This window comes from Collinsella sp. OF02-10, assembly GCF_003463445.1.
GTDB lineage: Bacteria > Actinomycetota > Coriobacteriia > Coriobacteriales > Coriobacteriaceae > Collinsella.
This window is the reverse complement of sequence record NZ_QSCW01000006.1, coordinates 67713-117483: the sequence shown is the minus strand read 5'-3', so window position 1 is coordinate 117483 and position 49771 is coordinate 67713. Positions and strand designations below refer to the sequence as shown.

Sequence of the window (49771 nt, the reverse complement as noted above, 5' to 3'; positions counted from 1 at the left end):
TCGCACGGAGAGCATTTCCCAGTTGACAAAACTATAGGAACACCCCCACGCTTACGCCATCTATTTTTTGTGCGATCCAAAGTATCGCTAGCTCACGCTCTTCACTATCATCAAATTTGCAGGTCTCATATTTGATGTTTCATTCAGCTCCTTAGAATCGATAACCAAATCCCATTGTCCATTTTGGCCCGGCAATGATCGGCAAAGTTGTTTGTTAGGTATACGAAACAATCGATTAACTGGAGTCAAACGCTTAACTCCAAAACATTTCAAACTGACAATTTCGATACATAATAAAGCTGCCAGTGAATTCAAACAGTTCTCCAAATTAGCTTTTCTAAAATACGTACCACGATCATGTTTCACAGCGTTATAGCTATCCCACCAAGTTAATTTTGCATACATTCCATTTATCCACGCATTAAAAGGTTTGAGTGAAATACTCTGGTTAATCGCAATGTCAACTACCTCATTTACAAAGGCAATATCATTCAAAGCAGACAGGCACTCGAATGCTTCCTTGATATTAGATGGTCTATTTCCGGATCGAAGTTCGACATAATCTTTAAAAACCGAATCAAATTCAGAACAAATCGATAAAAGCATCTTTGCAAATTCAACTGAATAAGTTGAGAAATTATCGTTGCTCAGCTCAACATAATTAAAGGAATTAACAAGCTCTCTTTCAAGAACCAAGTAGTAATCCCAATTTGATAAAGATAAACTCATAGACAAGCAACTCCCGTTAACGTAAATTACACCAAATTATCTTTCGAAATGCCCCCGTAGATATAGCAATCGCCAGCTCAGAAGTCTACTGACGCCCGATTCAGCTGACAAATAATTGACTATACGGCACTATTAAAGGATAACTAGCACTGTTCATCTACAGGAATATCCAGTTTATTCGCCGCGCAAATGCAAAGCTCTTTATCCTCTTGAGTCATCCTGCTCCCAAGAATAACTCGCAACGGCTTGCATGGGCGTTGTACATAATTCATCTCAAGCTCATCTGGCTCTGGTACAAGACGGGCACGATATTCGTTCTCCCGCTCAAACACACTGCCCTTTCTGTAAATTGCCCGTAGATCACTAAGCATGTCATCACTGCTCACATTAAGACCAAGCATCCTAGCAGCAGTCCAAGCAATTTGAGGGTCGCAATTAAATGGTTCGTCATCATATAAAATTGGTAATAATTCAGTGCGCATTCCGTTAGCTATGTTGCAATTGCGAATAGCTTCTCTGTCGTAAGCAAGAACGAAACCCGCTTGGCTTTCGGAATATACATTCCACATATTCGAATCGCTAGGATTGTCCGTTAGGCACAAAATGCGACAACAATTTCGGCAGCTATTCTGATGAACTGGGGCAACAAATCCTCCAACAAATAAGCGCAAGTTTTTAACAGCCGAGCGAAAAAGACTAACTTTTCCCTCATCGGATAGTATCTCGAACTCATCTATTCTTGCTGGATTAAAAGGAGCCCCCAGAACCCCTAAAACAAACGCAAGTCGTCTAAAATCAATTTGATTTATTATCTTTAACGCTTGTTCATCATCATTGAGATTACTTTCGATTTCATCTATACCATTCCAGTTATAGATCGGTACCGAGTCGCACTGATCGCTGAAAACCTTTGGATGAGAAAATGTAACAGTCGCGTTTTCTAGATCGGCAAAAGCGTATTCACTTGGAGGTCGATAGCGGTAAAGCATTCGCGGGACGAGAGAAGTCGATAGCGCTTCCAGCTCCTTCTTTGCGGAAACAATGGAGGCGCCATCGTTTTGCTTGGCAACGAGATTAGCCAGCGTCTCCCGATATGTTTCTTTCTGTGTCAAGCTTAGCGCCATGCAATATCGCTTCCCGATCTAGCTAAATTAGATGCAGTTGATTTTATCCAGTGCAAAAATACTGAATGCACATACGAAGCAGAAGTCATGTCTATCAACTACCAAAAAATGATTCCGATTGGAACGTACCGGAAATCGTAAAAGCTGCCAACGGATATATTTATAATAGCCTGAGATGGCTAGAGATGAAAACATATAGTCATCAAGCAGTCTTGTCCTCCGATGAAGACGCCAGCTATGACATCGAATTCCACTCTCTGTCAGGTCGCTTTACCAATTACGGAGCGCCGCAGAGGCTGCAGAAGCAGTCGAGTATGCAGAAAAGATTTATATGGGCGCGTCAATTAAAAAAGCTCTGTTAGACCAGGATTGACACACATCTGTCCCCACGGCGCCATATCGTTAGCCTCGTAGACCGCGGGGCAGCATGAACGCCGAGGACCTGGTAATCGCCTTCAAACGGGACATGGCGAAGCTGAGCGGGACCGAGCGCCGCCGCGCGATTGAGTCCGTCAGGGACGTGATCCGCGCGGCGGCGTTCGACGACACGGCCGGCTCCGCCTACGAGGTCGAGCGCAGCCGCGTCTGCCTCAAGACCGCCTACGCCATGCGCCATAGGCTGATCGAGTGCCTCTCGGCCCACTGCCCCCATTCAGGGCCGGGCGGGGCTGCGGCGGCGAGCTCGACGAGATCTACTTCCCTGAGTCGCTCAAGGGCAAGGGCAACCGCGCGAAGGGGTTGTTCGCGATGCCGTATCGGCAGCATAGAGACGGTATGTCCATTTCGTCTCTTTTAGCGCTGAATACCATGTATCGGGTTCATTTTCTCATGCCTTATAAGGAATATATGAGACGGCTGAATTCGTAGATGCCTGTTGTAAATGAATGTATGTGAGAAAGCTAACAACTACATAATAAGAGTTGCGTTTGGCATCAGGCAACGAAAACCGTTGCATTTTGTCTCTTGCAACTAAAAGGGTTGCGTTTGGTATATAGCAACGAAAACAGTTGCATTATGTCTCATGCAACTAAAAGGGTTGCTTTTGGTGTCTAGCAACGAAAACAGTTGTGCACGGGCAAGATAACCCTCACGCTTTGCGAATGATATCTTTGTTCCTGCAAATTAAAACACGCAATGTTATAGATAGACGAAATCTGATTAGCGGGCGACGATGAATGCCACATCTCTATTATCACGGGGACTGCCGCCCCAGAAAAACCCGATATGGCAATCGACGCTGATAGCAGTCTTAAAGAACATGACGTCGCCCTCACTCGACCTAGAAGCGTTCGAGAATCTCCTCGGCATTCTCTCGCAGATAAATATCTAGGTCCGGCACGGCAAACTGCACGTAGCCTCTCTGTGGCGCCTGAATAACCTCTCTTTGTAGCAATTTGGCCCTAATGGAGCTGACCTCATTGGTCTTTTTACCCATGCGCTTAGCAATCTCGGATGATTTGGACTGTTGCTTGTCCTCGCACATCGCCAAAAGGTATTTGATATCGTTAGGCCCCAGTCCAGAAATCGCGGGCTCGTGAACAACATCGTGAAAACGAGCCTCTGCCAGCGCAATGCCTTCGGTGACGTCGCGCTCGCTCACAATGGCACTTTTGGCACGATGCAAGTTGGCGCGCTGCCAAATGGAATAACCGACCAGTTGCACCAGATAGGCATAGCCCTTAGTGGCCTTAGCGGCTCTCGACAGAAGATCGTCCTCTATGGTCAAGCCAGTCGCGATAAAGCTGTCGCCCATAGAGAGCGCTACCTCCACCTGGTTGATAGGCGCCAGATCTTCGGGGAGGGCACGACGCAAGAACGTAAGCGCCTTGCCGTTAATAAGATCCATAACACCGGCGGGTAAACCAGCAAAGGCAAGTGCGATATCTACTTTTTCCCCTATCAAAAGCTGAACCGTAGACGCAATGGCACGCATATCGTCAATCGGGGCGTCCTGAACTTCATCGATGGCAATAAAAAGGCCCTTGGATGACTTCGCTGCCGAACTCAGCAACTTTCTAAGGCTCGACTCTTTGGGCGCAACGTCGACTTTCGCGGAAACAAAGCCGGCGTTTACGCCGACCGAAGCATTAGTCGCAAGGGAAGAATCAGCAACCTGATCCCTCAAGTCCAGCAATAGGTTAGGGCCAGCAGAGACAATAGCGGTCTTCCATCCAAGCTCTCGAGCACGATCCCTAAGATCACAGAGCAAAACAGTTTTTCCGGAGCCCCTCGGTCCAGCAATGCGCATGAGCCTCGCAGGTGCACCAATTCCCGCATTCAAACTCTCGGTAAACTCAAGGGCAATATCATCACGACCAATTATGCGCGGAGGCTCAGCGCCGGCAGTGGGACGAAACGGGTTATGGAATGCTGTAGCGCTCACTTGTTTGCCTCTCAAGACAATCGATTATCGGTCAATCTTAGCTTTATAAGTTTATCGTAGACTATATCGGATTATATCGTGTTGCATAAGTCTGTATAAACGTATCGCGGAAGTATCGAGCTATCGTGAAGTATTGCAGCAAATCGCCTAGACGTTGCTATCTTCTCAGCTCATATCGAAAGTAAGTTGAGGGCTTCCTAATATCCATTATTTAAAGCGAGAAAAACTCGCTCTCAGCGGATAAGTTCGGCCCCAACCACGGATCACCCGTTAAGAAGAACTCCGGCCAGCGCTGCATGAACAATGCCTGCTCGCGCTTCCAACGGCGCAACTTTTCCTCGTTGGCCTCTTCCCTGCCGCGCGAGGTGAACTCATAGTGATACAGCTCGGCATAGGGCGTAAAGATGGTGCGGTAGCCAGCCTCCCACACGCGAAGGCAAAAGTCAGCGTCGTTAAAACCGACGGCGAATTCCTCGTTATAACCGCCGACCTGCTCAAATACGTCGCGTCGCACCATCTGACAGGCGCCCGTCACGGCACTAAAGTTGCCCGGGCGCACAGCGCGGGCAAGATAGCCCTCGCGCTTTGCCGAGAAGTCCTGGTTGGCATGGGCAAGTGCGCCACGCACGCCAACCACAATGCCGGCGTGCTGCACCAGATGATCGGCAAAGTAGAGCTTGGCGCCCACCACGCCCGCATCGGGACGCTGCAGATACCCCATCATTTCTTCGATAAAATCGGGGCTTATGACCTCGGTATCGTTGTTCAGCAGCAGTAGGTAGTCGCCCTTGGCATGCTCCACACCAAAGTTGATGATCTGGGAGTAATTGAACTCACCCGGCCAGTACACAACGCGCGCGATGCCCTTGCCTTCGGATGCAGCAGCCACGCGTTCCGGCAGGGTTTCGTAATATGCAAACGTCTCCGGGGCTTCGCTGTTGTTCTCCACCAAGACGATCTCGTAATTGGCATACGTGGCTTTCTGGGCGATCGACATCACACAGGCGTCGAGCGTCTCAATGTGATCCTTGGTGGGAATCACAATGCTCACCAGCGGCGCAGGCTCTGGCAGCGCATAGCGCATGCGGTAGACAAACGGCGTCTCGGTCTCCTCGACCGTCCCGTGAACGCCCAACGAATCAAAGTGGCGCTGCAGCGCAAGGCGCCCGGCCTCGATGGCATACGGCTTGCTATCGGCAGAACCATCGGCGGTCGATCCCGGATGCACGCGCCAGTGATACAGCACGTGCGCAACATGTTCAAACCGTGCGCCCGCCGCAAGGCAGCGGAGCGTCAGGTCGTAGTCCTGGGCACCCGCAACATCTTCCGGAGACATGCCAATGCGATCGATAAGTGCCTTCTCCACCATCAGAAAATGCGTCACGCAGTTATGGCTATAGAGCAGGTCGACGTTGAGCCGCGTCTTAAAGACCGGCTGGCCCCACTCCCCCGTTTTCTGGAACATATCCTCGTCGCAGAACAGGACCTGGGGACGCTCGCCCTCGGCAACCTTGTTCAGCGCGGCAACATAGTGGAATAACGCGTCCGGTTCCAGGATGTCATCGTGGTCCAAGAACGCGATGTAGTCGCCCGTCGCTTGCTCAATGCCAGCGTTGGTGTTGAGCACAATGCCGCCGTTGCCGGGAAGCTCGATGCGACGAACGCGCTCGTCGTGAGCGCCTGCCGCAAGGGCGGCCACCGCGTCCCATTCGGGCGAGGCGTCCATAAGCAGCAATTCCCAGTTGTCATAGCTCTGGGCTAGCACCGAGTCCAGCAGCTCGCGCAGGTAGACCCGATCAGTCTTGTAGCACGGCACCACAATGCTCACAAGCGGCCTATAGGCAAAGGCCGCCGAAGCGACACGCTGGCACACCAAATCGGCCGGCTTTGCGCGATGTTGCTCAAACCAACGCCGATAAGCTGCGTCGTCTGCACGCGCGTCCTTCATGCGGTTCCAGCTATCGTCGACCATGCCGTTGTACAGGCGACCATCCATAGCGCAAAACCCGTTCTGGATCCGCTCTGTGGGATCGCTCACAATCGCGACAAAATCTCGTATATCCTGAGGCATCTCTACGCTCAGATACGTTTTATTGACACGGCATCCGTCCTGCTGCGGCACATTGACCTGCGATTCGAACACATGCACGGTGACATCGATGGCATTCATATGCGTATCGAAGATCTGGAACTCAGGTGCGCACTGGGGGTCTCCCGCCCAGGCGACCTCATAGCGCCACACCGCGCCGGCGTCTGCCGGTAAATAGCGAATGGCATCGATCTCGTAGCGGCCGCAGTGTTCGCCACGCTGCGCATCGCGGATAAGCGCACACAGCGCAGGCTTTGCTTTGTAGTTAATCTTGGATTCCAGCTTGGCCACGCGGCTATCGAGGCGAATGGAGCCCAACCTTTGGCAACCGGATGCAAAAACGACATCCATCGACGAGCCATCCAAAAACGGAAGCACCAAGACGGCGAGCTCGCGCTCGTAATCGGAAACGGAAGGGCAAAGCGCCAGCACACGGCCATGATCGACCGGGAGCACCAGCGACGGCACACAAGAACCACTCGTCGTCGCATGGGCAAACGATTGAGAACCCTCCCGCTCAATAAGCGCGGCGACATCCTGACCGGCAAAACGAAGCAGCACAAACAGACGGCCCTGGCTGCGGCAAAGCGCCAAACGCTTGATACTCATTTACACTTCTCGCTTTCCCAGGGCGTTCGCTGCCATGCGTTTGCAGGCACCCAGGCGCCCAAACCTCAAGACGTCGTAAGCGAACATGAGCTTTTTGCACAAACGAGCAGCAGGGGCCTTACCGATAAGTGCCGCGCGCACCATGGCGGCAACCGAAGGAGCACATTGTGCGAGCGCAGCATCGTTGTCCACGGCAGAACCGTTAAGCGCCGCGGCAACGGCAGCAAACACTTTGCCGCAGTCCGAACCCAGCAACCTCAGCGCATCGTACAGCACCAGATCACACAGGAAGTACGCCAGGTCATCAGCATGCTGTGCGTCGAGACCGTCGCGCTGCCAGTCAGCCAGCATAGCGGAGTAAATCTTCACGTGCTCCAGCAGACGTGTCTCGTCGTCGTAGCGCATGGTGTCCATGAGCGAACCCTTGCGAGCCACGCGATAGTCGTACAACTTGTTCGAGATAAGCGCGGTCTTGTGCGAACGACCGTACACGGCAAAGTCGAAGACCTGGTCCTCGCCATACTTAACGGTTTCGTCGAACACGATCCCGTTGCCCAGCAAGAAGTCGCGCTTGCAGGCGGTGCGCCATGCAAAGGGACGAGACGCTTCCTTAAACAGCAGGTCGGAGCTATAGCCCTCAAACGACACATCGCGCGGGCTAAGCACATAGTTAAGCCACGGATACCCCGCCTCCAGCGGATACGGGTTCGCGCCAAAGGTCAACACGTCGCAGTCCTCGCGCTCAAAGGCATCGACGATCACGCGGCATGCATCGGGCGTAAAGCGGTCGTCGGAATCCAAGAACGCGACAATAGGCGCCGTGGACGCGGCGATGCCTGCATTGCGCGCGCTCGACAGGCCCCCGTTCTCTTTATCGACCAACGTAAAGCGCGCGTCCTTTTCGCAATAGGTAGCCGCAATATCGCGCGAGCCGTCCGGCGAGCCGTCGTTGACCAGCACGCCTTCCCAATCGGGCATGTCCTGCGCAAGCAGGGAGTCCAGGCACCAGGCCAGGCACTCCTCCACGTTATAGATGGGAACGACAACGGAAATCTTGGGGGTAGCCATAGTCAAGTGCTCCTACTGTGCGACCGGAACGTCATCGGGGTGCGGATTATCACCGTAGGTGCGCTGATACGTCAGCACGCGCCAGACCAACGGCAGCCCGCCAATCTTAAAGTAGTGCTTAAACGTATTGAGCTTGCCCGGCTTCTTAAAGTCAAAGCGCGAATCGATATAGGCGCGGGGCGATTTGACCATCAGGCGCAAGTCGGTCTCGCCACGCGGATCGAACAGCGACAGATCAAAGCGACCGGCATCCCAATCGGACTTGAGCTCGGGAGAGGCCTTCTCCCAAAACTGCTCGCGTAACTCATCGACCAGGCGCTCATCATTCCAACGGTACGTATCGACCTTCATGCGCATTAAAATGCCCTGGAGCTGAGCCTTGAGCTCGGGACGTTCATCCAAAAAACGTTGCATCTCGGCATATTCGTCGCACACACAAAACACCTTGTTGGGCGAATTAACGGAGCTCTTCTCGTTATCCTGGCGATAGCACAAAATGGGGTCCGCGATAAACGCAGCACGCTCGGCGCATGCCCAGACCTTAAAGTTAAAACCCGCATCCTGATACGAAGCGCCCGGCGTGGGAAGGAAGCGAACCTGATTGTCGTTGAGGAACTCGCGCCGATAGATAGCCGACCAAATGGAAGGTTTGCGGTAGAAGATGCCCGGGCGATCGACGGGGCGATACGCGGCGCCCGTCATATGCTCGTCGATGATCCCAAACAGCTCGCGGCGCTCGCTGGGCGTGGACCAATACAGGTAAAAGTCGCCCTTTACCACATCGGCATGCTCAGCATCGGCCTTGGCGACCAGCTTTTGGAGCGAATCCTCAAACATAAAGTCATCGGACTCAAGGATGCCCACGTACTCGCCGCGCGCCATCTCCAGGCCGCGGTTCATCGAGTCGCCGTAGCCGCTGTTGGCTTTGTCAATCATCTTTACACGGGGGTCGCGCTCCATGTACTCGCGGATGATATCTGGCGAGCTATCGGTGGAGCCGTCGTTGATGCAGATGATCTCGATGTCCTTGAGCGTCTGCGCCACGGCGGAATCGAGGCACTCGCGCAGGTAGCGCTCAACATTGCAGATGGGAACAAGCAGCGAAACTTTAGGGGTATCAGAGTTCTGCAAGAGAACCTCCTGTTGGATAGCGTGTAACAGGGTTATTTTAGCAGCCGAGTTGCGGCGGGCGGCAGCGCCTGGAATTAGATAAAGCGCTCCAGGCAGGCTTTGAGACCGCGAGTCGAAAGATAGAACTGCGTGGCGTCTGCCATCGAAACGCCCGAGGTCGCCGCAACGAGCTTGTGGGCAACACGACGAACGGCACCCTTAGCAGGCATATCCGCCCACTCCGTTCCCAAAAACGTCGTGAGGTCCATGTTGACGCGAGCCGCCACGCGATGGAAGCCATCAGCATCCAAGCGCGCCAAATCAAACACGATAAGGTCCAAGAACCAGGTGATCAGCTCGCCGGGACACAGGTCCAAAAGACCGTAGGCCGCCCAGTCCTCCAAGACCTCCTCGAGCATCCTCATGTGGGAGTCAAGCTTTTTGGCGCGAGCCTCGGCACTGTTGAACTCGTGCGTCGCCGATTCGCTCTCCATCACGTAGTGGTAGAACTTGTCCGGCATGACGACGGTCCTGCGGGCAAGCGCATAAGCCGCAAATTGGAAGACGACGTCCTCGCCCAAAGCCAAACCGGGGGCGAAGCGAATGCCTTCGCGATTGAGCAGCTCGCGCGAAAAAGCCGCACGACAGGCATAGGGCTGCGCATTCGAATGGAACAGCAGTTGGGGATCACGAGCGCCGAAGGTACCGGCTTTGGGGCTCATGAGTTGCTGGACGCGTTTGGGGGCAGCATCGGCAGGTTCACAGACGCCGCCAAAAACGGCGGCCTCGGCATCTGCAGACTCCATGGCATGCAGCACGCGCTCGACCGTCTGGGCATCGATGTAATCGTCGGCATCCACAAAAAAGACGGTCTCGCCCTCGGCGGCATCGATACCGGCATTTCGAGCACACGAGACGCCCGCATTTTCCTGGTCAATCACCAGTACGCGATCGTCGGCCTGCGCGATCTGACGCAACACGTTCAACGAATCATCAGTCGAACCGTCGTTGACACACACAACCTGAATCGAGCGCTCGGACTGGGCCAGCAGCGAATCGAGGCATCGCTGAATGGAGCGCGCAGAGTTGTAAACGGGGACGACAATGGTAGCTTTAGGACGCGAGGCCTCTCCCATGCCGACCTACCCCCTTAGCGATTCGATGAGGAAGGCGGCGATCACGCCTGGGCCTCCAACCGAGGCGTAATACTTAGCACGCCCCAAGGCACCATCCGTCGCAAAACTCGGATGCTCGTCAACCCAGCCCTGAGGATCTTTGAGGATGGCAGCGAGATTCGCGCGCTTCCACGGCTTGAGGTCGTCAAGCGAAAACTCCCCCGCGTCCAAGGTCGCCTGAAATTCCTTAGCCATCTGCACCAGGAACTCCTTATAGAACTTAGGCGCCAGGCGCACATAGTTCCACATGTACGAATCGTACTTAATGAGTTGATTGAACTTGAGCATGCGCGCGACGTCATCACTTGCGTGGTCGCGGGCATAATCCTCTCGAATCCAACGCTCAATCTCGGCATACTCGGTATTGACGCAAAAGACCTTAGCCGAAGAATTGACCGAGGAATTCTCGTTGTCCTGGCGATACGACAACACGGCATCATGCAGGTAAACAGCCTTATCGGCGCACGCGATCACCTTAAAGGCGAATGACGTGTCCTGAAAGGATGCCCCCGGAGTCGGCAGGAACTTAATGCCGTTGCGCTCAAGAAAATCGCGACGGTACACGGCCGACCAAATCGATGGCTTTTGCTTAAAGAACTGCGTCGTATTGCTGGGATGCACCGGTTTGCCACAATCCCTTGCCTTAAACATCTCGTGCAGCGAACGGCGCTCCTCGGGCTTAGACCAGTAGAAATCAAAGTTCGCCTTCGCGAAGTCGGCATTATTGCTATCGGCGGCCGAGACAAGCTTTTCGAGTGCGTCGGACGCCATAAAGTCATCGGACTCCAAGATGCCCACGTACTTGCCGCGCGCCATCTCCAGACCGCGGTTCATCGAGTCGCCGTAGCCGCTGTTGGCCTTGTCGATCATCTTGACGCGCCTATCGCGCTCCATATACTCGCGAATAATCGCCGGCGAGTTGTCGGTCGACCCGTCGTTAATGCAGATGATCTCAATATCCTTGAGCGTCTGCGCCAGGGCGGAATCGAGGCACTCGCGCAGGTAGCGCTGAACATTGTAAATGGGAATAAGCAGCGACAGAACAGGGCTGCCAGAGGAATTAGTAGACAAATGTGCTCCTTAGGAAATACCTGTCGTTTCATGGTATCAAAGGGTTAGCGCGCCAGCGTGCGTTTATATAATCTATGGAGCCTCTTGCGGGCAAAGTAGCCGCACGTCATGCGGCGGGCCCGTGGCAGGTTCCTGCGTTTTATTCAAAGCTTGCCGACAAGGTGCGGTGAGCCTTTACAATAGAACAGTCCCAAGGACGTATTCGATAGCTTCCGCGCAGCGCTCGCCCGCCGCGCGTGAAAGGATATATTGCCCCATGCCTTCAACCCTTCCCGCTCCCATCGATAAGCTCGCCATCGTTGTCGTTACGTACAAGCGCCAGGAACTCCTGGCCAACCTGTTCGACTCCATGACCGAGCTCACGGCAACGCCCTGGCGCATCGTGATTGTCGATAACGAGAATTCGCGCGAGACCGAGGCCATGTGCACCGCATTCAACGAGCGCCTGGCCAGCCTGTGGGGCATCGACACCGAGCAGCCCGACGCGCAGGGCGGCACCGACCGTGTCATCTACGCCCCGCAGCTCGAAAACGGCGGCGGTGCGGGCGGCTTCTCCGCTGGCACTAAATGCGCCTACGATCTGGGGGGCCAGTGGTTCTGGGTGATGGACGACGACGTGCTCGTCATCCCCGAAGGCATCGAGCGTCTTGCCAAGTGGACCGACCGCTACGATGTCATCCAGGGTTCGCGCCTGGACTTTGACGGCGGCGCTTTCTTTTGGCAGTACCAGCTCATCCTTTCGCTCGGCATCCCTAACCCCATCGCCAAGTGGGACTTGGGGCCCGAGGGCTACCGCACCATGAACCAACTGTGCTTTGAGGGCGGCATGTTCTCGCGCCGCGTGGTCGACAAGATTGGCCTGCCCGACGCGCGCTTCTTTATCTACGGCGACGATGCCTGCTACGGCTACGTGGCCAGCCAGCACTTCCCCGCCGCCGTGGTTGCCGACGTGGTGCTCAAGCGCGCCCGCGCCGTCTCCAACTGGGATATCGCCGGCAAACGACAGCTCAACTCCACGAGCGACACCAACCGCTACTACATCATGCGCAACCGAGGCTTCCTCGCTCGCTATATGCAGATCTACGGTGACTACCACCCCATGCTGTTCCGTCTGGGCAATGCCGCGACCTTCTGCAAGGAGTTCATTCGTCTGGCAGCAGTCGACAAATGCTTTAAGACCGGCATTCCGGCGCTGCGCCGCGGCATGAAGGACGCCCGCAAGATCGTTAAGGATCCCAACTGGAAGCCCATGCCGCCCCTGAAGGACGCCGAGTAGTAAAGGGCTTTCGCCCGCCGCTACAGTCGTTGGCACACCACGGACACACGCTGACCGTCAAAGCCAAAACCCCAACGCATGCGCCCGACGGCGGGGCGCGGCACGCGGATATCATCGATGCCGTCGCGCTCTATGTCGAGCAGCGCCTGAACCGCCAACAGTTCCAGGCCCAGGGCATCGACGCCAGGGTCGTACAACATGTTGACCGTAATGAGCGGTCGCTCATCGAGCATGCCGAGCGTGTCGGCCACGTCAAACACCCGACCGGTGGGAATCACCTGGATATCCCAGCGATCCGAGACGCCACTTCGCTTGGAGCTGGGATTGCAATAGCCGGGCAGTCCAAAGCAGAGCCCCTGAAGCGCCAGATGATAGGCTGTCGGCATATCTGATTGGCCCACATCGATGCCCAGATCGCCGATAGCACAGCTCAAAGCTTGCTTTACAGTGTCCTCGTCTCCTCGACACAGCCCGTCATGGAACGAGTCGATAACTCCAACGTCCTCAACGGCGCACTCAAACCATTCCAGAATTACAAGACGGAGCGCCTGACGCACTTCGTTATTAGGCAGACGCAGGGAACGAAGGCACGCGCCGTCCTCCGAATGCCCCGTCATATCCGTCGTAAGGAATCCAGACAGATACAGCGCAGTCCAGATATCTTCGGGCTTGGCGGCATCGACCTCCTCGGCATGCATATGCACTGGCGCCTCAATAAACCCATGCGGCTCAACCAAATCGAACAATGTGGACAGGCGAATGAGATTCCAGTCGCCGACGCATGCGCCCAGACGGTCGGCGTAACAATACAGATCCGCCCGAACGGGCGCGACGCAATCGCGATGTGCGTAGTCCACCACGCGCTCCGGGCTCGAGCAATAAAAACCACCAAACAGATAGCCCTCGAGCCACTCACGCGCGTCATCCAGACAGCCGTTGCGACCGATGCAATCCAACAGCACTTGGACTTCGTCGTCCGAAAAACCGAACCATCGATCACACCAACTCGACAACGCTGTCGCCGACCGATAGGAAACCCCACGTTGGGACAACGCAAGCTCGGCAGGACCGGGGCGCTCGCCCATAAGACACGTCAATCGCAACGAGTCGCCGGCGTCGGCAATGGTGTCGAACTGCATTCGGCTGAGCGACTCTAGGGAATCCACGCTACCGTCGTCCTTAGCGTCCAAACGCTTTGGACATACCGCGTCGTAGTCGTCTATCAGAAGAACAACCTGCTCATCGAAAGCTGCCTGGAGCAGCTTGATAAGCACGCCAAGCGCCGCATCGATCTCCTTATCGCTGGCCACCCCACGCGCCGCCCTCTCGATAAGACGAACCTCACGTCTTGACAGATCAGGCGCGGCAAGCAGCGGCAGTAATCGGGCGCACTCGCGCACGACAGCCCCGCGAATTGCTGCCGCAGCACCAGCACCATGCCTCGAAGCGGCAGCTGTAAAGTCGAGCATGATGACCGGATAACTCGCGTACTCATCACGATAGCGACCGCCGCCCGCCTGCCAAATCTGGGTACCAGCGAACAGGCTTCGATCCGGCAGCCGGCGATCAGGTCGTTCCAAATAGCACTTGAGCATCGATAAATTCATGCTCTTGCCAAAACCCTTGGGCCGACAGCAAAGCGCAACAGGTGCTTCACTGTCCAATATATCGGCAATAAACATAGTCTTATCGACGAGTAAACACCGATTGATTGCATCGGAAAAGTCGTGTGCATCAACCGGTAGAGCTGCGCTATCCGCATGATTGAGCAACCGTGCACCAAACGCATGAGTAAAACCACAATTCACCTGTTCAGACACCGTAAACTCTCCTTCTAACGCAGCACGATGCCCATTGTAGCGAGCGGGTAGAGCGCAACAATATCGACATGCAAACGTTTCGGGCAGCGGTAGCAACAGACCCCCGAGGGGGCATAACAAATCGTTGCACAACAAAAAAAGGGGGGCCGATGCCGCCGCACCGGACCCCGTCCCAAACTCTTATAGAAAACGATCTGGAAGATTACTCCTCCAAGCCGTCCTCCCCAGAAGCCTTCTTCTGCTGATCGAGCTTATGCTTACCACTTACGATAGACGTAGCGCCCAGTGTGGCCAAGCTTGCACTGGCAAGGCTCGCCATCACAATCAGATCGCCCGTCTTGGGCATGTTGCCGCCCGAGGACTTGGTAGTTGTAGTCGTCGTGGTCGTGGTGGTCACCGTTTTGGAGTCATTTTGCTCTTGGACCTGGTCATCGGTGTTGCCCTTACCGCTGTCCTCGCTCTGCTGCTTTCCGTCCTCAGTCTTGCCTTTGCTCTTGTCTTTCTCCTCAGATTCAGACTTCTTATCCTCGTCCTTCTTCTGTTCGGACTTGTCGCTCTTCTCCTCAGAGCTAGAACCCTTATCGGATTCGGTCTTCTCGGAAGCCTTGTCCTTGGAGTCGCCCTTTGCGGCTTCGATCTTTTCCGTGGAAACCTGATCAGAGTTGCCCTTGTTCTGGGTCGAGCCGTTATTGACGCCAGCCATCAGCGAAGAGCCCAGCGTAGAACCAAGCTGCTCGGAGAAAGAAGGCTTCTTGTCCGGCGAAGCAACGGGAACGTCCGGCGCCTTATTCGAGTCATCCTTGGAAGCATCGGAACCAGGGGTTGCGTCAGAGCCGGAGCCGTTGTTAGAGCCGGTGCCAACGGACGAATCACTCGAGCCGGTGGATGAGCTAGAGGTGCCAGCGCCGGTCGAACCAGAAGCGTCGCTGTCCGTATTGCCGGCAGAGCTTGAAGACGAATCGCCCGCAGCAGAGCCGTTTGAATCGGAGCCGTTCGAGGTAGAGCCGTTTTTGGTAGTGCCACCAGCAGAGCCATCACCGTCAGCACCGGTCGAGGGCGCATCCATCCTGTCATCGTTGGCATCGTCGCTCGAGTCGTCATTCGAATCAGGCGTCGGCGAGGGCGCCGGCGTGGGCTCGGGCTGCACGGGCGTCGCAGCGGCAGCGGCCTCGTCCTCGGCGATATAAACCAAGCAGTCCTTCAGCTCGTTGCGGTAGCGGTTCTTCCAGCCCTCATGATACTGGGGCTGGCTCGAATACTTGGTCGCCACGTTATTGACCACACTGTTGGAAAGCGCCGTCACAAACTCGCGATCAGTCATACTGTTAGAAAGGTTTGCCCAACGGAAGAAGTCCCTGCAACCACCGGTGCCGCACATGTTGGTGATGCTCCACACCATGCCCTTAACGCAATCGGCACGGCCCGAAATATCAATGCCCAGGCCGCTCTTGAGCCACGCCTCGGTCACCGCATAGTACGAGTTGTACGCATACGCATCCTGCAGAGCCGAGAACTCAACAGGGTCGGTGTTATAAGCACCTTGGAAAGCCTCCTGCGCAATACGGCCCAACTCGGTGAGCTGGCCGTTCTCGTACATGGCATTGCTCGTGTTGGAAATCTCGCTGCCGCGATCAATCGCATCCTTGAGCATGCTGTATTTTTCGGGGTTGTAGTTGTAGGCCTGCTTCATAAACGGGATGAGCGACCAACGACGGTCGAACTGGTAATAACCCAGCGCGTTATAGCCGTCGCCATACGAAAAGCCCTGGTTATAGTTGCCATGGCTCTCGTACTTGGTAAAGTACTTCATCTCGGGGGTCACGTTAACAAACGAAACGCCCTGGACCGACCTCAGCACGCCCGAGAAGGACTGCTGGGTATAGAGACCCTTATCGATATCGGTGGCACCCGAGGCAACGCCCGGCGTGGGCTCCTCGGCAGCGGCGGGTGCCGGCACGGAAACGGCGCCAAACGAAAGCGCCAGCGTCAGGCCCGCGACAATCGCAGAATGCTTGGGCTGCATAAGATCCTCCCTGCATTGGTGTAGTTAAAGTGCAGTTTGCAAAGATAAAAATAAGTATTGCAGCTCGCCCGTTGTTGCACAACAACCCCTCGGTAAACGGCAACAACCCTCCGCGAAATCTTAAGGAATTGCGCTCAACCTACAGCTTAATGTCGAAGTTGATCTCGGGGACGGCAGCAAGGTCGGCCAACGTCACGCCGTCGACGTAGTTTTCGATCACGTCGTCCAGGCCGCGCCAGAACTTGACGGTTGAGCACAAATCGCTGCGGGTGCAGCTGTTGTCGATGCCGTCGCACGCCACGGGCGCCGTGCTGCCCTCGACAGCGCGCAGGATGTCGCCAGCACGCACCTCGGCGGGGTCCTTGGCCATCATGTAGCCACCGCCTTTGCCGCGCACGCTCTTAAGCAGGCCCGCCTTCATAAGCGGACGAACCAGCTGCTCCAAATACTTTTGCGAGATATGTTCACGGTCGGCAACCTCGCGCAAAGCAATCTTGCCCTCGGCGTCACCCAGCGCCGCGATATAGATCATTAACCGGAGGGCATAGCGGCCCTTAGAAGAAATGAGCATACCTACCCTCCCGTTGATCCTGGGACAAAATCAGGCTTGTTTGTCCCAAATCCCATGCACGCGGGGCAAACAAACCTGATTATTATGTCCCACATCTAAAAAGTCGAGTGGATTAGTCGGGTTTTCCCTTGACTAACGCAGAACCCATAGTAACTTTATTCCGAGAAGATTCCTAGGGTTTAGTACACCTATGAGTACACCATATACAGAGAGGGACAGCATGAGCGCAAATCCGCTGCTTTCCATCGAAGGTCTGACCGCCTCCGTGGACGAGAAGACCATCCTCCACAACGTCAACCTTAACGTCGCCGCCGGCGAGACCCACGTGCTGATGGGGCCCAACGGCGCCGGCAAGTCCACCCTCGGCCACCTGGTCATGGGCGACCCCGTCTATACCGTCAATGACGGCCGCATCGTCTTTGACGGCCAGGACATCACCGAGCTCACCACCGACAAGCGCTCCCGCGCAGGCCTGTTCTTGAGCTTCCAGGCTCCGGTCGAAATCCCCGGCGTGCCGCTGTCGAGCTTCCTGCGCGCCAGCATTGCCGGCCGCCCCGGCCTGGAGATGAAAGGCAAGGAGTTCCGCCGTCGCGTCAAGGAGCTCGCGGCCGAGCTCAACATGGATACCGCCTACCTCAACCGCGAGCTGGGCGTAGGCTTCTCGGGCGGCGAGAAGAAGAAGGTCGAGATGCTCCAGCTTCTGCTGCTGCAGCCCAAGCTCGCCATCCTGGACGAAACCGACTCCGGCCTGGACGTCGACGCTCTGTCCACCGTCAGCCACGGCATGGACGCCTACCGCAAGAGCTGCGACGGCTCCATGCTCATCATCACGCACAACACGCGCATCTTGGAGCACCTGGATGTCGACCGCGTCCACGTTATGGTCAAGGGCCACATCGTGCGCGAGGACGACGCCTCGCTCATCCCCTGGATCGACAAGAACGGCTTTGAGACCTTCGAGCTCGAGGCCGCCGAGCAGCGCGCCCAGGCCGAGGCCGCCGCTGCCGAGCAGCAGGCGTAAAGGGGCGACGTAATGACCAAGAACCGCACCGAGGTCGCGGACATCGACCGCAGCCTCTACGACTTCACCTATGGCGAGGAGGGATTCGAGCGCGTCGACGCCGGCATCACGCCCGACATCGTGCGCGAGATCAGCGCCAAGAAGGACGAGCCGCAGTGGATGCTCGACCTGCGCTTAAAGTCCCTCGAGATCTTCAACCGTTTTCCCGACCCGACGTGGGGCCCCTCCATCGAGGGCCTGGACATGGACAACATCGTCACATACGTCAAGCCCAACACCGACCAACAGCACGACTGGGAGTCGGTGCCCGACGACATCAAGAACACCTTTGAGCGCTTGGGCATCCCCGAGGCCGAGCGCAGCTATCTGGCGGGCGTCGGCGCACAGTACGACTCCGAGCTGGTCTACCACAACATGCAGGACACGGCGTCCAAGATGGGTATCGTCTACTCCGGCATCGAGGAGGCCCTGCACGATCCGCAGTGGGAGCCGCTCGTCCACGAGAAGTTCATGACGCTCATCCCGCCCACCGACCACAAGTTTGCGGCCCTGCACGGCGCCGTATGGTCGGGCGGCTCGTTTGTCTACGTGCCCAAGGGCACCAAGCTCGACTTCCCGCTGCAGAGCTACTTCCGCCTCAACGCCAAGGGTGCCGGCCAGTTTGAGCACACGCTCATCATCGTCGAGGACGATGCCGACCTGCACTTCATTGAGGGTTGCTCCGCTCCCAAGTACAACGTGGCCAACCTCCACGCTGGCGCCGTGGAGCTCTTTGTGGGCAAGCGTGCGCACCTGCGCTACTCGACCATCGAGAACTGGTCCAAGAATATGTACAACCTCAACACCAAGCGTGCGCGCGTGGACGAGGACGGCGACATCGAATGGATCAGCGGCTCCTTCGGCAGCCACGTAGGTTACCTCTATCCCATGAGCGTGCTCAACGGCCGCCGCGCCCGCTCGAGCTTTACCGGCATCACCTTCGCCGGCGCCGGGCAGAACCTCGACACCGGCTGCAAGGTCGTGCTCAACGCGCCCGAGACCTCGGCGACCGTCGAGACCAAGGGCATCTCCAAGAGCGGCGGCATCCAGACCTTCCGCAGCTCCATCGTGGCGACACCCAAGGCCGAGGGCTCCAAGGCAACCGTGAGCTGTCAGTCGCTCATGCTCGATGACCAGAGCCGCTCCGACACCATCCCCGCTATGGACATCCGCGCCAAGAACGTCGACATCGGCCACGAGGCCACCATCGGCCGCATCGGCGACGACAAGGTGTTCTACCTGATGAGCCGCGGCATCTCGGAGGAAGAGGCCCGCACCATGATCGTCAACGGCTTTGCTAACCCGGTCTCCAAGGAGCTGCCGCTGGAGTACGCCGTCGAGATGAACAACCTGATCAAGCTCGAGATGGAAGGAGCGATCGGATAATGAAACAGGAAACCAACGCCGCTGCTACCACGCTCGAGCAGGTCAACGCGATGCCCGCAGCAACCTGGGGCTGGTTGAAAATGAATCAGACCAAGCTCGAGCTCTCTGACGAGCTTGCCGCCGCTCCCGCGGAGGCCGTTGAGGTCGAAGGCTTGGGCGAGCAGTTTTCCGGCGCTGCCGACGCGTTTGGCACCGCCATGAACGCCATGGCCGAGCGCTTCCCCGAGCGCCGCGCCTCCGCCCCCGGTGATGCCGCCGACCGCGCCCGCATCACGCCCGAGACCGAGCTCGACGTGCCCGCCACATCCGTCTATCAGGCTGGCGCCATCAAGCTCGAGGAGGAGCTCTCCCCTGCTGAAGCCTTCGAAACCGGCATGGGCGAGGCTGCCTACGCCTACTTGGCCGAGCACGCTACCAAGCGCATCGTCATCGATGCGCCCGCATACCAGCACGCCACGGTTACCGTGCGTGTGAGCGGTGTCGATGCCGCCGCGGCCATCGCCGCCATCGACATCGTCGCTCGCCCGCACGCAACGCTCGACCTGCATATTGCCCTAGACTCTCCTGTTACCGGCGAGGGTGTCGTGGGCTCCGTGCTACGCGTGTGCGCCCACGAGTACGCCACCGTCAACGTGACCTGCACGCAGACGCTCGACGATAGCTGGATCGCGCTCGACGACACCGGCCTGTTCCTGGACGAGGGCGCGCGCGTCAACGTGCAACACACCGTCCTGGGTGCCGGCGCCAGCGCCACCGGCCTTGCCGGCGACCTGCTGGGCGATACCGCCAAGATCACCATCGATACCGATTACCTGGGCGCCCGCGAGCAGGTGCGCGACTTTAACTATGAGCTGCGCCACCGCGGTCGCAAGACCGAGTGCGAGATCGACGCCAACGGCGTGCTGACCGGCACGTCCAAGAAGGTCTACCGCGGCACCATCGACCTCGTGCACGGCTGCAAGGGTGCAACCGGTACCGAGCGCGAGACGGTGCTCTTGGCCAACAAGGGCGTCGACAACAAGACCGTTCCCGTCATCCTATGCGATGAGGACGACGTCGCCGGCAACCACGGCGCCACCATCGGTCACGTCCGCGACGAGCAGCTGTTCTATCTCGCCTGCCGCGGCCTTGACCAAAACGCCGCCGAGGACCTGTTCATCCACGCCAAGCTGGAGGACGCCGCGCTTTCCGCCACCGACGAGCGCACCCGCGCCGCCGTCGTCCGCCTGGGAAACAACCTGATCGACAACTTTGAAGAGGAGCTCGCATGATCGACACCGAGCACGTTAAATGCGACACCTGCACTGCCCCCGAGCCCATGGAGCTCGACGCCAGCGACGAGGCTTCGCGCGGCTGGCCCACCGTGGACATCGAGACCAACCCCTACAAGGGCCAGTTCCCGCTGTTCCAGCAGCACCCCGAGATCGCCTTCCTCGATAGCGCCGCCACCGCGCAGCGCCCTGCCTGTGTGCTCGACGCCGAGCGCGACTTCTACCAGCGCATGAACGCCAACCCCCTGCGCGGACTGTACTCGCTGTCCGTCGAGGCCACCGACGCCATCGCGAAGGTCCGCCAGCAGATCGCCGACCTCATCGGCGCCCCACAGGCCAACGAGGTCGTCTTCACCCGCAACACGAGCGAGTCGCTCAACCTGGTCGCCAAAAGCTTTGCGCCCACAGTGCTCGAACCGGGCGACGAGGTCGTCATCACCATCATGGAGCACCACTCGAACCTGATTCCGTGGCAGCAGGTCTGCCGCGAGACCGGCGCCAAGCTCGTCTACCTCTACCCCACCAAGACCGGCCAGCTCACCACCGAGGAGGTTCTTGCAAAGGTGGGTCCCAAGACCAAAATCCTGGCCGTGGGACAGGTCTCCAACGTGCTGGGCGTCGAGAACCCGGTCAAGAACCTCGGCAAGCTCGTGCACAAGTACGGCGGCTACCTGGTCGTCGACGGTGCGCAGTCGCTGCCGCACATGCCGGTCGATGTGGCCGACCTGGGCGCCGACTTCTTTGCCTTTAGCGCGCACAAGGCCATGGGCCCCATGGGCATCGGCGTGCTGTGGGGCAAGATGGACCTGCTCAACGCCATGCCGCCCATGCTCACCGGCGGCGAGATGATCGATTCGGTCACCGAGCAGGACGCCGTCTGGGCTCCTGTCCCCGAGAAGTTCGAGGCGGGTACGCAGGACGCCGCCGGCATCTTCGCCACGGGTGCGGCACTCGACTACCTGGTCAACACGGTGGGTTACGAGAACATCCAGACCCGCGAGCAGGCACTCGTCCACTATCTGATGGGCGAACTCATGCAGCTCGACTTTGTCCAGATCATCGGCTCCATCTATTGGGACAACCACCACGGCGTTGTGAGCTTTAACGTCAAGGGCATCCACCCGCACGACGTCGCGAGCATCATGGACATGGACGGCGTCTGCATCCGCGCCGGCCACCACTGCGCGCAGCCACTGCTCACCTGGCTGGGCGTCGAGAACCTTGCCTGCTGCCGCGCCAGCGTGGCCTTCTACAACGACAAGGCCGACATCGACAAGTTCATCGCCGGTCTGCATCACGTTTGGAGCACGTTCAATGGGTAACCTTTACACCTCCACCACATTTATGGAGCACAACTCGCACCCCGACTATAAGTACGAGATGGATGCTCCCACGCACGAGCACGACGGCATCAACCCCAGCTGCGGAGACGAGCTCACCTTGCAGTTGCGCGTCGAGAACGGCGTGATCGAGGAGGCCTCCTTTACCGGCCACGGCTGCGCCATCAGCCAGGCCAGTGCCGACATCATGGCCGACCTCATCACCGGCGAGACCGTCGAGGAGGCACGTCGCTTGGCGGGACTCTTCCTCGCCATGATCCGCGGCGAGAAGCTCTCCGAGGAGGACTTGGAAGACCTGGACGAAGCCGCCCAGCTTCAGGACATCTCGCACATGCCCGCCCGCGTCAAATGCGCCGAGCTCGCCTGGCGCACCCTCGACGGCATGCTCACGGGACAAAATAATCAGTAGTATTTGTCCCAAATCTTAAGAATTTTGTTGGCCGAATCGCTTGACAAGAGTGGTTCGGCCATTTTCTATTCCGAGCCCTCAGCCTGAGCATTCACCCGCGCATAAGCGCGCACGATACGAGAGACGGTACTCTTGCTGATTCCCGTATACCGTTCGATCTCGCGCACCGTGTAGCCGCCATCGTGCAGGGCGAAAATGATTCCGTCTCGCCGCGAGGGTGCTACGGTCTTGAGTTTGTTGAGCGGCACACCCAGGCGCTTCGCCATCTTGTCGGCAAACGCACGCCGCTCCCACTCTGTCTCATCCATATCATGAATCACCGGATCGGAACCATCGGGCATTGACAGAGAATAATCCAGAAACCCCCTGACAGACTCAAAGAGCTCGAGCACACAAGAAGGGTCCGAAAATCCCCTCGTCATATCGTTGTCATACGCTCGCAGATACTCGGCAAAGCTGCTCCACGGATAGCGCTCGATCAGGGCGATACCCGCCTCCTGCGGATTAGCATGAACATAGCGAATGGCGGCCATTAGATAACAGTCGGTATCGAGCGAGCGCCGGTCAAAACGGTTCTGGAACAGATGGCCCGTGCGCCCCGTGCGTTTATTGAACCGACGAGCGTACGTCAAAAGCAGTCGTTGCATCGCCGCGCTCATCGTGTCCTCATAATCCGAGAGTACCAGATCCACGTGATTGCCCATAAGGCACCAGGCGATAACCGTCACGCCCGCCTCGCGGCAGCACTCGCGCATCAGCTCCAAAAACTCCCACCGGTCTTCATCGCCCTCAAAGATGAGCTGCTTGCCCGTACCGCGGGCACAAACATGGTAAAAGCCGGTAACCGTTCTCCAAACGCGCTGCATGGCGCTCCCTTCGCCGGGATCTGATTGCCATCCAATACAGCACGATTGAAGCGTGCCATCAAAACATTCACGCAAAACAATACACTCGCGCGGCCAAAGGCAGTAAACGGGCGGCGAACGGCACCGTTGCAACAGGTCAGACCCCGCAACGCATACAAGAGCTGACCAAAAGTTTGCCCAAGACGAACCCCCTCTACGGAAGTTCGCGACCACAGAACATATAGTTAAACCGTTTCAATTAAAACTTCCGGACTTCTCGCTACGAAAACTGAGCCGTTCGCCGAATATTCCGTGCATTTCGCGGTATTATAGGGGCTGCATGTCATGTCCCTTTCGAAGGGTCGCCCGGCAATCGCCAGCCACGACCCCCAGACGGGACGCCAACACGATAGAGAGGAGAGGCATGCAGTACTCACAGGAAGTGGAGAACATGTGCCCCGTTGCCAAGGGTGCATACCACGGCCCCGCACCCATCCCCGAGGAGGGCAAGTGGGTCCAGGCTAAGGAGATTTCCGACATCTCCGGTCTTACGCACGGTGTGGGTTGGTGCGCACCTCAGCAGGGCGCCTGCAAGCTCACGCTGAACGTCAAGGACGGCATCATCGAGGAGGCCCTCGTTGAGACCATCGGCTGCTCGGGCATGACCCACTCTGCTGCCATGGCTTCCGAGATCCTTCCCGGTAAGACCATCCTCGAGGCCCTCAACACCGACCTCGTCTGCGACGCCATCAACGTTGCTATGCGCGAGATCTTCCTGCAGATCGTTTACGGCCGCAGCCAGACCGCGTTCTCCGAGGGCGGCCTGCCCGTGGGCGCCTCCCTCGACGACCTCGGCAAGGGCCTTCGCTCTCAGGTCGGCACCATGTTCGGCACCAAGGCCAAGGGCGCTCGTTACCTCGAGCTCGCTCAGGGCTACGTCACCCGCATGGCTCTCAACGACAAGAACGAGATCATCGCATTCGAGTTCCTGAACCTCGGCAAGTTCACCGACGCCGTCAAGGCCGGCAAGACCCCCGGGGAGGCCATCGCTGGCGCTATGGGCCACTATGGTCAGTGGGAGAACGCTGCCAAGTACATCGACCCGCGCACCGACGAGGAGACTCACTCCGTCGCCAGCGTGTTCCCGGTTCACGAGTAGATAGGGAGGGAAATAACTATGACTGTTACGTTCGAAGGTTACGAGCGCCGCGCTGACAAGATCAACAAGTGCCTCGCCGACAACGGCATCGCCTCCCTCGAGGAAGCTCTGCAGATCTGCACCGACAAGGGCTTCAACCCGCGTGAGATCGTCAACAACACCCAGTCCATCGCCTTCCAGAACGCCGAGTGGGCCTACACCCTCGGTTGCGCTCTCGCTGTCAAGCGTGGCGCCAAGACCGCTTCTGAGGCTGCCGCCATCATCGGCGAGGGCATCCAGGCCTTCACCGTTCCCGGCTCCGTCGCCGAGGACCGCAAGGTCGGTCTGGGCCACGGCAACCTGGGCGCTATGCTGCTCTCCGACGACACCGAGTGCTTCGCCTTCCTGGCTGGCCACGAGTCCTTCGCTGCCGCTGAGGGCGCTATCGGCCTGGCTCTGAACGCCAACAAGGCTCGCAAGAAGCCGCTGCGCGTTATCCTCAACGGTCTGGGCAAGGACGCCGCTCAGATCATCGCCCGCATCAACGGCTTCACCTACGTGAAGACCCAGTTCGACTACTACACGGGCGAGCTCAAGGTCGTCGAGACCATCCCCTACTCCGATGGTCCCCGCGCTGCCGTTAACTGCTACGGTTCCGACGACGTCCGCGAGGGCGTTGCCATCATGTGGCACGAGAACGTCGACATCTCGATCACCGGCAACTCCACCAACCCCACGCGCTTCCAGCACCCCGTCGCTGGCACCTACAAGAAGGAGCGCCTCGAGGCTGGCAAGAAGTACTTCTCCGTCGCTTCTGGTGGCGGCACTGGCCGTACCCTGCACCCGGACAACATGGGCGCCGGCCCTGCCTCTTACGGCATGACCGACACCATGGGCCGCATGCACTCCGACGCCCAGTTCGCCGGTTCTTCCTCCGTGCCTGCGCACGTCGACATGATGGGTCTCATCGGCATGGGCAATAACCCCATGGTCGGTGCCACCGTCGCCTGCGCTGTCGCCGTCGAGGAGGCCCTCAAGGCCTAGTCGCGCCCGCGCGATGCTCACATAGTTGAGCTTTGGAGCCGCTACCTTTTAAGGTGGCGGCTCTTTTTTTTACGCTGTCGCAGGGCAGCTAATGCCGATATATCAGTTGGGGCGAAATACGAGATGTGATGAGACGGAGCGTCAGAACGTCCATGACGCCCACCGGCCATATTTGCCCTTTACCGATTTGCCGAGTCTTTGCGGCTCCATTGCCGATCACCCATGCGACAATGCGCCGGACGAGAAAGGAATCCGATGGAATCGACTGATGTACTGGTAATTGGATCTGGCATTGCGGGCCTTTGCGCCGCCATCGAAGCGGCACGCACGGGCGCAACCGTCGCTGTGGCAAGCGCCGGCAAGACTATGAGTGGATCGAGCTTCTTCCCCGGAACCTGGGGCCTGGGGCTTATCGGACCCGTTAACGAAGACGACGAACAAGACCTCATCGATACCATCCAGACCGTTGGTGGCGGCGTTGCCGACCCTGAACTCGTCCAGACGTTCGTCCACGGCATTCCCCAGGCAATTGAATGGCTCGAGCAAGACTTGGGCGTTGAGCTTCAGCGTCCGCAAAGCGTCGAAAGCGCTCAGCAAAAGCAGTTTATCCCCTGCTTTGACCACAAGACGCGCATGTGGCGCGGCCTCACCCGCAAGCCCCTTGAGGACGCTCTGACGACCCGGATCGAGTCGCTCGGCATTCGCCTGCTCCCCCGCCATGAGCTTATCGACCTTGTTGAGGACATGAACGGCAGAATAACCGGAACCGTGCTCTACGACCTCACCGAAAATCGAATCGTGCCCTTTGCTGCCAAGGCCACGATCATCGCTGCGGGCGGCACGGGTGGCCTGTTCGAGCGCAGCCTCACTTCCGCCGATGTGCTCAGCTCTTCGCAGGCCATCGCGCTGGCGCACGGCGCAACACTTACTAATATAGAGTTCATGCAGATGATGCCCGGCTTCATCGAGCCCAAGCGCAACTTGGTCTTCAACGAGAAAACCTGGCGCTACGTACATTTTGACCAGCCGGTAGATATTGCCGACAACAAGCTGGACGACCTGCTTGAGCAACGCTCCGGATACGGTCCCTTCACTTCGCGTCTGGATTCTCGCGCTATCGACCTAGCCATCGACCAAGCGGGAGCCGAAGGCCTGGCGCTCCACTACGATTTCCCCCGCGAGGATGTCCCAGAGTTTGTGCAGACCTTTGCCACCTGGCTGCAAGACGAGCACGGCATCGCGCCGACCGACGAGATGCGCGTGGCGATGTATGCCCACGCCGCCAACGGCGGTATCAAAATCGACAAGACCGCGTACGCAGGCGTTGAGGGCCTCTACGCCTGCGGTGAGGCAACAGGCGGCATGCACGGCGCCGACCGCATCGGCGGCTTGTCGAGTGCCAATGGCATCGTGTTCGGGCGCATTGCGGGCGCATCGGCAGCCCTAGCAGCGCTGGACGCTCCTGAGGCGGCCGCACCGATGGATATCGCCCTCCCCCAGCATGGCATAGCTACAGCAGACGCCGAGCGCCTGACCCGCTGCCTCAAACGCACAATGAGTACCTACTGCATGATCAACAGGACCGAAGCGGGTCTATCCAAGGCCCTGCAACAGCTTGAAAGCCTGCAAGACGACGCAACGGCGCTGAGCAAGCCGCATGCCAACGACAGCGAAGTCGCAGCCCTTGCCCGCCTGCAATCGCAGATTCAACTAGCACGGGAAATGATCAAAGCCATGCGTAAGCGAACCGAAGGCCTCGGATCGCACTATCGAGCGAATTAAACTGGACACCTATCTAAAGCAAAACACAACTAATCGATATCAATGGGCCCCGTGAACTCGAAGTGGCACGGGGCCCATTCGTGTCCGCACGGCAGCGTATCCTAATTCTGAATACAGAGCGGGCAAAGCCCGCATAGACAATAGGCCAGCGAGGAGGAGATATGGACAGTAGAGATATCGAGAAATGGCGTGTCAAACTTGATAGCTACGCCAATGTGGAAGACGGCGTTGAGTATTGGCTCGCACGCGATTTAATGGAACCTATGGGGTACACTCGATGGGAGAACTTTGCCGAAGTTGTTAAGAGGGCAAAAGTCTCGTGCGAAACAAACAAAACTCCAGTTGATTCCCATTTTCGTGACACCACGAAAATGGTAACTGCCGGTGTCGCCGCTCGCGCGGTTAAAGACTACAAACTTACGCGCTATGCATGCTATTTAATCGCCCAGAACGGAGATTCAAACAAGCAAGAAATCGCGCTCGCACAGGCGTACTTCGCCGTGCAGACGCGCCGCCAAGAGCTCATAGAGCAGCGCTTCGCAGAGATTCAGCGCTTGCAGGCGCGCCACTCGCTATCTGATTCAGAGAAACAGCTCTCGGGTATTGCGTTCAAACGCGGCGTGGACTCCAAAGGATTCGCGATCATCAAGTCGAAGGGCGATGAAGCGTTATTCGGCGGCAGAAGCACGGCGGAAATGAAGCAACAGCTCGGCGTATCCAAGAGCTCGGCATTGGCGGACAGGCTAGCCGATGTTCTCATCAAAGCAAAGGACCTTACGAACTCGATGACGGCCTTCAACGCCGAGGAACACGACCTGTACGGTCTGGACCAGATCAAGCAAGAGCACGTCGAGAACAACACAAGCGTGCGTGGCAGCCTCATCGACCGCGGAATTGTACCCGAGAACCTACCGCCTGCCGAAGATACAAAGAAGCTCGAACGTCGCGTGAAAGCAGACGAGAAAAAGCTCAAGGAGGGTACAGACGGATTCACCGACCCCCAGGGCAGGCTCGACTTGTAAAGCGTCTGCGCCCTTACGGGTTCGGCCCCATGCGAGGTTAATAAAAAAGACGGCCAACTTTCGCTGACCGTCTTAACAATCTTTGGTGGGCCGTCAGGGGGTCGAACCCTGGACCTTGGGATTAAGAGTCCCCTGCTCTACCAACTGAGCTAACGACCCAAAGCTAAAGTCCGTTGTGGCGGACTTTAGAGGAGATATCGTGTGGTGGGCCGTCAGGGGGTCGAACCCTGGACCTTGGGATTAAGAGTCCCCTGCTCTACCAACTGAGCTAACGACCCGATATCAACACGAAGCAAGAACTGGGGTGGGTAAAGGGACTCGAACCCTCGACCTACGGGACCACAACCCGTCGCTCTAGCCAACTGAGCTACACCCACCGTGTCCTGTGCGCTTCGCGCTCGACTATTATTGCAAGGAACGCCACGCGATGCAAGCCCCAATTTTCAAGAATTTTGAAAAGAGTTTTTCGAGACCATTTCGAGCAATTCCCACCGGTTTCATAGGAGTAAACTTGCCCCACTGCAAATGCTCGAAAGGACAAGCATGAAAGAACTCTCCAACCGTACGGCAACGTTTACCGATTCGGTCATCCGCCGCATGACGCGCATCTCCAATAAGTATGGCGCCGTCAACCTGTCGCAGGGCTTCCCCGACTTCGATCCCCCGGCGCAGCTGCTCAACAGCCTGAGCGCCATCGCCAGCGACCCCAAGCCGCTCTATCACCAGTACTCCATCACCTGGGGCTCCCAGGCCATGCGTGAGGCGCTTGCCGCCAAGCAAGAGCACTTTATGGGCATGCCGATCAACCCCAACGAGAACATCGTGGTCACCTGCGGCTCCACCGAGGCCATGATGGCCGCCATGATGACGGTCACAAACCCCGGCGACAAGGTCGTCATCTTCTCGCCATTCTACGAGAACTACGGCGCCGACACGATCCTCTCGGGTGCCGAGCCCATCTACGTGCCGCTTAACCCACCTGCGTTCGACTTTGACCGCGAGACACTCGAGGCGGCCTTCCGCGACAACGATCCCAAGGCCATCGTCCTGTGCAACCCGTCCAACCCCTGCGGCAAGGTCTTTACGCGCGAGGAGCTCACCTTAATCGCCGACCTCTGCAAAAAGTACGACGCCTACTGCATTACCGACGAGGTATACGAGCACATCGTCTACGCGCCCCACGAGCACGTCTATATGGCCACGCTGCCCGGCATGTTCGATCGAACCATCAGCTGCAGTTCGCTGTCTAAGACGTACTCCATCACCGGCTGGCGTCTGGGCTACACCATCGCCCCGGCCCAGATCACCGAGCGCATTAAAAAGGTCCACGACTTCCTCACCGTGGGTGCTGCCGCTCCCCTGCAGGAAGCTGTCGTCACCGCCCTCAAATTCGACGACAGCTATTACCAGGAGGTCCTCAACCTCTACACCGCCAAGCGCGACCTATTCTGTCAGGGGCTCGATAGCATCGGTCTTGAGCACAACGTGCCGCAGGGCGCCTACTACGTGATGATGGATATCTCGGAGTTTGGCTATGACAGCGACCTCGACTTCTGTGAGGATTTGGCCTCCAAGGTGGGCGTGGGCGCCGTTCCGGGCTCGAGCTTCTTCCGCGAGCCCGTCAACCATCTGATTCGTTTCCACTTTGCCAAGCGAGACGAGACGCTCAACGCTGCGCTTGAGAACCTCAAGTCGCTACGTGATAAAATCAACCCGCGCGGGTAAGTACGGCCCGGCACTAAATGCATCCCGAGGCCGGTCACATCCTGGTCACGCGCGACCCGCGCGACACCATTGGCGAGCACGGCGGCTGCCCCTTCCACGACAACTGCCTCGAGGGCCTCATCGCCGGTCCCGGCGTCAAAAAGCGCTGGGGTGGCAAGAGCGCCGGAGAGATGGCCGATGACCCGGAGGCCATGGACCTGCTCGCCGGCTATCTGGCGCAGGCGCTCATGACCTACATCCTGTGCTACGCACCGCAGAAGATCGTCATCGGTGGCGGCGTGGCCGACCACACCCCCATCGTGCCGCTCGCGCGCAAGAAGTGCGCCGAGATGCTCAACGGCTACATCGTCACGCCCGAGATGGCCGACATTGATAGCTATATCGTCAACAACAGCCTCGAGGGCAAACAGGGCATTATGGGCTGCTTGGCCCTGGGCGCTCAGGCGCTTCAGTAGCAGACGCACCCACAGGGCGTGGCGCGCCCGGCAAATCCGACCTACGGAACGACGCCACCACGCCTCATATAAGCCCTCAAATAAAAAAGGCCGCCTAGGACCAAACAATACGTCCTAGGCGGCTTTTTTGGCGCGCATCAGCGGCCGTAAGAGATATCGGAGCACAACGCCCGTTGCCGCTCCACAGCAGTCGATCATCACATCGGTGATCATGCCGGCGCGTCCCGGCACAAAGAGCTGAATCGTCTCGTCGATCGAAGGAATCAGCAGCAGGAACACCGCCGTGGGCAGCAGCACGTCAAAGGTGCGCCGCCCCTCATAATCAAAGGCATGCGTTGCCAGGATGCCGAGCACCATATACTCGGTAAAATGCGCGCACTTGCGAACAACAAAGTTGGTCACCCATGCATATGGAAGTCCCACGCCGTGCAGGAAATCGCGGATAGCTTCCATGACCGTTAGGCTCAGCGAGCCCGACCCCGAGCCGGGAACCAGCGAATTGCCCCAGATCAAGAGCGCCATCAGGCAGGTCACGACCGCCCATTTTCGATTGATCTTAACCATGCAGAAGTTATGCCTCCGCGCGGAGTGGCGCGAAGCTGGCGGTACCGCCCTCGATAACGCTCAGATAGGCACGGCCCGTACGCTTGGCGGTAGAGGACTGCAGGCGCTCGATCTCTTCCTCGAGGATCTGATTGACGCGCTCGTGACGACGATTTTCCATAATGCCGGCGGCAATAGCCTCGGCTCGCTCGATGCCCTCGCGCGAGATACGGGCGGTATCCTCGGGGAACACAGCGCTGTGACGGCCGACATAGGCGGGGGCAGCAGGCTGAGGGGCAGTGACGGGAGCGGGGGCTGCAACAGGAGCAGGCTCGTCAATCTCATCCAGAATCGCGGTGGCGGCGGCCCACATGTCCTCGTGGCCTGAGTAATCGGCCATGGGGACATCAACCTCGAGCGAAGCGTCCGGAAGGTCGCCGGTGTCGATGCGATCTTGGGCATCAATCGATGCGGTGATGGCTGCAGGCCCATCGAGGTCATCGAGATCGATGTCCGCGACACCGGAGATGATAGGCATGCTGGCGAGGTTTGCGTTGTACGGCGCAGCCTCAGCCGCCTGCTGCTGGGCAGGAGCGCCCCAAAGCGAGCTTTCGGCGGCGCGGCGGGCGGCAACGGCCTCCTCGTCCGCGGTCATGGCTTCATCAACGTACGAATTATCGGCAGAAGCGTTCGCGTCCGCCGAGGTAGCGCTGTAGGCGTTATTGGCTGCCGCGTTGGCGACGAGTGCCACGAAAGCCGCCGTGCTGCCCGCAGGGGCGGCCTGGGAGCCAGACACGGCGCGTGCCGCGGCGGCGATGTCGTCGCGATTGAAGGAGCCGGACTGCCCGCCGTTGGTGAGCTCGTCGATGGCGACTTGATAGACGTCGCGCGAGTGTGCAGGGTCGCAGCTCACCGGCGAATCGTCGTCGAGCATACTGTCGATCATAGACCAAGCCTCGTCCTCGTCCATAGCATCTGCGGCTCGAGCGATGGTAGGGACACCATCATCGGCATGACGGCGCTGGAACGCACCAGTCAGGCCGGAAAGGAATGCCGAGGTAGACTGCTCCGACTGAGCCTGAGAAGCAGAAGTCGCAGCGTAAGGAGTCGCATCCTGCTGCTGAGCTGGAATCGAGGCGGTCTTGAACTCGCTTTGATGCTGATTGAGATTGGCGGCACCGCCCATGGCATCGGGCTGGAACAGACGCTCTTCACGCTGCGCACGATACTCGGAGATACCCAGCGAGGCGGCATAGATGCCCACGCCCGCCACCGCGCCCACGGCGAAGGGAACCGCACCCGCCACGACCGTCTCGTTCACCGACGAAAACGGCAGCGTCGCGGCATACATAACCACGGGAGCGGCAAGGCCGATCCCGCACGAAAGTCCGGCAAGGACTGCTCGTTGTGTTGCATCAGAAGAAGCCATGAGCTCTCCCCATCTTCCAGCACCCAAATCGCATCATTCAGTTGGCTGCGCGAGAGAAGATGAAGCGGGGCTATGCCCCAAAGCAACGGTATATGGTTCGTTTCATCTGCGTTTTCCGTCGCGAAGCTTAAAAGCTATTATGCGAAACCGCCCTGTCGATTGCAAGCGACGATGTCGGATTGAAACGGGAAACCTGCTGCTCGTCGGTCTTACGGTCAAAAATAAGCGCGGAGCGGCGCTATGGAAAAGGGCCGAGGCTCAAAGCCCCGACCCTTTATCGCATTGATGACTATCGCTGCGCGTGGATGACAACCTAGAACGTCTGCTCGTAGTCGCTGTGTTTTTTGGCCGAACGCACCAGGAACTCCTGGTTCGTGTTGGTGCCCTTAAGACCCTTAATAAACGATGCGGCAGCGCGCTCGGTGTTGTTCATGCCTGCAAGAATGCGACGCAGACCAAAGACAAACGGACGCATCTGCTCGTCGACCAACAGGTCCTCGTTACGCGTACCGGAGGCAACGGGGTCGATAGCCGGGAAGATGCGGCGGTCGGCCAGGTCGCGGTCGAGCTTAAGCTCCATGTTGCCGGTGCCCTTGAACTCCTCAAAGATGACTTCGTCCATCTTGGAACCGGTGTCGATGAGGGCAGAGGCCAGGATGGTAAGCGAGCCACCGTTCTCGATATTGCGGGCTGCACCCAGGAAGCGCTTGGGCGGATATAGGGCCGCCGAATCGACGCCGCCCGAAAGGATGCGGCCCGAGGCGGGCGCCGCCAAGTTGTAGGCGCGGGCGAGGCGCGTGATGGAGTCGAGCACCACCACGACGTCGCCACCCAGCTCTACGATGCGCTTGGCGCGCTCGATGACGAGCTCTGCCACGCGGGTGTGGTTGTCGGCAGGCATATCGAAGGTCGACGCCACAACCTCGCCCTTGATGGAACGCTGCATATCGGTGACCTCTTCGGGGCGCTCGTCGACGAGCAGGCAGATGAGGTGCACCTCGGGGTTGTTAATCGAGATAGACTGGCAGATCTTCTTGAGGATCGTGGTCTTGCCGGCCTTGGGCGGGGACACGATCAGGCCGCGCTGGCCCTTGCCGATCGGTGACACGATGTCGATGGCGCGGCCGGTAATAGAGTCCTTGCCGTGCTCCATGCGCAGCGGCTCGTTGGGATAGACCGGGGTGAGGTCGCCGAACTTGGGACGGTTGCGAATCTGCTCGGGGTCCAGACCGTTGACGGTCGTGATTTTGGCGAGGCCGGCGCGCTTGTCGCCGCCGCGCGAAGGACGCAGCGATCCCTCGATGACGTCGCCCGTGCGCAGGCGCGCGGAGCGGATGAGGTAGGCGGGCACGAAGGCGTCGTCGTTGGACTTCATGTAGCCATGGGCGTGGATGATGCCGGAGCTGTCCGGGCGAATCTGCAGAATGCCCTTGATGTCGCGGAAGCCCTCGGCCTTCGCAGCGGTGACGTAGATTTCCTCGACGAGCTCGGCCTTCTTCTTGCCGGTCGTCTCGATCTCGAACTCCTTAGCCTTCTCGCGCAGCTCAGCGACCTTCATGGCCGCGAGTTCCTCGCGCGAAAGCGTGGGCTCGGTGGGAGCGGCATTACGCTCCTTGTTGCGCTGTTTGCGATCGCGCTGGCGGTTGCGACGGTCGTTGTTGCGGTCGTCCTTACGCTCGTTGCGCTCGTCGTTGCGCTTGTGCTGGCGACGGTTGGGACGAGTGCCGTCTTCGCCCTCAGCGGGGGCGGCACCATCGGTTGCGGCGGTGCCAACATTGGCCGCGGCGGCGTCATTGGCCTCGGCGCCAGAATCAACCTGCGCTTCGACATCCTGCTGCTCGGACGCCTTGGCCTTAACGGACTTCTTACGACCGCGCTTGGGCTTCTCGGACGCAGGCTGTTCGACGTCCTGGGCCTTGGCGACATCAGTCGACGCATCGGCGGTCGTCTCGGCAGAATCCTCGGACGCACCCTTCTTGGCAGCCTTGGCCTTGGACGTGCGCTTAGCAGCAGTACGACGGCTGCGACCGGGACGGACGTCGGCGGGCTCGGCATCGGCGGGAGCGGCCTCGGAAGTCGTAGCATCCTGGACGGGTGCATCGGCAGCGGTTGCAGACTCGGCGGTCGCCGCAGCATCCCGAGCGGCGGCGGCTGCGGCTGCGGCCTTCTCTGCCTCGACGAAGGCCTTGGGCTTGCGACCGCGACGGTGCGGGCGCAAAGCCGGATCGACAACGGGAACTTCGCTGGCCTCGACAGGCACAGCGGGCTCAGCAGGCGATGCGCCCTCCCCTGCCGCGGAACGGACCGAAGCCTCAGTGAGCTCGGGGGCTACCTGTTCCGCAACTTGCTCGGCCTTAGCAGCCGTGCGGCGGCGTGTGCGCGGTGCCGGCTTCTCGGTCGGCAGGTCGGCGGCAGGGGTCTCGATGGCGGCAGGCGTCTCGGGCACAGACGGAGCTGCAAGCTCGGTCAGAGCCGCGGCCTCGCGCTCGGCAGCACGACGGCGGGCGCGCACCACCTGAGCCTCGCTAATCTGCGCCAACGCACGTGCCTGCGCGACCTCATCGGAAATCGGCACCGAGGAGTCAGCTGCAACGGTGCGCTTGGCGCGCGTCGTGCGCGTGGTACGGCGCTTGGGCTTGGTGACCTCCTCGCCGTCAGCGGCAGGCTTGGCCGTGCGGCGCGCGAGCCTGGGCTTTGCCGGAGCAGCCTCCTCACCAGTTGCAGGCGCAGGCGTCGAAGCAGCCTTAGGCGTCTCGGGAGCCGAGGCTTGCGCGGGCGCCGCGACCTGGTCCGACGCAACCGGTGCAGCGGGAGCGGCTTGCGTCGTCGTTATTTCGATTTCTTGCTGTTGATCAGACACAGTGTTTGCTCAACTTTCTTTTCAAGCCCTGTGATCACATGCTCCCTGCATAAACCTTCAGGGCGGCTAAACAGTCTAGTTCCGTTCAAAACGACGGACATCATTGATCTGTATCGAGATGATTGCGTCAACTACGCAGCGTTAGTGTAACACAACCGCCGCCACCTGCAACTTAGTCATTAGGGGCGTTCTTAAACGACTAGTCAAAAGGGACACTCTTTGGTCTACCACCCACAAATCAGACTGCCTCCGCCAAAACTATGGCGGTTTACTACGACGAATCGATCAACCGCGACCACTCCGAAACATGTTGAACTAAAACCGCAGGTAGATGCCTTGCGCTTTTTTGCGAAAAGCCGGCGTGGTTGGAAATTCCCAATTCATCGTAGTAAACCGGCATAGTTTCGTATTTCCAGCAGTTCCAAATTCGTCAATACGTCGGCATTTGCGAAAAAAGCCCGACCTCCGTGGGAGATCGGGCTTATAGGGCTCAGTTAAACCAAACCTACACGGTCAAATGACCCGCAGGTTACATCTGCTCGGGCGCGGAAACGCCAACGAGGGTGAGCACCAGGGCGAGCGTCACGCGGACGGCATCGCAAGCGGCCAGACGGGCACGCGAAAGCTCGGGGTCGACGGGACGGCCCTCGCTCGGCAGCACCTGGCAGGCAGCGTAGAAGCTGTGGAAGTCACCGGCGAGTTCCTCGGCAAAGTGGGTCAGACGGAACGGGGCGCGATCGCGAGCACAGCTGGCGATCAGGTCGGTGAGCTCGTTGAGCTTGCGCGAAAGGGCGAGCTCGGTCGGGTCGGTCAGCAGCGAGTAATCGACGTTCTCACCGATGGCCTTGGCGGCAACGGCCTTCATGCCCATCTCGTCGGCCTGCTCGGCGGTAACGTCGGCGGCACGGCGCAGGATGGAGCACACGCGGGCGTGAGCATACTGCACGTAATAGACCGGGTTGGAGTTGTCGCGCTTCTTAACGGCCTCGATGTCGAAGTCGACCATCTGGTTGGAGCTCTTGGAGATGAGCGTGTAGCGAGCGGCATCGGAGCCAACCTCGTCGACGAGCTCCTGAAGGGTCACCATGGTGCCCTTGCGCTTGGACATACGGACGGGCTTGCCGTTACGCAGCAGGTTGACGAGCTGGCCCAGTAGAACCTCGAACTTGCCGGGGTAACCCAGAGCGTCGCAGACGCAGCGGACGCGCTCGATGTAACCGTGGTGGTCGGCGCCCCAGATGTCGATGACGTGGTCGACGCGCTGGAATTTATCCCAGTGATAGGCGACGTCGGAGGCGAAGTAGGTGTACTCGCCGTCGGACTTGATCAGGACGCGGTCCTTGTCGTCGCCCAGATCGGTGGAGCGGAACCACAGGGCGCCGTCCTTGGTGTAGAGGTAGCCCATCTTGTCGAGCTTCTCAAAAGCGCGGTCGACGGCGGAGGTGCCGGCGGTCTCGCCCTCGGTGTCCTTCACATACAGCGAGCGCTCGGAGTACCAACGGTCAAAGTCGCAGTTGACGGCGTGGCAGAGGTCGCGCATGTTGTCGACCATCTTCACGTAGCCGCGCTCACGAAAGCTCTCCATACGCTCCTGCGGATCGGCGTCGACCCACTTGTCGCCGTCGGTGCGCCAGAACTCGGCGGCCTCGTCGATGATGTAGTCGCCGCCGTAAGAGTCCTTGCCCAAGGTCTCGGCAAAGTTGTCCTGATACGGATGGGTCTCGGGGTGCTCGTCGTTCTCGTCGGCAACAAAGGCGTCACGGTCGGCGATCAGCAGCTTGTGAGCCTCGTCGATATCAACGCCCTGCTTGGCGATGATGTCGGCAAGCTGCATATAGCGCGTGCTGATGGAGTTGCCGAAGGTGTTCATCTGAGAGCCGTGGTCATTGATGTAGAACTCACGCTGGATCTCATAGCCGGCGTGGTCCATAACGCGGCAGAGCGAATCGCCCAGCGCGGCCCAGCGGCCGTGGCCGATGTGCATGGGGCCGACGGGGTTGGCGGAAACGAACTCGACCTGGGTCTTCAGGCCACCACCGACGTTGGACTTAGCGAAGTCCATGCCCTTCTCGCGAGCCTCGCCAAAGATGGCATTCTTGACGGCAACGGAGAGGTAGAAGTTGATGAAGCCGGGGCCTGCGATCTCGACCTTCTCGATCGCGGGGTCCTCGGGCATATGGGCAACGATGGCCTCGGCGATCTTGCGCGGGGCGCAGTGGGCCAGCTTGGCGGACTTCAGGGCCATGGTAGAGGTCCACTCGCCATGAGAAGTGTCAGCCGGTCGCTCGATAGCGCAATCGTCAAGTTCAAATGCGGAAAGGTCGCCGGCCTCCTGGGCCGCAGCAAGCGCAGCGCGTACCAGCTCTTCAATCTTCTCGGGCATAGATCCTCCTTGTGTTAAAGCCCCCGAGCTCTTGGTCACTCGTAGGGCAAAAGCCAGAGTTTGTAGCACTCTATCACAAGCGACGGGCACTGTCGCAGGGTAAAGCTAATAGATATTGCATATGCACAAAAATGACTACAGCTTGCATGGAGTCACTCAAAGATGCCGGTCTGCCTGCAGATTATGCAGGCGTTGAAAATGCATAAAGGTGTGAATGAGCTGCGTCTGTTATCGAATACTCTTACCTATCAGAATTGTGTGCTTTTCCTGCATAAAGTAAGGGTTTGCGCACGTCAGCGTGTTATTCTAGACATACGTAAATTCGTATAAGTTGGAGGTAGCATGTTCTCAATCGGTCAACACGTCATTCATCCGGGTCAGGGAGTCTGCACCGTCGTCGGTTTTAGGGACGACACGCCGCAGCCCATGCTGTTGCTCGAGACCAAGCAGGGACATGCGCAGACGATCCTCATGTACCCCGTGGCGCAGGCCGATCGTTTGCATGCCGCCATCTCCCAGCAAGATGCCGAGCACCTGCTGAGCCACTATGACGAGCTGGAGTGCGACACCTTTACCGAGCGTAACAGCTCGCTTGAGGAGACGCACTTTAAGCAGCAGCTCAAGCTGGGCGCGCCCGAGACGGTCCGCGTGGCAAAGACCATGATGCACCGCATTCGCCAGGCCGAGGAAGCTGATAAAAAGCCCAGCTCCTACTACATGCGCGTACTCAAGGAGGCCAAGCGTCGCTCCATCGAGGAGTTCGCCGTGGCCTTGGGCGTCACCGAGGAGGACGCCGAAGCTCGCCTAGCCCAAGCCGCCCTCAACTAACCCATCCGCGCCAAAAACCACCACAAAGGGGACAGACACCTTTGTGGTGGTTTTCTTGTTCTAGTAGTATTCATTCTTATCGATACCCACGAGCACAAGGAGTCTCTTATGGCAGAGCCGCTTACCGCCGGAATCACCCGCGACCGCGCGTTCGAACTGCTCAACGAACACAACAAGGACCCGTTCCACATCACCCATGGCGAGACGGTCGAGGGCACTATGCGCTACTTTGCGCGCGAGTTCGACCCCGAGAACGAGGAGTTTTGGGGCATCGTCGGTCTGCTGCACGACCTGGATTGGGAGGAGCATGAGGACGACCCCATGAACCACACCATCTATGCTGCCGAGATTCTTGAGGGCGAAGGTGCGTCTCCCGAGCTCATTCGCGCCATCCAGACGCACACGTCGGACTTCAACACCTCGCTGCCCAAACCCGAGCTGCAGATGGAAAAGATCCTGTTTGCCTGCGATGAGCTCACCGGCCTGATCGGCGCTGCAGTCATCATGCGCCCGAGCAAGAGCGTTATGGACTTTACGACCAAGTCGCTCAAGAAGAAGTTCAAGGACAAGCGCTTTGCCGCCGGCTGCTCGCGCGACGTGATTTCGCAGGGCGCCGAGATGTTGGGCTGGGAGCTCCCCGAGCTCTTTGACCGCACCATAGCGGCCATGCAGTCCTTCGCCCCCGACCGCGATACCTTCCAGGCCTAACCGCCCACGCCACCTAAAACCGCCACAAAGGGGACAGGCACTTTTGTGGCGGTTTTCGTTTACAAGGGGTTTAGGGGCGGACCTGGCCGGTGCCGCGGAGCTTGTATTTGTAGGTGGCGAGGGCCTCGGCGGCAAAGGGGCCACGGGCGTGGAGCTTTTGGGTCGAGATGCCGATCTCGGCGCCCAGGCCAAACTCGCCGCCGTCGGTAAAGCGCGTGCTGGCGTTGGCGTACACGGCCGAGGCATCGACCGCGTCCAGGAAGCGCTCGCAAGCATCCGTGTCCTCGGCAACGATGGCCTCGGAGTGCATCGTGCCGTAGCGGTTGATGTGCGCGATGGCCTCGTCCTCGTTTGCCACGACCTTCACGCTCATCTCGAGCGCCAGATACTCGCGGCCCCAGTCCTCCTCAGTCGCGGCGACGTAGTCATCACCCTCGGCAAGCCCGGCATCGGCGCATGCGGCGCAGGTTGCCTCGTCGCCGTGAATGAACACGCCGTGATCATGCAGCACGGCCACGACCGCAGGCAAAAACGCATCGGCCACAGCACGGTCGACCAGCAGCGACTCGGCGGCATTGCACACGCCTACGCGCTGGATCTTGGCATTAACGATAATGTTGAGTGCCTTATCAAAGTCGGCGGATTCATGCACGTAGATATGGCAATTGCCCGTGCCCGTCTCGATCACCGGCACAAGCGATTCACGCACGCAGCGCTGGATCAGGCCTGCACCGCCACGCGGAATGAGCACATCGACGATGCCGCGAAGCTTCATGAGCTCGCCGGTTGCCTCGCGGTCGGTAGACTCAATCATCGAGACGGCCTCACGCGGGAAGCCCTTGGCCTCGAGGGCATTGGCCAGTAGCTCGGCAATCATGGCACACGAGTGATAGGCCAGCGAGCCGCCGCGCAGAATACAGGCGTTGCCGGTGCGGATGCAGATGCCCGCGGCGTCGGCCGTCACGTTGGGGCGTGCCTCGTAGACCATGGCGACCAGGCCCAACGGCACGCTCACGCGGGTGAGGTCCACGCCGCTTGCGAGCACGCGGTGGTCGAGCACGCGGCCCACAGGATCGGGCAGCTCGGCGAGCTTTTCCAGGCCGGCGGCCATGCCCTCGACGCGCTCGGGCGTCAGCAGCAGACGATCGAGCAGTCCGGCCGAGGTACCCGCATCGCGCGCGGCGGACATATCGAGCTCGTTGGCGGCAACGATGGAGTCGATACCGTTGCGCAGCGCTGCGGCCATGGCGCGCACGGCCTCCTGGCGCTGTTCATCGCTCGCCGTGGCAAGCGAGGCCGACGCTGCCTTGGCGGCAACGGCAAGATCGTGGACATACGTGGCTATATCGACCGACATGGGCGGCCCTTTCTCCTAGAAGTTTGCAACCATGGTAGCCGATTTGCGCATGGCCTCGCCCACGGCGGTAGAATTGGTCAACCCGAAACACCGCAACGAACGGAAGACTCACATGGCCCTCATCACTTCGTACCACGTCCCCGGCCTTTACGTCGAGGACCACAGCATCGACGTCCCCCTCGACTGGCGCGGCCTGGAGCCGATGCTCCTGGCCGTCGGCAGCACCATGCGCCGCGGCGCTATGCCGGCGCCCATCGCCGGCGCGCCCGAGAGCATCAAGCTCTTCTACCGCGTGGTTTGCGCGCCCGACCGCATCAACGACGATCTGCCGCTGCTCCTGTTTTTGCAGGGCGGCCCCGGCGGCGAGAGCCCGCGTCCGCTGTCGCCCACAAGCGATGGCTGGATCGAAGAGGCCGTCAAGCACTTCCGCGTGGTCCTGCCCGACCAGCGCGGCACCGGACGCAGTAGCTGCGTGGACGGACGCACGATTGCCACCTTGGGCGATCGCGCCGAGGCCGCCGGCGCCGATACAGCACGCTCGCAGGCGGACTTCCTCAAGCGTCACCTCGCCAGCTCTATCGTGCGCGATTTTGAGTACCTGCGCCTGGTAGGCTTTGGCGGCAGGCCCTGGGTCACACTCGGGCAGAGCTACGGCGGCTTTTTGACGCTGAGCTATCTGTCGCTCTTCCCCGAGGGCGTGGCGGCAAGCTTTACCTGCGGCGGCATCCCCCACGTGCCGGCGAGCGCAAGCGAAGTCTACGCGCACACCTTCCCGCGCATGGTCGCCAAGACGCAGCAGTATTACGACCGCTACCCTGCCGACGTCGAGCGCGTGGCAGCCCTGGCCGATGCGCTCGAGGCTCAGAAGCCCGTGCTGCCCGACGGCTCGCCGATGACGGTCGAGCGCCTACAGCTCATGGGCAGCGACTTTGGCATGAAGCCGAGCTTTGAGCGCATGCATTGGATTATCGATCACGCTTTTGTTGACGGCGACGGCGCGCTGACCTGCGGCGCCTCGGTATCCGACAGCTTTTTGATGCGCGCCTTCGAGCGCACCAACACGCGCACGAATCCGCTGTACTGGACGCTGCAGGAGTTCATATACGCCGACGGTGACACCATGCCCATTGGCTGGGCCGCGGCTGAAGAGAAGGCACACCGCGCCGAGTTTGACACCCTCGCGCGCCCGCTCATGTTTACCGGCGAGGCCATGTTCCCGTGGATGTTCGAGCAGATGCCCGAGCTCAAGCCCTTCAAGCCCGCCATGGACCTGCTGATGGAAGACACCAGCTGGGACAAGATCTACGACCCGCAGCGACTGGCGTGCAACGAGGTGCCCCTGCAGGCCGCGGTGTATTTCGACGACATGTACGTCGATTCGGGCATGCAGCTCGATACGCTCAGCCGCGTGGGTAACTCGCATGCCTGGGTGACCAACGAGTTCGAGCACGACGGTCTACACGGTAGCGTGGTGTTCAAGCACCTCTTCAACGAAGCCCTCAACCGCGGAGACCTGCGCCAAATCTTCTAGCAAAGGAGCGTCCCCACCTGCCGGCACAAAAGGAACGTCCCCAAGTGCCGGCACGAGAAAGACAGCGCCACGGGAAACGATCCGCAGCGCTGTCTTTCTTTATGCAAATACGATCAAGTTATCCCTGTGTATCGCGGGCTTCTCGGCCAGGTCTGCGAGCAGGCGGTTGCTGGCGATCTGGTCCTGGCGGCGACCGGCAGCAAGCTCCAGCACGTCCGAATCGGCTTCGGCGATACCGCGGGCGACGACCATACCGCTCGGATCGCACACATCGAGCACATCGCCCTCGGCAAACTGGCCATCGACCTCGCGAATACCCACCGCAAGCAGGGAAGAGCCACGGCTGACCAGCGCCTTCGCAGCACCATCATCGACCGTCACCGAGCCATGTGCCTTGTCGCCCAGCGCGATCCACAGCTTGCGGGGTGCGATGTCCAGACGCTCCGCCGGCGGATCGAACAGCGTGCCCACGCTCTCGCCGCGGGCGAGACGCACGAGCGCATCGGGCTCCTCGCCCGAGCAAATCACGCTCTGAATGCCCGCCGTCATCAGGATGCGGCTCGCGCGGATCTTGGTAATCATGCCGCCCGTGCCCACCGATGTGGAAGAATCGCCCGCCGAGGCAATAATCTTGGCATCGATTTTGCGCACGACCGGGATAAACTCGGCCGTCGGGTCCTCGTGTGGATTGGCGGTGTAGAGGCCATCGATGTCCGAAAGCGTCACGCACAGATCGGCAGAAACCAGGCAGCTCACAAGCGCCGCCAGCGTGTCGTTGTCGCCAAACTTGATCTCATCGACGGTGACGGTATCGTTCTCGTTGACGACCGGCACCACACCCAGCTCCACAAGGCGAAGCAGGGCGTCGCGCGCGTGCAGGTAGGACGTGCGGCGCGCCGTGTCGTGACGCGTGAGCAGCACGAGCGAGGTGAGCAGGTCGCGCGCATGGAACTCCTCGTCGTAGGCCGACGAGATGATGCACTGACCGGCCGAGGCGCAGGCCTGCAGGCTCGGCAGGTCACCGACCGGCTTGCGGTCGAAGCCCAACACGGGATAGCCACAGGCGATAGCGCCCGAGCTCACCACAACCAGACGCCAGCCGAGCTTGCGCAGCGCTGCGGCCTGATCGGCAAGTCCGCCGATAAAGGCGCGGTTGACCTTGCCATCGGCACCCACCACCGTGGACGAACCGATCTTTACCACCATCGTTTTATAAGAAGTCGTCATACGTCAAACCAATCAACTGTTCAGCGAACGGCCGAGCCGGCGGCCAGGGAAGCGTGACTCGCCCCTACCGCCCAAGGAATTAGTGAGCCCAGGGAAAGGCAGAGGCCGCGGCCATGTTCTTGCGCACGAGCTCGTCGCGCACCTGAGCCAGGCCCTGCTCCATACCCACCACATAGGTCTGCGGGTACAGGAAGCGCTTGAAAGCTGCGTCCAGATGGTCGAGCGCCCAAGCACAGCGCTCGCGCGCGTCCTGGATGCTCTCACGCGGAGCCACCGCACTGCCATCGCGCACGATCGGCACCAGCAGCTCGCGATACTCAAGTTCGGACACGTCGGTCACCAGGGCGGCATCGTTCACGGCCACAAGGGTATTGCCGCGCGCGGCGCCCTCCCCTGCCAGATGGTCCTCGTCATAGATCATGTCGCAGACCGGGCCGCCAAAGCCATCGTAATAGCGTCGCACGCGCTGCACGCCGGGGATCGTGCGCTTGTAGGGCTGCTCGGAAAGCTTCACCACCGGCGTCCACGGCTCCCCGTCGCTCGCGCGGCGGGCCGAAAGCTTGTACACGCCGCCCAGCGCCGGCTGATCGTAGCAGGTCGCGAGCTTGGTACCCACGCCAAAGCTATCGATGGGCGCGCCCTGGTCGAGCAGCGACTGAATCGTGTACTCGTCCAGATCGTTGGAGACCGAAATCCCCACATAGGGCAGGCCCTCGGCGTCAAAACGGCCGCGAACATACTTGGACAACTTAGCCAGGTCGCCCGAGTCGATGCGAATGGCCGACAGGCGCTCGCCCGCCGCCTCCATCTCCTTGGCAACCGTAATGGCATGTTCGCAGCCCTCGCGCACGTCGTAGGTATCGATGAGCAGCGTGCAGTTCTTGGGGCTCGACTTGGCAAACGCACGGAAGGCCTCGAGCTCGGAATCGAAGCTCATCACCCAGCTGTGCGCGTGCGTGCCAAAGACGGGGATGCCGTAACGGCGTCCGGCAAGCACGTTAGACGTGGACGAGCAGCCGGCCACATAGCTTGCGCGGGCGACGGCCAGACCGCCATCGGGACCCTGGGCACGGCGCAGGCCAAACTCGGCGACGGGACGGCCGTCCGCCGCCAACACCACGCGTGCCGTCTTGGTGGCGACGAGCGTCTGGAAGCCGACGATGTTGAGCAGTGCCGTCTCGAGCAGCTGGCACTCCAGCGCGGGGCCAGTGACGCGCACCATGGGCTCGCGCGGAAAAACAAGCTCACCCTCGGGCACGGCGTCAATGTTCACGTGCGCGCGGAAGTTGCGCAGGTAGTCGAGGAATGCGGGCTTAAACATCGCACCGCCGGCGGGAGCCTGAAGCGAGGCGAGGTACTCGATATCCTCGGACGTAAAGCGCAAATTCTCGACGAGCTCGGGAAGCTCGGCGGTGCCGCACATGACGGCGTACGCGCTACCAAACGGATGGTCACGGTAAAACGCCGTAAAACAACCTTGCTCATTGGCTTTGCCGCTCTCCCACAGGCCCTGGGCCATAGTGAGCTCGTACAGATCGGTGAGCATTGCGATGTCGGTGGGATGCGAAATATCGGTCAAAGCCATGGGGCGACCTTTCGGATACGTTGTACAGAGGTTGAGGGTTGGGCGGGGTGGAATACGCGAGCGGGGTGCCGGGTGCAGATCGGTTAATGCAGCCCCATGCTGCCCGTGATCGTGTAACCCATAAAGACGATAAACCCAATCAAGGCAAGCGCGATGATGAGCTTTTGAGCCGGCGGCATGCCAGGAATATCGTCCTCGTCCACAGGCTCTTTAGAGGTGACCATGCGCTGGGCAAACGTCATCTCGTCACGGCTCGGCTTGGAATCGACGGGCTTGGGACGAGCGGCTTTTTTAGGCTGAGGTTTGGGCGCGGTCGGCGCCGGCTCGGATGCGGCCTTGGCGACGGCTTCCTCGGCCTTCGTACGCTCGGCGCGCAGGGCGGCTAGCTCCTCACGCTCGCGACGAGCCTTTTCCTGCTCCTCGCGGCGGGCCTTCTCGGCGCGGAGCTCTTCCAACTCGGCGCGCTCCTCGGCAGACAGTGGTTGGGACTCAAGCTCGGTCATAGTTCAGCCCTTTCTTTTTAAAAAAAGCCGCCGACACAATGTCAGCGGCTTATCAAATCCAAGGGTGGAGACGAAGGGAGTCGAACCCTCGGCCTCTGCCATGCGACGGCAGCGCTCTCCCAACTGAGCTACGTCCCCAGGACAAGTCGATATTTTACCTACGGCTCGCCAACTGTCAACGCCCAATAATCAGTCTTTTTGGGGCGCGGCTATTTTGACAACTTTTCGAGCAGGCGATCCTCTCGATGATTTTTCTGGGACGGGGATTAAAAAACATTGTGTACCGAATGATTTTTTAATCCCCGTCCCAGAAAAATCATCGGCGAATGCGTTACTTTGTGCTGGTAAGGACGCCGGTGGTATCGAAGGCTGGGGTGAAGCTCTCGTCTACCGCGCCGCCCTCTTGCCAGAACATCGTCGTAAAGCCCAGGTCGTCGGCATGGTCGAGCACCTGCTCATACTCCTCGCGCGTCACGGCGCGCGCCAGGTCGCCGCCTTGTTCGCGCATGAGCGCATTGGGCGTGTACTGGTTCATGACCGAGATCGGCACGTCGCCCACCGTCTGCCACACAAGGTCTAGCACGCGGCACGAGTCATCCGCATGCCCCGGCAGCACCAGGTGGCGCACGATCATGCCGCGCTTCATGAGCCCATTCTCGTCCACTAGCTCTCCCCCGCGGCGCTCGATCTCGCGTGCCATCTGCGCTAAGCCCGACACGGCCACACGCGGGTAGTCCTTAATGTGGGAGAGCGACTGCGCAAGCCCGGCATCGGCATATTTAAAGTCCGTAAGCCACACGTCGACCAGGTCGCCCAGCGCCGCCACGGCACTCGCGCGCTCGTAACCACTCGTGTTGTAGACAATTGGGATGACCAACCCGCGCGTCCGTGCCGCGGCAATCGCGGCAGGCAACAGGTGCGCATAGTGCGTCGCCGTCACCAGGTTGATGTTATTGGCGCTCTGGTCCTGCAGCTCCAGCATAATCTCGACCAAACGCTCGGGCGAAATCTCAAGACCGAAATTGCCCGTCGAGATCTCGTGGTTTTGGCAGTAGATACATTTGAGCGAACAGCCGCTAAAGAAAATCGTACCCGAGCCGGCCTCGCCCGAAATGGGCGGCTCCTCCCACATATGGAGCGCCGCGCGGGCGACCTTAAGCGTGTTGTCGGCGCCGCACACGCCACGCGCGCCCTCGTCGCGCGCCGCACCGCAACGGCGCGGACACAAATGGCAGGCGGGCGAAAAAAGTTCGGTCAACGACGTCGGCATAAAAACATGCTCCAAAACAATGATTCAGCAGCTCAAACGTAAAGGGACCAACCGCACAGACGGCTCGAGCCCAAGGCGCCGTAATCGTCCGACACGATTTTTATAATGTCAAGACTGGAATCGACAAAGTGCCACTTTATGATGTAGGTATTCCGCCCCCCGCGGAGCAACTGGGTGAACCGTCGCGTTTATTTAGGGAGCCCACACAGTCGTACCTAGTACAGGTATCCTTCGTTGTTAAGGACGCTGGAACAGTCGATGAGGGCACCCACCTGTTTTAGGTGGGTTCATTTTCGTAACGTGGGGGGTGGTTTTCATTTGCCGAAAACCACCATTACAGCCCATATGGATCCCCGCCGGTATCCCGACAAGCTATCGACAATACCCTAATATCTGGTAAGCGCGTGATTATCGCTGCGTGCAATTCCATGCACCCCCCTTGGTCGAGTATCATGGTTCGGCTATGCCCTTTGCGCTTAGCAACCTTTGACCTTTTCCTTCGACGCTTGGCGGTTTTTAGATTCATGGCTTCATCCCCGAGCTACATACCGTATCTATGCGTGGCAGCAGCGGCCTTCATCACGACCTTCCTCACGGTGCCCCTGGTCAAGTGCTTGGCAATTAAGCTCGACGCCGTCGACTATCCTTCTAAGCGCCGCATCAACACCAAGCCCATCCCGCGTTTGGGCGGAACGGCGGTGTTTTTGGGCCTGGTCGTTGCCTGTATTGTGCAAATCCTAGGCACCTGGTACCTGGGTTGGCCGCCCGTTTTGGTGCCCCACCCCCGTCTGCACATCAGCTACCCCATACTTGCGCTTTCTTTTACCGTCATCTTTGCGACCGGCGCTATCGACGACGTCTTCCAGCTCAAGCCCAAGCAAAAGCTGGCCGGACAGGTCCTCGCCGCGCTTATCGCCTGTATCGGCGGCCTACGGATCGGCGTCATCGTCAACCCGTTTGCCCCCGGCGAGATCATGCTCGGATGGCTCGCCTACCCCATCACCGTGATCTATCTGGTGGCATTCACCAACATCATTAACCTCATCGACGGCCTCGACGGCTTGGCCACGGGCATCTGCGGCATCGTGTCGTTCACCATGTTTTCGATGGCCGTTCTCTCGGACCGCATCGACGCCGCCGCGCTCTCCATTGCGCTCTTTGGCGCCTGTCTGGCCTTTTTGCGCTACAACTTCAACCCCGCAAGCATCTTCTTGGGCGACTCGGGGTCGCTGCTTCTGGGCTTTGCGCTGGGCTCCATCTCGCTGCTCAACGTGAGCCGCACCGCCGCGCTCACCTCGCTTATCATTCCGCTCATCGTTGCCGGCGTGCCCATCATCGACACGTTTAGCGCCATCGTGCGCCGCAAGCGCGCCCACATTAGCATCGGGCAGGCCGACAAGGGCCACATCCACCACCGCCTGATCCAAGAAGGCTACAACCAAAAACAGGCAGTGCTCCTCATCTACGCCTGGTGCATCATGCTTTCGGCCGGCGCCGCCGCGATTAACCAGGTCGAGGTGCCCATGCGCGTGCTCATCTTTGCCGTGCTCGCCATTGGTTCGGCGGCCTTTGCCAAGCATCTACATCTGTTTGAGCCCGTGCTGCGCCACCATTACAACAAGCGCACACACGAGGATGAGCTCGTCACCCCCGACGACCCCGCCTTTAAGCAGGAGGAGCAGGCAGCCGAGGAACGTAAGGAAGAGCGCCACCACAAGCTCTAGGGTAAGCTGCCGAGGAAGCGCCCAGGCGCCGCCGGCCAAACGCGCAGCCATGCCGCGCCCATCGCACATGCCGCCGATCTCCCGCCCCTCGCCTACTTACGACCCGCCCCTCCAATAAACGCGTTATCATCTTGACCAATGAACATACGTTAGGAGCAATCATGCCAAACGAGAACAGCTACGAAGTCGCGCTGCAAAAGAGCAACGCCATTCGCGAGGGCCTGGCAAAAACGCCCGAGAAGTTCACCATGCTTACCGGCGACCGCCCCACCGGCCGCCTGCACCTGGGTCACTACTTCGGCACCCTCAAGGGCCGTGTGGAGCTGCAGAACATGGGTGCCAAGACCAACGTACTCATCGCCGACTACCAGGTCATCACCGACCGCGACACGACCGAGCACATCCAGGACAACGTGTACAACATGGTCATGGACTACCTTGCCTGCGGCATCGACCCCGACAAGACCATGATCTACGCGCACTCCGCCGTGCCCGCCGCCAACCAGCTCATGCTGCCGTTCCTGTCGCTGGTCTCCGAGGCCGAGCTGGCGCGCAACCCCACGGTCAAGGCCGAGATGGAGGCCTCGGGCCACGAGCTCACCGGCCTTCTGCTCACCTACCCGGTGCACCAGGCCTGCGACATCCTGTTCTGCAAGGGCAATGTGGTGCCCGTCGGTCGCGACCAGCTGCCGCACATCGAGCTCACCCGCACCATCGGCCGCCGCTTTAACAACCGCTACGGCAAAGTGTTCCCCGAGGTCGAAGCGCTGCTGTCCGAGACCCCGCTACTGCCGGGCCTGGACGGTCGCAAGATGAGCAAGAGCTACGGCAACGCCATCAACATCTCGATGACCGCCGAGGAGACGGCCAAGCGCATCAAGAAGAGCCAGACCGACTCCGAGCGCATGATCACATTCGATCCCGAGAACCGCCCCGGCGTGTCCGGTCTGCTTTCGACGGCCGCCATCTGCACTGGCCGTTCCGAGGTCGAGATTGCCGAAGAGATTGGCATGGGCGGCTCCGGCCAGCTCAAGAAGTACGTGACCGAGGCCGTCAACGAGTACTTCGCGCCGATCCGCGAGCGTCGTCAGCGCTACGAAAACGACCTGGACTATGTGAAGGACGTGCTGCACGAGGGCAACCGTCGCGCCAACGAGATTGCCGAGCAGACCCTGGCCGAGGTTCAGGACGCCATGGGCATGGTGTACTAGATCGATCTGCTGGCTAGAACTTTCGATTGCTATAGGGCGGGCGCTAGTGCGTCCGCCTTTTTTGGTGCCCGACCGGTTCGGCTCTGC

At 59.3% G+C, this 49771-nt stretch carries 38 protein-coding genes and 4 tRNA genes; 17 read left to right on the top strand and 25 right to left on the bottom strand.

Annotation, left to right across the window (positions count from 1 at the left end; genetic code table 11):
* Positions 1–87: 87 nt before the first annotated feature.
* From DXA43_RS10180 to DXA43_RS04700, 8 genes are all read right to left on the bottom strand, one after another.
* Entirely contained in the window at positions 88–729 is a 642-nt protein-coding gene (locus tag DXA43_RS10180) for a hypothetical protein (RefSeq protein ID WP_022094837.1), read from the bottom strand.
* A 143-nt stretch (positions 730–872) separates the two neighbouring features.
* Positions 873–1841, bottom strand: coding sequence for a DUF2971 domain-containing protein (locus DXA43_RS04735; RefSeq protein WP_158558595.1), 969 nt, complete (start codon positions 1839–1841; stop codon positions 873–875).
* 1291 nt (positions 1842–3132) lie between these two features.
* Positions 3133–4236 (bottom strand): ATP-binding protein, encoded by a 1104-nt coding sequence (locus DXA43_RS04725; protein WP_233540019.1) that lies wholly within the window; start codon positions 4234–4236, stop codon positions 3133–3135.
* Between the two features lie 211 nt (positions 4237–4447).
* Entirely contained in the window at positions 4448–6934 is a 2487-nt protein-coding gene (locus DXA43_RS04720; protein WP_117806407.1) for a glycosyltransferase, read from the bottom strand.
* Positions 6935–8002 carry a glycosyltransferase gene (locus DXA43_RS04715; protein ID WP_117806406.1) on the bottom strand — a complete coding sequence of 356 codons (1068 nt, stop codon included), beginning with the start codon at positions 8000–8002 and terminating at the stop codon, positions 6935–6937.
* Between the two features lie 12 nt (positions 8003–8014).
* Positions 8015–9133, bottom strand: coding sequence for a glycosyltransferase family 2 protein (locus tag DXA43_RS04710; RefSeq protein ID WP_158564940.1), 1119 nt, complete (start codon positions 9131–9133; stop codon positions 8015–8017).
* A 74-nt stretch (positions 9134–9207) separates the two neighbouring features.
* On the bottom strand, positions 9208–10248 hold the full coding sequence (locus tag DXA43_RS04705) for a glycosyltransferase (protein ID WP_117806404.1): 1041 nt from the start codon (positions 10246–10248) through the stop codon (positions 9208–9210).
* Between the two features lie 6 nt (positions 10249–10254).
* The gene (locus tag DXA43_RS04700) at positions 10255–11358 is read right to left on the bottom strand and encodes a glycosyltransferase (protein ID WP_117806403.1); all 1104 of its coding nucleotides are present in this window, start codon (positions 11356–11358) and stop codon (positions 10255–10257) included.
* A 256-nt stretch (positions 11359–11614) separates the two neighbouring features.
* Between DXA43_RS04700 and DXA43_RS04695 the strand changes: the two genes are divergently transcribed.
* Positions 11615–12634 carry a glycosyltransferase gene (locus tag DXA43_RS04695; RefSeq protein WP_117806402.1) on the top strand — a complete coding sequence of 340 codons (1020 nt, stop codon included), beginning with the start codon at positions 11615–11617 and terminating at the stop codon, positions 12632–12634.
* Positions 12635–12654: 20 nt separating this feature from the next.
* Here the strand turns inward: DXA43_RS04695 and DXA43_RS04690 are convergent, their stop codons facing one another.
* From DXA43_RS04690 to DXA43_RS04680, 3 genes are all read right to left on the bottom strand, one after another.
* Positions 12655–14442: an AAA family ATPase gene (locus DXA43_RS04690; RefSeq protein ID WP_255413619.1), complete on the bottom strand. Its 1788-nt coding sequence runs from the start codon at positions 14440–14442 to the stop codon at positions 12655–12657.
* A 214-nt stretch (positions 14443–14656) separates the two neighbouring features.
* On the bottom strand, positions 14657–16477 hold the full coding sequence (locus DXA43_RS04685) for a hypothetical protein (protein ID WP_117806400.1): 1821 nt from the start codon (positions 16475–16477) through the stop codon (positions 14657–14659).
* A 139-nt stretch (positions 16478–16616) separates the two neighbouring features.
* Positions 16617–17048: an Rrf2 family transcriptional regulator gene (locus DXA43_RS04680; RefSeq protein ID WP_117806399.1), complete on the bottom strand. Its 432-nt coding sequence runs from the start codon at positions 17046–17048 to the stop codon at positions 16617–16619.
* Positions 17049–17268: 220 nt separating this feature from the next.
* Here DXA43_RS04680 and sufC point away from each other — a divergent pair, with 220 nt between their 5' ends.
* Genes sufC through sufU form a run of 5 tightly spaced genes read left to right on the top strand, consistent with a single transcriptional unit; the run spans position 17269 to position 22514 of the window.
* A complete protein-coding gene (sufC, locus tag DXA43_RS04675; RefSeq protein WP_117806398.1) occupies positions 17269–18069 on the top strand; it encodes a Fe-S cluster assembly ATPase SufC in 801 nt (266 codons plus the stop codon).
* A 12-nt stretch (positions 18070–18081) separates the two neighbouring features.
* Positions 18082–19494, top strand: coding sequence for a Fe-S cluster assembly protein SufB (sufB, locus tag DXA43_RS04670; protein WP_117806397.1), 1413 nt, complete (start codon positions 18082–18084; stop codon positions 19492–19494).
* The gene (locus tag DXA43_RS04665; protein ID WP_117806396.1) at positions 19494–20765 is read left to right on the top strand and encodes a SufD family Fe-S cluster assembly protein; all 1272 of its coding nucleotides are present in this window, start codon (positions 19494–19496) and stop codon (positions 20763–20765) included. Before sufB ends, DXA43_RS04665 begins: the two co-directional genes overlap by 1 nt.
* The gene (locus DXA43_RS04660; RefSeq protein WP_199412243.1) at positions 20762–22087 is read left to right on the top strand and encodes an aminotransferase class V-fold PLP-dependent enzyme; all 1326 of its coding nucleotides are present in this window, start codon (positions 20762–20764) and stop codon (positions 22085–22087) included. Before DXA43_RS04665 ends, DXA43_RS04660 begins: the two co-directional genes overlap by 4 nt.
* Positions 22080–22514 carry a Fe-S cluster assembly sulfur transfer protein SufU gene (gene sufU, locus DXA43_RS04655; protein ID WP_117806395.1) on the top strand — a complete coding sequence of 145 codons (435 nt, stop codon included), beginning with the start codon at positions 22080–22082 and terminating at the stop codon, positions 22512–22514. Before DXA43_RS04660 ends, sufU begins: the two co-directional genes overlap by 8 nt.
* 65 nt (positions 22515–22579) lie before the next feature.
* On the opposite strand, the gene DXA43_RS04650 is transcribed toward sufU, so the two are convergent.
* Entirely contained in the window at positions 22580–23380 is an 801-nt protein-coding gene (locus DXA43_RS04650; protein WP_117806394.1) for a transposase, read from the bottom strand.
* Between the two features lie 403 nt (positions 23381–23783).
* On the opposite strand from DXA43_RS04650, the gene DXA43_RS04645 reads away from it, so the two are divergent.
* The 4 genes from DXA43_RS04645 to dinD all read left to right on the top strand — a co-directional run bounded on the left by DXA43_RS04645 (position 23784) and on the right by dinD (position 28345).
* The gene (locus tag DXA43_RS04645) at positions 23784–24518 is read left to right on the top strand and encodes an iron-sulfur cluster assembly scaffold protein (protein ID WP_117806393.1); all 735 of its coding nucleotides are present in this window, start codon (positions 23784–23786) and stop codon (positions 24516–24518) included.
* A gap of 18 nt (positions 24519–24536) precedes the next feature.
* The gene (locus tag DXA43_RS04640; RefSeq protein ID WP_055252290.1) at positions 24537–25541 is read left to right on the top strand and encodes a GGGtGRT protein; all 1005 of its coding nucleotides are present in this window, start codon (positions 24537–24539) and stop codon (positions 25539–25541) included.
* A 255-nt stretch (positions 25542–25796) separates the two neighbouring features.
* On the top strand, positions 25797–27323 hold the full coding sequence (locus DXA43_RS04635) for an FAD-dependent oxidoreductase (RefSeq protein ID WP_117806392.1): 1527 nt from the start codon (positions 25797–25799) through the stop codon (positions 27321–27323).
* Positions 27324–27484: 161 nt separating this feature from the next.
* Entirely contained in the window at positions 27485–28345 is an 861-nt protein-coding gene (gene dinD, locus DXA43_RS04630; protein ID WP_117806391.1) for a DNA damage-inducible protein D, read from the top strand.
* A gap of 83 nt (positions 28346–28428) precedes the next feature.
* Here the strand turns inward: dinD and DXA43_RS04625 are convergent.
* From DXA43_RS04625 to DXA43_RS04615, 3 genes are all read right to left on the bottom strand, one after another.
* Positions 28429–28504, bottom strand: a tRNA-Lys gene (locus DXA43_RS04625).
* A gap of 43 nt (positions 28505–28547) precedes the next feature.
* Positions 28548–28623: transfer RNA gene (locus DXA43_RS04620), tRNA-Lys, on the bottom strand.
* Between the two features lie 22 nt (positions 28624–28645).
* Positions 28646–28722: transfer RNA gene (locus DXA43_RS04615), tRNA-His, on the bottom strand.
* 166 nt (positions 28723–28888) lie between these two features.
* Here DXA43_RS04615 and DXA43_RS04610 point away from each other — a divergent pair.
* Both DXA43_RS04610 and DXA43_RS04605 read left to right on the top strand, forming a co-directional pair.
* Positions 28889–30070 carry a pyridoxal phosphate-dependent aminotransferase gene (locus DXA43_RS04610; RefSeq protein WP_117806390.1) on the top strand — a complete coding sequence of 394 codons (1182 nt, stop codon included), beginning with the start codon at positions 28889–28891 and terminating at the stop codon, positions 30068–30070.
* Positions 30071–30087: 17 nt separating this feature from the next.
* On the top strand, positions 30088–30525 hold the full coding sequence (locus tag DXA43_RS04605) for an ROK family protein (protein ID WP_233540018.1): 438 nt from the start codon (positions 30088–30090) through the stop codon (positions 30523–30525).
* 114 nt (positions 30526–30639) lie between these two features.
* Here DXA43_RS04605 and DXA43_RS04600 read toward each other — a convergent pair whose 3' ends face one another.
* From DXA43_RS04600 to argS, 4 genes are all read right to left on the bottom strand, one after another.
* Positions 30640–31089: a VanZ family protein gene (locus DXA43_RS04600; RefSeq protein WP_117798239.1), complete on the bottom strand. Its 450-nt coding sequence runs from the start codon at positions 31087–31089 to the stop codon at positions 30640–30642.
* Positions 31090–31096: 7 nt separating this feature from the next.
* Positions 31097–32497: a hypothetical protein gene (locus DXA43_RS04595; protein ID WP_117806389.1), complete on the bottom strand. Its 1401-nt coding sequence runs from the start codon at positions 32495–32497 to the stop codon at positions 31097–31099.
* A 313-nt stretch (positions 32498–32810) separates the two neighbouring features.
* Entirely contained in the window at positions 32811–35357 is a 2547-nt protein-coding gene (gene rho, locus DXA43_RS04590) for a transcription termination factor Rho (protein WP_233540017.1), read from the bottom strand.
* A 529-nt stretch (positions 35358–35886) separates the two neighbouring features.
* Entirely contained in the window at positions 35887–37740 is a 1854-nt protein-coding gene (argS, locus tag DXA43_RS04585) for an arginine--tRNA ligase (protein WP_117800437.1), read from the bottom strand.
* A 342-nt stretch (positions 37741–38082) separates the two neighbouring features.
* Between argS and DXA43_RS04580 the strand changes: the two genes are divergently transcribed.
* Together DXA43_RS04580 and DXA43_RS04575 are read left to right on the top strand one after the other, a co-directional pair.
* Positions 38083–38568, top strand: coding sequence for a CarD family transcriptional regulator (locus DXA43_RS04580; protein WP_022094807.1), 486 nt, complete (start codon positions 38083–38085; stop codon positions 38566–38568).
* 108 nt (positions 38569–38676) lie between these two features.
* On the top strand, positions 38677–39276 hold the full coding sequence (locus DXA43_RS04575) for an HD domain-containing protein (protein WP_089572031.1): 600 nt from the start codon (positions 38677–38679) through the stop codon (positions 39274–39276).
* Positions 39277–39346: 70 nt separating this feature from the next.
* On the opposite strand, the gene DXA43_RS04570 is transcribed toward DXA43_RS04575, so the two are convergent.
* Positions 39347–40633: a glutamate-5-semialdehyde dehydrogenase gene (locus tag DXA43_RS04570; RefSeq protein WP_117806388.1), complete on the bottom strand. Its 1287-nt coding sequence runs from the start codon at positions 40631–40633 to the stop codon at positions 39347–39349.
* A gap of 112 nt (positions 40634–40745) precedes the next feature.
* On the opposite strand from DXA43_RS04570, the gene DXA43_RS04565 reads away from it, so the two are divergent.
* On the top strand, positions 40746–42164 hold the full coding sequence (locus tag DXA43_RS04565) for an alpha/beta fold hydrolase (protein ID WP_117806387.1): 1419 nt from the start codon (positions 40746–40748) through the stop codon (positions 42162–42164).
* A gap of 99 nt (positions 42165–42263) precedes the next feature.
* Here DXA43_RS04565 and proB read toward each other — a convergent pair whose 3' ends face one another.
* From proB to DXA43_RS04540, 5 genes are all read right to left on the bottom strand, one after another.
* On the bottom strand, positions 42264–43391 hold the full coding sequence (proB, locus tag DXA43_RS04560; protein ID WP_117806386.1) for a glutamate 5-kinase: 1128 nt from the start codon (positions 43389–43391) through the stop codon (positions 42264–42266).
* A gap of 79 nt (positions 43392–43470) precedes the next feature.
* Positions 43471–44976 carry a nicotinate phosphoribosyltransferase gene (locus tag DXA43_RS04555; protein WP_117806385.1) on the bottom strand — a complete coding sequence of 502 codons (1506 nt, stop codon included), beginning with the start codon at positions 44974–44976 and terminating at the stop codon, positions 43471–43473.
* An 83-nt stretch (positions 44977–45059) separates the two neighbouring features.
* On the bottom strand, positions 45060–45479 hold the full coding sequence (locus DXA43_RS04550; RefSeq protein ID WP_117806384.1) for a hypothetical protein: 420 nt from the start codon (positions 45477–45479) through the stop codon (positions 45060–45062).
* A gap of 65 nt (positions 45480–45544) precedes the next feature.
* Positions 45545–45617, bottom strand: a tRNA-Ala gene (locus DXA43_RS04545).
* Positions 45618–45810: 193 nt separating this feature from the next.
* A complete protein-coding gene (locus tag DXA43_RS04540; RefSeq protein WP_117735601.1) occupies positions 45811–46749 on the bottom strand; it encodes a radical SAM protein in 939 nt (312 codons plus the stop codon).
* A 524-nt stretch (positions 46750–47273) separates the two neighbouring features.
* Between DXA43_RS04540 and DXA43_RS04535 the strand changes: the two genes are divergently transcribed.
* Positions 47274–48473, top strand: coding sequence for an MraY family glycosyltransferase (locus DXA43_RS04535; protein WP_117806383.1), 1200 nt, complete (start codon positions 47274–47276; stop codon positions 48471–48473).
* 161 nt (positions 48474–48634) lie between these two features.
* The gene (gene trpS / locus DXA43_RS04530) at positions 48635–49684 is read left to right on the top strand and encodes a tryptophan--tRNA ligase (protein WP_117806382.1); all 1050 of its coding nucleotides are present in this window, start codon (positions 48635–48637) and stop codon (positions 49682–49684) included.
* The last annotated feature ends 87 nt before the right edge of the window (positions 49685–49771 follow it).

What these genes read in the sequence shown, in the direction of transcription:
- DXA43_RS04705 (WP_117806404.1), bottom strand. Translation starts at nt 10,248, where the DNA reads ATGGGAGAGGCCTCGCGTCCTAAAGCTACCATTGTCGTCCCCGTTTAC.
- sufB (WP_117806397.1), top strand. Translation starts at nt 18,082, where the DNA reads ATGACCAAGAACCGCACCGAGGTCGCGGACATCGACCGCAGCCTCTAC.
- DXA43_RS04540 (WP_117735601.1), bottom strand. Translation starts at nt 46,749, where the DNA reads ATGCCGACGTCGTTGACCGAACTTTTTTCGCCCGCCTGCCATTTGTGT.
- DXA43_RS04665 (WP_117806396.1), top strand. Translation starts at nt 19,494, where the DNA reads ATGAAACAGGAAACCAACGCCGCTGCTACCACGCTCGAGCAGGTCAAC.
- proB (WP_117806386.1), bottom strand. Translation starts at nt 43,391, where the DNA reads ATGACGACTTCTTATAAAACGATGGTGGTAAAGATCGGTTCGTCCACG.
- trpS (WP_117806382.1), top strand. Translation starts at nt 48,635, where the DNA reads ATGCCAAACGAGAACAGCTACGAAGTCGCGCTGCAAAAGAGCAACGCC.
- DXA43_RS04680 (WP_117806399.1), bottom strand. Translation starts at nt 17,048, where the DNA reads ATGCTCATTTCTTCTAAGGGCCGCTATGCCCTCCGGTTAATGATCTAT.
- sufC (WP_117806398.1), top strand. Translation starts at nt 17,269, where the DNA reads ATGAGCGCAAATCCGCTGCTTTCCATCGAAGGTCTGACCGCCTCCGTG.
- DXA43_RS04595 (WP_117806389.1), bottom strand. Translation starts at nt 32,497, where the DNA reads ATGGCTTCTTCTGATGCAACACAACGAGCAGTCCTTGCCGGACTTTCG.
- DXA43_RS04635 (WP_117806392.1), top strand. Translation starts at nt 25,797, where the DNA reads ATGGAATCGACTGATGTACTGGTAATTGGATCTGGCATTGCGGGCCTT.
- sufU (WP_117806395.1), top strand. Translation starts at nt 22,080, where the DNA reads ATGGGTAACCTTTACACCTCCACCACATTTATGGAGCACAACTCGCAC.
- DXA43_RS04660 (WP_199412243.1), top strand. Translation starts at nt 20,762, where the DNA reads ATGATCGACACCGAGCACGTTAAATGCGACACCTGCACTGCCCCCGAG.
- DXA43_RS04580 (WP_022094807.1), top strand. Translation starts at nt 38,083, where the DNA reads ATGTTCTCAATCGGTCAACACGTCATTCATCCGGGTCAGGGAGTCTGC.
- DXA43_RS04610 (WP_117806390.1), top strand. Translation starts at nt 28,889, where the DNA reads ATGAAAGAACTCTCCAACCGTACGGCAACGTTTACCGATTCGGTCATC.
- DXA43_RS04715 (WP_117806406.1), bottom strand. Translation starts at nt 8,002, where the DNA reads ATGGCTACCCCCAAGATTTCCGTTGTCGTTCCCATCTATAACGTGGAG.
- DXA43_RS10180 (WP_022094837.1), bottom strand. Translation starts at nt 729, where the DNA reads ATGAGTTTATCTTTATCAAATTGGGATTACTACTTGGTTCTTGAAAGA.
- argS (WP_117800437.1), bottom strand. Translation starts at nt 37,740, where the DNA reads ATGCCCGAGAAGATTGAAGAGCTGGTACGCGCTGCGCTTGCTGCGGCC.
- DXA43_RS04575 (WP_089572031.1), top strand. Translation starts at nt 38,677, where the DNA reads ATGGCAGAGCCGCTTACCGCCGGAATCACCCGCGACCGCGCGTTCGAA.
- DXA43_RS04570 (WP_117806388.1), bottom strand. Translation starts at nt 40,633, where the DNA reads ATGTCGGTCGATATAGCCACGTATGTCCACGATCTTGCCGTTGCCGCC.
- DXA43_RS04555 (WP_117806385.1), bottom strand. Translation starts at nt 44,976, where the DNA reads ATGGCTTTGACCGATATTTCGCATCCCACCGACATCGCAATGCTCACC.
- DXA43_RS04720 (WP_117806407.1), bottom strand. Translation starts at nt 6,934, where the DNA reads ATGAGTATCAAGCGTTTGGCGCTTTGCCGCAGCCAGGGCCGTCTGTTT.
- dinD (WP_117806391.1), top strand. Translation starts at nt 27,485, where the DNA reads ATGGACAGTAGAGATATCGAGAAATGGCGTGTCAAACTTGATAGCTAC.
- DXA43_RS04640 (WP_055252290.1), top strand. Translation starts at nt 24,537, where the DNA reads ATGACTGTTACGTTCGAAGGTTACGAGCGCCGCGCTGACAAGATCAAC.
- DXA43_RS04550 (WP_117806384.1), bottom strand. Translation starts at nt 45,479, where the DNA reads ATGACCGAGCTTGAGTCCCAACCACTGTCTGCCGAGGAGCGCGCCGAG.
- DXA43_RS04600 (WP_117798239.1), bottom strand. Translation starts at nt 31,089, where the DNA reads ATGGTTAAGATCAATCGAAAATGGGCGGTCGTGACCTGCCTGATGGCG.
- DXA43_RS04565 (WP_117806387.1), top strand. Translation starts at nt 40,746, where the DNA reads ATGGCCCTCATCACTTCGTACCACGTCCCCGGCCTTTACGTCGAGGAC.
- DXA43_RS04535 (WP_117806383.1), top strand. Translation starts at nt 47,274, where the DNA reads ATGGCTTCATCCCCGAGCTACATACCGTATCTATGCGTGGCAGCAGCG.
- DXA43_RS04605 (WP_233540018.1), top strand. Translation starts at nt 30,088, where the DNA reads ATGCATCCCGAGGCCGGTCACATCCTGGTCACGCGCGACCCGCGCGAC.
- DXA43_RS04685 (WP_117806400.1), bottom strand. Translation starts at nt 16,477, where the DNA reads ATGCAGCCCAAGCATTCTGCGATTGTCGCGGGCCTGACGCTGGCGCTT.
- DXA43_RS04695 (WP_117806402.1), top strand. Translation starts at nt 11,615, where the DNA reads ATGCCTTCAACCCTTCCCGCTCCCATCGATAAGCTCGCCATCGTTGTC.
- DXA43_RS04645 (WP_117806393.1), top strand. Translation starts at nt 23,784, where the DNA reads ATGCAGTACTCACAGGAAGTGGAGAACATGTGCCCCGTTGCCAAGGGT.
- DXA43_RS04650 (WP_117806394.1), bottom strand. Translation starts at nt 23,380, where the DNA reads ATGCAGCGCGTTTGGAGAACGGTTACCGGCTTTTACCATGTTTGTGCC.